Here is a 56,393-nt window from a genome sequence, read left to right as displayed (position 1 = left end):
CTTCATCAGAATCGGCCCTGCCGCGCATGCTCGATAAGATGGAAAAGCTGGGCTGCCGTAAATCGGTGGTGGGGCTGGTCATCCCGACGGGCTACTCCTTCAACCTTGATGGCACCTCGATATACCTGACAATGGCGGCCGTGTTTATCGCTCAGGCGACCAATAGCCATATGGACATTTTCCATCAGGTCACCCTGCTGGTGGTGCTCCTGCTCTCGTCTAAAGGGGCCGCAGGTGTCACTGGCAGTGGCTTTATCGTGCTGGCGGCCACCATTTCCGCGGTCGGACACCTGCCGGTGGCGGGGCTGGCGCTGATTCTCGGTATTGACCGCTTTATGTCTGAAGCCCGTGCCTTGACCAACCTCGTAGGTAACGGTGTGGCAACGGTAGTCGTGGCAAAATGGGTGAAAGAGCTGGATCACAAAAAGCTCGACGATACGTTAAATAATCGCCAGTCAGACAGCAAAACTCCTGGTTTATCCTCTTAATATTGTCACAAATGCCCGCATTCCCTTGTCGGGATGCGGGCTCCTGCGCATAATAACTGTTCGTACCTGTCATAATTCGACAAGATTTTTTTTGGGTATATTTCACTTCTGACCGTGACGTTTTGTAGAACACGCGGTCTAATCGACGTGTTTTCATCGTCATCTTTTAGAGTGAAACGCGTCGCGAGACACTCTCTTTAACCAGGAATGTTGATCAGGGGTTCACATGCAGGGCACAAAAATTCGACTCTTAACCGGCGGTTTGCTGATGATGGCAGCAGCCAGTTATGTGCAGGCAGATGCGCTCCAGCCAGACCCGGCCTGGCAACAAGGGACACTAGCGAACGGTTTTCAGTGGCAGGTTTTAGCCACCCCACAACGTCCAAGTGATCGTGTTGAAATCCGTCTGTCTGTTAATACCGGCTCCCTCACGGAAAGCACTCAGCAAACCGGTTTTAGCCATTTTATTCCCCGACTGGCGCTCACGCAGAGCGGCAGTTTGCAAGCAGTTCAGGTGCGTTCGCTCTGGCAACAGGCCATTGATCCGAAACGCCCGCTTCCGCCGGCAGTGGTCTCGTATGACTACACCATGTTCAACCTGAGCCTGCCAAATAACCGTAACGACCTGCTCAAAGAAGCCCTTACGTATCTCGCCGATGCGTCGGGCAATCTGGCGATTACGCCGGAAACCGTTAACTATGCGCTGAGCAACAGTGACATGGTTGCCACCTGGCCTGTGGACACCAAAGAGGGCTGGTGGCGTTACCGCCTGAAGGGTTCAACGCTGCTTGGGCATGACCCGGCCGAGCCGCTGAAACAGCCGGTGGACGCTGAGCAGGTAAAATCGTTCTACCAGAAATGGTACACCCCGGACGCGATGACGCTTATCGTGGTGGGGAATGTGGACAGCCGTGCGGTGGTGGAGCAGATCAACAAAGCGTTTGGCGAACTGAAAGGCAAACGCGAAACACCGGCCCCTGTCCCAACGCTCTCTCCACTGCGTGCAGAGCCTGTCAGCATTATGACGGATACCGTTCGTCAGGACCGCCTCTCCGTCATGTGGGATAACGCCTGGCAGCCAATTCGTGAGTCAGCGGCGCTGCTGCGCTACTGGCGTGCCGATCTGGCACGTGAAGCGCTGTTCTGGCACGTTCAGCAGACGCTCAGCAAGAATAACGTGAAGAATATCGGTCTCGGCTTTGACTGCCGCGTGCTGTTCCAGCGTGCACAGTGTGCCATTAACGTTGAATCGCCGGGCGATAAGCTGAATGCGAATCTGGGCGTGGTGGCAAAAGAGCTGGCAAAAGTGCGCAAAGAGGGCCTGTCGGAAGAAGAGTTCAATGCACTGGTCGCGCAGAAAAAACTTGAGCTGCAGAAGCTGTTTGCAACGTATGCCCGCGCCGATACCGACATTCTGATCAGCCAGCGTATTCGCTCACTGCAGAATCAGGTGGTGGATATCGCGCCGGAGCAGTACCAGAAGCTTCGTCAGGACTTCCTGGAGGGGTTGACCGTCGATATGTTGAATCAGGACTTACGTCAGCAGCTGTCGCAGGAAATGGCGTTGATTCTTCTGCAGCCGAAAGGCGAGCCGGAATATGACATGAAGGAACTTCAGTCGACCTGGAATACCATTATGGCCTCCGCGCCGCAGCCATCGCAGGCTGCTACGGCAGATGATTTGCACCAGGACGCAACGGATATCCCGCAGGGGCAGTAATGCCCCTCATCCAGAACCCTCTCCCTGTCGGAGAGGGTTTTTTTTACTGTGGCATTGCCTCACGCGGAATAATTGCCCCGCGATACTGGATCACGGTGCTCGCCGTCAGGTGTCCACGCTGGGCTGCCGCTTCAGGCGTCCCGCCCGTCAGACGCACCGCCAGATAGCCCGCACTGAATGAATCACCCGCCGCCGTCGTATCAATCACTTTCTCTTTCGGCAACGTCACCGCAGGAACGTCGATGACGGCTTCACCTGGGATGGCGACCAGACATGAATCAGCCCCGCGCTTAATCACCACTTCACTTACGCCGGCGGCCTGCGTACGCGCAATCACCTCATCAACGGGTTTCTCACCCCACAGCGCATCTTCATCATCGAGCGTCAGAAAGGCGATATCGGTGCATTGCAGTATCTGCTGATAAACCTGCTGCGTCTCTTCACGGCTGGCCCACAGGCGCGGGCGGTAGTTATTATCGAAAATAACCTTGCCGCCATTGGCGCGGCATTCACGCAGTAACGACAGCAGCTTTTCACGGCTGGCTGAGCTTAAAATAGCCAGGCTAATCCCGCTCAGATAAAGATAATCAAAGGTGGCTAACGCTTCGCAGATGGCTGCCGCAGCGTCGCTCTCCAGCCAGAATTTGGCCGCGGCTTCGTTACGCCAGTAGTAGAAGGTCCGCTCGCCGGTATCGTCGGTTTCAATGTAGTAAAGCCCCGGCAGGCGGTTTTCCATACGCTGTATCAGCGAGGTGTCCACCTGCTCACTCTGCCAGGCTTCCAGCATTTGCTGGCTGAAACTGTCCGTCCCCAGGGCGGTGACGTAGTTCACGGTAAGGGCCTCTGGGGCAACCTGACGGGCAATATAAACGGAGGTGTTTAACGTATCGCCACCAAAACCGCGGCTGACTTCCGCGCCTTTTTGTGACAGCTCAATCATGCATTCGCCAATCACGGCAATTTTCTTGGTCATAGTCGTGAACCTGAACAGAGTAATTTTCGGTAGTGTGCGCTGAGTGAATTATGCGGTCAACTATATTAAAACGACGTTCCATTATTTTATTTGAGCCAGCGCGTGTTCCTGTTAATTTCTGCCCGCTTAATTTCATTTTCCCGGTGAATTGAACATAAAGTTCTCAATTGCCGGGCCGATAACCCTTTGACGAGTCCAGAAAGGCCATCCAACAACAGGACATCTGAAATGAAGTCAGAGCAGGTTATCCAGCGGCTGAGCACTACGCCTGAGGCAAGTATTGAGAACTTGCAGGAGCATCGCTACTGGCTGCAATGTGAGCGTGCGTACACCTATCAGCCGATCTACCGAACGGACGGTCGACTGATGGCTATTGAAATTTTGACCGTCGTGACGCACCCGTCAAACCCCTCACAGCGTATCGCACCGGACCGCTATTTTGCCGAAGTTGCCGTGCGCCAGCGCCTGGATGTGCTGGAAGAACAGCTCCGTATGCTGGCAACCAAACAGGCCTTTTTCGAACAGCACGCTATCCTCGCCTCGGTCAACGTCGATGGACCCACCCTGCTGGCGCTGCGCCAGAACGCGAAATTACAGGAGCTGATCGCCTCCTTACCGTGGATGCGCTTTGAGCTGGTGGAGCATGTTCGTCTGCCACAGGACTCATCATTTGCCTCGATGTGCGAATTCGGCCCGCTGTGGCTGGATGACTTTGGCACCGGGATGGCGAACTTCTCTGCCCTCAGCGAAGTGCGTTACGACTACATTAAAGTGGCCCGCGACCTGTTCATTATGCTGCGCCAGACCCCGGAAGGGCGGAATCTGTTTACGCTGTTATTACAGCTGATGAACCGCTACTGCCAGGGCGTGATAGTGGAAGGTGTGGAAACGCTGGAAGAGTGGCGTGATGTGCAAAATTCTCCCGCGGCGGCGGCACAAGGCTATTTCCTCTCTCGTCCGGTCCCAATGGATACCCTCGATTCCGTGATAACGATCCTCTGATCTGCCCGCTTCCCTTTGTCTGAACTATAGTTTTACAGGTAAGGTCATCAGGAAAGGGGATAACAATGACAAAAACAACCAGGGTAATCTCCTGGACAGCAGGGATTTTATTGTTGTTGATCGTGGTCGCCGTCGTCATTATCGCGACGTTTGACTGGAACCGCCTTAAGCCGACCATCAACCAGAAAGTCTCCACCGAACTCAATCGCCCCTTCGCCATACGCGGCGATCTCGGGGTAGTGTGGGAACGCCAGAAAGAGGAGACCGGCTGGCGAAGCTGGATCCCCTGGCCACATGTCCACGCCGACGACATCATTCTCGGCAACCCGCCGGATATTCCTGACGTGACAATGGTGCATCTGCCCCGCGTAGAAGCCACGCTGGCCCCGTTAGCGCTACTGACCAAAACGGTTTACCTGCCGTGGATCAAGCTTCAGCAGCCCGATGCGCGTCTGATCCGCCTTTCCGAAAAGAACAACAACTGGACGTTTGATCTCGCCAGCAGCGACGAAAAAGATCCCAATGCGCAACCCTCATCATGGTCATTCCGTCTCGACAATATTCTTTTCGATCGCGGGCGGATCGCCATCGACGACAAGGTCAGCAAAGCTGATATCGAGATCCTGGTCGATCCGTTGGGCAAACCGCTGCCGTTTAGCGAAGTGACCGGCGCAAAAGCGAAGGGCGATAATGCCAAAGCCGGGGATTATGTTTTCGGCCTGAAGGCCAAAGGGCGCTACAAAGGGCAGCCCCTGACCGGCACTGGCAAAATTGGCGGCATGCTGGCGCTTCGAAGCGACTCGACGCCGTTTCCTGTGCAGGCGGATTTCCGCTCCGGGAACACGCGGGTGGCCTTCACCGGGACCGTCAACGACCCTATGAACATGGGGGGCGTTGATCTGCGGCTGAAATTTGCCGGTGATTCGCTGGGTGAACTGTATGAACTCACTGGCGTCCTGCTGCCAGATACGCCACCGTTTGAGACGGACGGTCATCTGGTGGCAAAAATCGATACGGAAAAATCGTCGGTATTTGATTATCGCGATTTCAATGGCCGTATTGGCGACAGCGATATCCATGGCTCGTTGACCTATACCACCGGAAAACCGCGCCCGAAACTGGAAGGCGATGTGGAGTCTCGCCAGCTGCGGCTGGCCGATTTGGGGCCGCTGATCGGGATTGATTCCGGTAAAGGCACGAAATCAAAAGAGGTGAAAAAAGATCGCCAGCCGGCGGGGAAAGTCCTGCCTTACGATCGCTTTGAGACCGATAAGTGGGACGTAATGGATGCGGATGTTCGCTTTAAAGGGGGCAAAATCGAACATGGCAGTACGCTGCCGATCAGCAATCTTTCGACCCATATCCTGCTTAAAAATGCCGATTTACGCCTGCAGCCGCTGAAGTTTGGCATGGCGGGTGGGACCCTCTCATCGAACATTCACCTCGAAGGCGATAAAAAGCCGATGCAGGGGCGTGCCGATATTAAGGCCCGCCGGCTCAAACTGAAAGAGCTGATGCCGAACGTGGAATTGATGCAGAAAACCCTGGGTGAAATGAACGGCGATGCCGATATCCGCGGCGTGGGGAATTCCGTGGCTGCACTGCTCGGGAGCAGTAACGGTAATCTGAAGCTTCTAATGAATGACGGGCTGGTGAGCCGTAACCTGATGGAGATCCTGGGGCTGAACGTCGGAAACTACGTCATCGGGCAAATCTTCGGTGATGATGAGGTGCGGGTGAACTGTGCGGCGGCCAACCTGGATCTGGTCAACGGCGTGGCGCGCCCGCAGATTTTTGCCTTCGATACGGAGAACGCGGTCATCAACGTGACCGGCACCGCCAGTATGGCCTCCGAGCAGCTTGATTTAACCATCGATCCGGAAAGTAAGGGGATTCGTATCATCACCCTGCGTTCGCCGCTCTACGTGCGTGGGACCTTTAAAAATCCGCAGGCGGGTGTGAAACCCGGTCCGCTGATTGCGCGTGGCGCAGTGGCGGCAGCACTCGCGACGCTGGTTACGCCAGCGGCGGCGCTGTTGGCGTTAATTTCGCCGTCAGAAGGGGATGCGAATCAGTGCCGGAACATTTTGTCGCAGATGAAAAAATAACGTGCGGCTTTCGGGACCTTTACCCTCTCCCTGGGGGAGAGGGTATCAGGCCGCGGTGAATTACAGAGACTGGTGCTTCGTCTCGTGGGTCAGCAGCAGGGCAATCAGCGTCAACGCTGCCATGGCGGCCAGGTAAACGCCCACGTAGAACAGGCCATAATTTGCCTGCAGCCAGGTGGCGATATAAGGCGCAACGGACGCACCCAGAATAGAGGCAACGTTATAGGAGAACGACGCACCGGTATAACGCACTTCCGTCGGGAACAGCTCTGGCAGCAGCGCACCCATCGGGCCGAAGGTCAGGCCCATCAGGCTCAGACCAATGAGCAGGTACGCCATGACCAGCGCAGGGCTACCTGAACCCAGCAGTGGCGGGAAGACGAACAGGGCAAACAGAATGATCAGCGTGGTGATAACAATCATGCTTGAGCGACGACCAAACTTATCCGCCAGCAGGCCGGCAATCGGCACCATGACGCCAAACCCAATGACCGCCATCATCAACATCCACAGCACTTCGTTACGCGGCAGGCCGAGCCCAACCGGCGCTGCGGCGGTGCTGAACGTCATTGAGTAGACCGTCATGATATAGAACAGCGTGTAGGTCGCGAGCATGATAAACGTGCCCAGTACCGTCACGCGGACGTGTTTAGTCAGCAGCGTACCCAGCGGCACTTTTACCTGTTTTTTCGCGGCGGCAACTTTAGCGAAAACCGGCGTTTCGTGAAGTGACACGCGGACATACAGGCCAATCAGCACCAGCACGGCGGAGAAGACGAACGGAATACGCCAGCCCCAGCTCATGAACTGTTCGTCCGTCAGCAGCCAGGAGAGCAGCAGGAAAGTCCCGTTCGCAAAGAAGAAGCCAATCGGTGCGCCAAGCTGCGGGAATGAACCGTACAGCGCGCGTTTGCGTGCCGGTGCGTTCTCCGTGGCCAGCAGCGCCGCCCCCCCCCATTCACCGCCCAGCCCCAGACCCTGACCAAAACGCGCCAGCGCCAGCAGCATCGGGGCCAGAATACCAATGGTTTCGTAGGTAGGCAGCAAGCCGATAGCGACGGTGGAGATCCCCATCGTCAGCAGCGAGGCTACCAGCGTGACCTTACGGCCGATGCGATCGCCGAAGTGTCCAAACAGGGCAGAGCCAATCGGGCGCGCAACAAACGCGATCGCAAAGGTAGCCAGAGACTGCAGCGTGGCTGCCGTCGGGTCACCCTGCGGGAAGAAAATATGCGGGAAGACAATGACCGCTGCGGTGGCATAAATGTAAAAGTCGAAGAACTCAATGGCGGTGCCAATCAGCGAGGCGACGACAACTTTGTTTCGCGAGTTAACCGGCGCGGTTTCCGCACCGGAGTCGAGTGTTGTGGCTGTTGCTTGCATAATATTTTCTTATTTTTAGTCGGACGAAAGGCCATATTACGCACAGCAAAAGCGACATTTCAATCTGTAACAAAGCCGCGCGCTGGTGATAAAAGCAACAAAAAGCGGATAATGTTCAGGCCAGACAAAACACTTCCATGAAATGCTTCACAGTTTTCAAATATCAGCTGATAAAACTGGTTTTTGGTTAAATAAAAGTTACGGACTGGATTTATATGCTGAAATGATGAATCGGGCTGAAGTTTCAGCCCGGGAGAGACGTTATCGGTGTGTTTTACCCGGCATGCGCGGGTCGTCTTTGTACTCGGCGGTGGCAATCCACGCCGCGCAGAATAAGGTCAGGCGGGCGAAGAAGTAGAAGAACGCCATCAGCCCCAGCACCGAGCCAAACGCCGCGCCAGAAGGGGATTTCACCAGCGATGGCAGAGTGTAAGTCATCACAATTTTGATCACTTCAAAGCCTATCGCCGCAATTAATGTGCCGCGGATCAGCGCCTTCTTACGCGGACGATGGCGGGGCAAGCGCCAGAAGATCCAGAAGAACAGCAGATAGTTGGCGAAGATGGAAATAGCCAGTCCAATGCCGCGCCACGCGGGCTTCAGCCACTCGATGTAATCCAGATAGAGCGCAGAGATAATCATCTGCTGCGCCGAACCGGCGACAGAGGTGATGGAGAGCGTCACAATCAGCGCGACGAGCAGGCCAATCAGCGAAACAAAGTCGCGAAGATACTTAACCCAGATTTTCTCCTGGTCCTGAGGCTTACGCTCCCACACCTCGCGCGACTGGGCACGAATGGCCTCGCGGAGGTTGCCCATCCAGTTAATCCCGGAGTAAAGGGCAATCAACAGACCGACAATACCGACCGTCGTACGTTGCTGTACGGCGGTATTAATGGTGTTTTTGAGCGTGGTGGCGAGGGTCGGATCACTGACGTTATTCAGGATTTTATTGAAGATATCCTGCAACAGCGTTGGGTGTGACGCGAGTACAAAACCGGCTGCGGCAAAGGACACCATCAGGATCGGGATCATCGATAAAAAAGAGAAATAGGTGATGGCAGCACCAAACTGGTTACCCATGCGGTCATTAAACCGCTCTGTTGCGCGTATCAGGTGCGCAATCATGGGGAACTGCTGTATCCGCTCTGCCAGGCTGGTGACAGTCCCCAGCGCTTTGCTGGCAGTGCCTGGCATTTTTGCTTCTTCAGGCCCGGTTTCCATCTTCTGGATGGGTTCGTAATCTAAATGTTGGGTAGGTCGTTGCGGGTTGTTTTCCGGCGTCACGCGACTTTTCCTTTTCGTTTGGCTGGATGTTATTGAATTATAGCTTGCGACTAATCCACGTAAGCTTTTGTGAGTGCAGTAAGCCACTCCATAAACAGATGTACCCGACGGGAGAGGTTGCGCCGGTGGGGATAAATCAGCGATACCGGCATCGGTTCCGCCCGGTACTGCGGGAGAACTTCAATCAACTTCCTGGTGCGCAGAGCGTCACGCACGCCAACGCGCGGCACCTGGATAATACCCAGTCCGGCGATGCAGGCCGCCTGATACGTTTCTGTGCTGTTGACGGTCAAAACCCCGCCCGTCTTCACCCACTGCGTCGACGTGCCGTTATAAAACTCAAAGCCCTGGGGACGTGTTCCCAGCGTGGCGGCGTAGTGAATGACGGCGTGTGAACCCAAATCTTCCAGTGTTTCCGGATAGCCAAAACGCGTGACATAATCCGGGCTGGCGCAGTTAATCACCGACAGCTTGCCCAGCGGGCGGGCGATAAGTCCCGAGTCTTTGAGCGCGCCGACGCGTACCACACAATCAAACCCTTCACGAATAACATCCACCAGGCGATCGCTGCTGCTAAGTTCCAGCTCGATGCCCGGATATTGCTGCAGAAAAGCAGGCAGTTTGGGGATGACTAAATTTCGAGCAACGCTGACGGGCATATCCACGCGTAACCGACCGCTGATGGTGGAGGGGTCATGCTGGAACATACCGTCCAGTTCATCCAGGTTTGTCAGAAGATCTTTTGCCCGCTCGTAATACACCATGCCGTCCTGCGTCAGGCTTACGCGACGCGTGGTTCGGTGCAATAGCTGGGTTCCCAGTCGGTTTTCCAGCGCCTGAATTTGCCGCGAAACACTGCCTTTCGGCAGCGTCAGTGACTCCGCCGCCCGGGAAAAACTCTCCAGTTCCGCGACACGAACAAACAGCTGCATTGCGTGAATTTTATCCATAGACGAAGCTCATTGTTGTTGCAATTGAAACAGTGAAGCGCTCTGCGACATCTTTATTGATCTTCTATCACCTAATAAGCTCTTTCTCAATCTCCACAACAGTCAAAACGAGGTTTCTTATGTCTGAACGTATTGCATTAGTCACAGGTGGTAGCCGTGGTCTGGGTAAAAACGCGGCGTTGAAGCTCGCAGCAGACGGAACGGGAATTATCCTGACCTATAACCGAAGCCAACAGGAAGCGCTGGATGTTGTGCGCGAAATTCAGCAAAAAGGCGTTAACGCGGCCGCATTGCAGCTCAACGTCGGAGATGTTGCCAGTTTCGACCTTTTTGCCGATCAGCTTCAGGAAACCCTTAATACCGTATGGCAGCGTGAAACCTTTGATTATTTATTAAACAACGCCGGGACGGGCTTGTACGCGCCCTATGCCGAGACAACGGAAGCCCAGTTTGATGAGGCGCTGAATATCCATTTCAAAGGGCCTTTTTTCCTGACGCAGCGTTTGCTTCCCTTGCTGAACGACGGTGGGCGGATCCTGAACGTCTCCAGCGGGCTGGCCCGTTTTACGCAACCCGGTTCCGGCACCTATGCGGCAATGAAAGGGGCGATGGAAGTGCTGACCCGCTACCAGGCGAAAGAGCTGGGCGCGCGCGGTATCTCCGTCAATATCATTGCTCCCGGTGCGATAGAAACCGACTTTGGCGGCGGACGCGTGCGTGACAACGCGCAGCTTAACCAGATGCTGGCAACGCAGACGGCGCTCGGGCGCGTAGGGTTGCCGGATGATATCGGTGATGCCATTGCGGCGCTGCTCAGCGATAAACTGGGCTGGATGAATGCGCAACGTATTGAAGTGTCAGGCGGTATGTTCCTGTGATGCCTTCGCTTAAGGGGAAGGAACCTCTTAAGGAAATCCTCAAATTGAATGTGTCCAGATACTGGGAGATATAAATAACACTGGTGGATTTGTAACGTCTCCGTTCATTGAGTTTTTTCTTAAATAATGCCTCTGTAGAATCTCCCTTCGCGACTCTCAGAGGGAGAAAAACGATGCGGGTAATTATGTTTGACAGGCAGTCCCTGTTTATTCACGGAGCGATACACAGTCTTCAGAAATTAATTCCGGAAATAAATATTACGGGAAGCTGTCAGGCAGAAGATTTATGGGCGCAAATTTCAGCGTCACCTTCGGCTATCGTCATGATTGACGGGAATTTAATTGAGGATGAGGGGATCGCCTGGCTGGAAGCGATCATGCAGCGTTTCCCGACGATACGCGTGGTAATGGTTCTGGCTAAAAAAGAGGCCCGCTGGGTTGAACAATTGCTGCAGCGAAACGTGATGGCCATTGTTCCCCGCAATGCGCACCCGGAGCGCTTTTCCGCGGTGCTGGATTCGGTCTCCCGAGGAATGGTGTGCTTCCCCGGTGAGTGGGTGAGGCAACCGTCGGCGCCGCAGGCGTTATTATCCTTAAGCGAACGCCAGCGCGAAGTCCTGAAATTACTGGCGGCGGGGGAGTCCAACAAAGAGATCGGGCGCAATCTCAACATCAGCGCCGCCACGGTGAAAGCGCACCTGGAAGCGCTTTTCCGCCGTCTGGAGGTGAAAAACAGAACCCAGGCCGCGATGTACTATACCCGGGCGACGGCCTGAAGAATTGCGGTCGGGAGTGAGGTCGTCTCACCGAAACTGAGCATCATCAACACCAGCGCGTCGTGCTGCTGTTGGGTTAACGGGCGTTTAAATTTTTCCCGCAACAGCGTTTCGCACAGCTGAATATCATCGTGAAGTAAATATTCAGCCTGTAGCGGCGTGATAAGACGCTGAAAACATTCGCCCTGGCGAATAACATGGCCATAGCCTATAACCCATAAACCGTTTTCATCACGATATTTCTCCAGAGAAAGCCCCTGGTGTTTTTTTATTAACGCAATGGCGGCAGAAGATATCTTCAGCGCATGACCTTTCATATTCGTTTCCTCTTAATGGCAATATTGTAGAGGAAACGACGCACGCGAAATATCCGCCAAATGGCTATAGGTCAGGAATAATTGCTGAGATATTCCTGCTTCAATAAACCGAACAGCCAGTCATTATGCCATTGTCCGCCAAGGTAATAACTCTCGCGTAGCTCGCCCTCCAGACGAAAGCCCGTTTTTTCCAGCAGGCGTCTGGAGGCGATATTCCCCGCCGTGACGGTGGCGGTGAGGCGGCGTATGCCGCCCTGATGAAAGGCGTAACCGCACAGCGCCTGCAGTGATTCGAAGCCGTAGCCTTTCCCCTGGGCCGCAGGTGCAAAAAGAAAACCCACTTCCGCGCAATCGTCATCGCGATGAATATAACCGGTGACGCCGAGCGGTACGCCGGAGGTGGCGTCACGCACAACGAGGCAAAGCCAGTGCGCGCTGCCCGGCGTCCAGGGCGTCAGACGAGATTCGAACGCCTCGCGGATCGCCTCCACGGGGCGATCTTCCGCGACAAAACGCATCACCTCGGGGTCGTGCTGCAACGCCAGGAAAAAGGGCCAGTCATGGTCTTGCAGCGGTGAACAGATAAGACGCGATGTCGTTAAGACAGGCATTCAGATTCTCCTGAAACATTTAAAATGATTTTCGTGGTGTCACTTTATTTCAACAGAAAGTCAGGTATGGTTAACCTCGTATAAATAAAAAGAAAAACGGCCATTACGGGCCCATTCTGGTTGTCTTCGTTATCGCTTAAGGAAAACAATGACTCTCAGCACAGCACACCCTATCCGCGAACAGTTCGAACACTGTCTGGCGGTTATTCGCCAGGCCTCGGTTGAAATTTTACTTCTCCTGAATGTACATGTTTCTGAGGGAAAAGATCCACGCTGGTTTCTGGAACAACTGGACAGCGCGCGTTTAGGCCTGGGGGGCTGGAATGCGGTTGCGAAGACGCTCAATTTGAATGACGCGGAGATGTCCGAATTCACGCTGCAATTGCGTCTGCTTCAGCAGCGTGTTCCTCAGTACGAAAGCGGTCAGGATGTCAGTGAAAACCAGCTGATTGCCGCGATGCGGTTTGTGACTACGCTGGAGCACCTTCGTTTGCAACAGCCTCTTCTGACCTACAGCACCGAAGTGGCGCCTGGCAGTGAACTCCAGCAGCAACAGGCGCACAAGCAGGTGCGTACGATTGAGTTGATGATAAAAGGGCTCATCCAGCAGGCCTGGCCCGATCAGGTGCGGCTGAATAACCATCTTAAAACCCTGTTTAACGCGGACCGCGTGCGGCGCTGGCTGAAGCTTGGTGACATCAATGATGTGCTGAGTGGCATGATGTTCAGTGAGCTGGCACAGATGCTGGTGGATAAAAAAGAGTTCAGCCGCTACTACGCCTCGCTGTTTAACGATCCGTCAATGCTCACGCTGATGGTGGAACCGCGGAAAACCCTGCAAACCTTCCTCGATGATATTCGGCAAATCCGCAACAATATTACCGTGCAGAAAGCGTTAAGTTCGGCGCAAATCCAGCTGCTGGATAACTACTACACGCAGATCACCCGACCGGTTCAACGTGCTTTTGAAGAGGGGAGAACCCGCGTCAACCCGGCCGGACTGATGGCGGTGGATGCCAGCGAGCTGCATGCTTTCTGGGAAAAGGCGCAGAAAATGGATCGTGTGACCGGCGGGGATCTCTTTGAGGTTCGTGACACGATTGAAAAACCGACCCAGCGCGCACCGCGCACGCCAGAACAGCGTGAGCAGCTTATTTCCGGCGCGTTATGGGGGGCGGTTGGCGTGATGGTGATTGCCATTGTGGCGGGCGGCTTCTGGCTGGTAACCAGCAGTAAACCCCAGCCTGCAGCCGGGAACGTTGCAGAAACGGCCCAGCCTCAGGAGATGCGCGAAACCCCCTCCTCGCGCGAGACGCTGTCGCGCATGGGCGTGACCTGGGACGAGAATAATTTCCGCTCGGCGATTAACCGCAATGATACCCGGGTGGCACTGTTGTTTTTGCAGGGAGGGATGGACTGGAAGCTCTCCTGGACGGAAGAGGCGATGTCGGCTGACTATGACGACGTTCTGGAGCTGATGTTGCGCTACCGACAGAACATGGTGGAACAGAAGCCGTGCCGGCGCTTTATCAACACGCTCAGCCATGCCATGTCGAATGGCGAGTCCCTGACGTCAATGCGTAAACAGTATCTGAAGGCGTTTTGCACCGTGCCTGCCGTGGTGAAGCGCCAGCAGCATGATCTGGATTTGGCGACGCGTCGGGCACAATCACAGCCGGATGCCACCACAAAAAAATGGCAGTCCATCCAGACCGCCATTTATGAAGTGATTCGTTAATCCTGTCTTCTCCCTCTCCCGGCAGGAGAGGGATGGAATACGGGCATCAGACCGCAGAAGGTCACGGCTCCCCATACAACCCAATCAACCGCCGTACCACGCCGTTAGTCCAGCCGAAGCCATCCTGCAGCGGGTACTCACCCCCGCCCCCTTCGCGCGGCGTACTGCTGGCGATGTGATATTTCTCAATCAGCTTATGGTGAGCTTTATAGAAATGATTCACCGTCTGCAGCCAGCTCCAGGCAATCTCATCGCCCAGCGAGTCATTGCCGTACTGTTTGAAGCCCTGAATCGCCATCCACTGCAGCGGCGCCCAGCCGTTGGGTTTATCCCACTGCTCGCCGGTCTCGTACTCGGTGGCCAGAATCCCGCCCGGCGTCAGCAGACGTGCTTTTACCGCATCCGACAAGCGTTCAGCCTGCTCGTGGGTCGCCATGCCAACGTACAGCGGCACAATGCTCGCCGCTGAGAACAGCGCCATGACCTCGCGGCGCCAGTCGTAGTCACGGTAACAGCCATTCTCGTCATCCCACAGATACCGGTTCACCGCGGCGCGGCGATCGCTGGCTTTCTGGCGGAACAGTTCCGCGGTCTCTTTATCCCCTTTCGATGCCGAAATATTGGCGATCGCGCTTTCCAGTTTGAACAGGAACGCGTTCAAATCGATAGGAATAAACTGCGTGGTGCGGATGCTGGCAAGTCGGCCAGGCTCCCGCAGCCAGCGCGAGGAGTAATCCCAGCCGGAGGCCGCGCCTGCGCGCAAATCGCGATAAACCTCATTCGGCGGACGGCCAGAGTGACGGGCGGTTTCCACATCCTCAATCCATGATTCATCACGCGGCGTGTCACGGTCGTCCCAGTAGCGGTTTAACAGCGAGCCATCCGGCATACGCACCGCGCTGCGATAGGCCTGATTAAGCAGCAGCGATTCCGCCCCGTCCATCCAGAAGGCATGCTCCATTTTGAGGTGTTCAAGGTAGCGCTTTGCACCGCGCACACCATCCTCTTCAAACAGCTCCACCATCAGGGCAAATACCGGCGGCTGGGAGCGGCTGAGATAATAGGTACGGTTACCGTTCGGGATATGGCCGTAGCGTTCAATCAACCACGCGAAGTTATCCGCCATACATTTCAGCAGATCGTTACGTCCGCTCTCTGCCAGACCCAGCATGGAGAAGTAGGAATCCCAGTAATAGGTCTCGCTAAAACGCCCGCCGGGCACGATATAGGCCTGCGGCAGCGCCAGCAGAGAAGACCAGGGGATGTGGTCCTGCGGCTCGCGCGTCAGCACGGGCCACAGGCTGTCAATGTGCTCTTTTAGCGACAGGCCGGGGTCGGAGACATATTCCGTGGTATAGGTCTCTGGCAGCCAGAAGTGGTTCTCCACGAACCGACGCAGGTCGAAATCCCGGTGGCGCCTGACCTTGCGATAGCGGATCAGAATATCCAGAGGATCCATCTTCGGGGCACAGTCGGGGAAGGTTTTGCTGTCCGCAAACAGCCGTGTCGACTGCACGTGCTCGAACAGTTCCAGATAGCGATCGGCGGGCGTCAGAGCATCAGAGGCGGGTAGCCCCTCAATCATTTCGGGTTCCGGCTCCGCCTCAATCATTTCATCCAGTTTTAACTCGCAGGGATCGCTCTCGTAGCGCAGCTCTTCTGCAATCTCGAACTCGATGTTCTCGGCAGCCTGTAGTTTCTGGTTGAACATGGCGATAAGGACCTCCGGTTGTGTGTTCAAAATAACAGTTTTTTCCGGGCGTCTTATAAGCGTAGACATTCGCTTCGGTGTTGGCTGAGGGAAATGTGCGGTTGATCACGTTTTTAAACGCGAGGTATTTGCGGAGTTAAAACAGTAATTGCCTGAAAAATAAAGGCTAAAAGGGATTTTTAGACAGATTTATGGGGAAAATAATTCAGAGCATTCGTTGTGCAACGATTTATGTCTGAAACAAACGCCCCTCCGCAGAGGGGCATTTTGCTTAACGCATGGTGACAAATTCTTCGGCCGCTGTCGGGTGGATCGCAACGGTGTTATCGAAGTCTTTCTTGGTGGCACCCATTTTGAGCGCCACGGCGAAGCCCTGCAGGATCTCGTCCATGCCAAAGCCAATGCCGTGGATACCGACAATCTTCTCTTCCGGACCCACGCAGACCAGCTTCATGCGGCATGGCTGACGGTGAGAGGTGACGGCGGTATACATCGCGGTGAACGCGGATTTATACACTTTCACCTGGTCGTCGCCATACTGCTCGCGCGCCTGAGGTTCTGTTAAGCCCACTGTGCCGATTGGCGGGTGGCTGAAGACCACGGTCGGAATGTTACTGTAGTCCAGATGCTCTTCCGGTTTGTTGTTAAACAGACGCTCAGAGAGGCGACGGCCCGCGGCAACCGCAACCGGCGTCAGTTCGACCGCACCGGTGTTATCGCCCACCGCGTAAATGCCCGGAACGCTGGTGTTCTGGAATTTATCGACAACGATATACCCTTTCTCATCGGTTTTAACGCCCGTCGCCGCCAGGTTGAAGTTGTCGTTAGCCGGTTCACGACCAATCGCCCAGATCAGGCAATCCACGGTCTGGCTACGGCCATCTTCCAGCTCAAGCGTCAGGCTACCGTCTGCATTTTTAACGACCGCTTTTGGCACGGCGTGGGTGTGCAGCGTTGGGCCTTCGGTATTCATCACTTCGACCAGCGTATCGACGATCAGCGGGTCAAAGTTGCGCAGCGGCGCGTGTTTACGCACGAACAGGTGCGTTTCTGCGCCCAGACCATTAATCACACCGGCCAGTTCTACGGCGATGTATCCCGCGCCCACCACGGCAACACGTTCTGGCAGAGCAGGCAGCTCGAAGAAACCGTCGGAGTCGATACCGTATTCCACACCGGGAATATCCGGGTGGCTCGGACGCCCGCCGGTCGCGATCAGGATGTGATCGGCAGTGATCGTCTCACCGTTAACTTCGATCGTCTTCGCATCAACAAAGCGCGCAAAACCATGAATAACATCGACGTTGTTCTTGCCCAGCACATTGTCGTATGAGGTATGAATACGGTCGATATAGGCAGTACGGCTGGCGATCAGCTTGTTCCAGTCAAAGTTATTGATGGTGGTGTCAAAGCCGTAATCCGGGCCATACATATGGATTGCTTCACGGATTTGGGCCGCATGCCACATCACTTTCTTCGGTACACAACCCACGTTGACGCAGGTGCCGCCCAGCGCTTTGGCTTCGATCAGCGCACATTTCTGGCCATACATGGCCGCGCGGTTGATGGAGGCGATGCCGCCGCTGCCGCCGCCGATTGCGATGTAGTCATAATGCTTAGTCATAGCTTTTATCCTTAATCGTGAATTGCCGCGATTGTATACCTGAAATCAATAGTTTCCACCGATGACTGCGATTACTCCGGCACGATCCAACTGACGGTGGCATGGCCCGTTCCGGCCGGCACCAGCGTCTTGTGCAGCCACGGCAGCACGTTGTTCATCTGCGCTTCGAGCTTCCATGGCGGGTTGATCACAATCATGCCGGAAGCGGTCATGCCGCGCTGGTCGCTGTCCGGGCGCACGGCCAGTTCAATTTGCAGAATTTTGCGGATACCGGTCGCTTCCAGGTCTTTGATCATACGTTTAATTTGCGCGCGCAGCACCACCGGATACCACAGGGCATAGGTGCCCGTCGCAAAGCGTTTGTAGCCGTCGTTAATACCGCTCACTACCGCCTGATAGTCGGTTTTGATCTCATAAGGCGGGTCGATCAGCACCAGACCGCGACGGGATACCGGCGGCAGTTTGGCCTTCAGCTGCTGGTAGCCATCCGCCTTTTCCACACGGGCGCGGCTGTCTTTCTGGAATTCAGAACGCAGCAGCGGGAAGTCGCTCGGGTGCAGCTCGGTCAGCTGAAGGCTGTCCTGCTCGCGCAGCAGCTGGCGGGCAATCAACGGCGAGCCAGGGTAGTAGCGCAGCTGGCCGTTGCGGTTAAAATGATTCACCACACCAATGTAGGGCTCCAGCTCTGCCGGCAGGTCGTCCTGCTGCCAGATGCGGGCGATCCCTTCCAGGTATTCCCCGGTGCGTTCGGCATGTTCGCCGCTCAGCTGATAACGTCCCGCGCCCGCGTGGGTGTCCAGATAGAGAAACGGTTTATCTTTCTCTTTGAGTGATTCAATGATCAGGCTCTGAACGGTGTGTTTAAGGACGTCGGCGTGGTTGCCTGCGTGAAAGCTGTGGCGATAACTGAGCATGAATGAATGTGTTCCAGGTAGTAAACGTAGGCCTGATAAGCGTAGCGCCATCGGGCAAAAATAGAGCGTATCGCCACAGTATACAGAAAAGTTTATCCTGCCGCGAAAGCGCAACGTCTGGCATTGAAATCCTCTACACTTATCCCCATTCTAGATCGCATATGCACAGCGCCGGATGCGCGCTTCATTCATCTTATTCAACAGGACAGCGTTTATGACCAATCCATTACTGACGCCTTTTTCGTTGCCACCGTTTTCTAAAATCCGCCCTGAGCATGTGGTTCCAGCCGTAACACAGGCGCTGGACAACTGCCGTGCGGCGGTAGAAAGCGTGGTGGCGCAGGGCGCGCCGTACACCTGGGAAAATCTGTGTCAGCCGCTGGCCGAAGTGGATGACGTGCTGGGACGCCTCTTCTCCCCGGTAAGCCATCTGAATTCAGTGAAAAACAGCCCGGAACTCCGTGAAGCGTATGAACAAACCCTGCCGTTGCTCTCTGAGTACAGCACCTGGGTTGGCCAACACGAAGGGCTGTACAAAGCCTATCGCGACCTGCGCGATGGCGACCACTATGCCGAACTTAACACCGCGCAGAAAAAATCGGTCGATAACGCTCTGCGTGATTTCGAACTCTCCGGCATTGGTTTGCCGAAAGAGAAACAGACCCGTTACGGTGAAATTGCGGCCCGTCTGTCTGAGCTGGGCAACCAGTACAGCAACAACGTGCTGGACGCGACCATGGGCTGGACGAAGCTGATTACCGACGAAGCCGAGCTGGCCGGTATGCCGGAAAGCGCGCTGGCGGCGGCGAAAGCGCAGGCCGAAGCGAAAGAGCAGGAAGGCTTCCTCTTAACCCTGGACATCCCGAGCTACCTGCCGGTCATGACCTACTGCGACAATCAGGCGCTGCGCGAAGAGATGTACCGTGCGTACAGCACCCGCGCTTCCGATCAGGGTCCGAATGCCGGTAAGTGGGATAACAGCCCGGTGATGGCTGAAATCCTCGCGCTGCGTCACGAGCTGGCACAGCTGCTGGGCTTTGAGAGCTACGCCTCCAAATCCCTCGCCACCAAAATGGCGGAAAATCCACAGCAGGTCCTCGATTTCCTGACTGACCTGGCGAAACGTGCGCGTCCGCAGGGCGAGAAAGAGCTGGCACAGCTGCGCGCCTTCGCGAAAGCGGAATACGGTGTCGACGAGCTGCAGCCGTGGGATATCGCCTGGTACAGCGAAAAACAGAAACAGCACCTTTACAGCATCAGCGATGAGCAGCTGCGCCCTTACTTCCCGGAAAACAAAGCCGTTAACGGCCTGTTTGAAGTGGTTAAACGCATTTACGGGATCACCGCCAAAGAACGTACCGACATCGACGTCTGGCATCCGGACGTGCGCTTCTTCGAACTGTATGACGAGAAGAACGAGCTGCGCGGGAGCTTCTACCTGGATCTGTACGCTCGCGAGAACAAACGCGGCGGTGCATGGATGGATGATTGCGTCGGGCAGATGCGTAAAGCGGACGGCTCCCTGCAGAAGCCGGTGGCGTACCTGACCTGTAACTTCAACCGTCCGGTGAATGGCAAACCTGCGCTGTTTACCCATGACGAAGTGATTACCCTGTTCCACGAGTTCGGCCACGGCCTGCACCATATGCTGACCCGTATCGAAACCGCAGGCGTTGCCGGTATCAGCGGTGTGCCATGGGATGCGGTCGAACTGCCAAGCCAGTTTATGGAAAACTGGTGCTGGGAGCCGGACGCGCTGGCGTTCATCTCCGGCCATTACGAAACCGGCGAACCGCTGCCGAAAGAACTGCTGGATAAAATGCTGGCGGCGAAAAACTACCAGGCGGCGATGTTTATCCTGCGCCAGCTGGAGTTCGGCCTGTTCGACTTCCGTCTGCACGCCGAGTTTAGTCCGGAGCAGGGGGCGAAAATCCTCGAGACGCTGGCCGAGATCAAAAAGCAGGTCGCCGTTATTCCTGGCCCAACCTGGGGCCGCTTCCCGCACGCGTTCAGCCATATCTTCGCGGGCGGCTATGCGGCAGGCTATTACAGCTACCTGTGGGCCGACGTGCTGGCGGCGGATGCGTTCTCTCGCTTTGAAGAAGAGGGCATTTTCAACCGTGAAACCGGCCAGTCGTTCCTTGATAACATCCTGACGCGCGGCGGTTCTGAAGAGCCAATGGTGCTGTTCAAACGCTTCCGTGGCCGCGAGCCGCAGCTGGATGCGATGCTTGAGCACTACGGAATTAAAGGCTAACCGTTACGTGAAGATCTGTTTAGTCGATGAAACAGGCGCCGGAGACGGCGCCTTATCTGTTCTGGCCGCCCGCTGGGGGCTGGAGCATGATGATGAAAACCTGATGGCGCTGGTGATGACGCCGGCGCATCTGGAATTACGTAAGCGTGACGAACCCAGGCTCGGCGGGATATTTGTCGATTTTGTGGGGGGCGCCATGGCGCACCGGCGCAAGTTCGGCGGCGGTCGCGGTGAAGCGGTTGCCAAAGCGGTTGGCGTCAAAGGAAGCTATCTTCCTGACGTGGTGGATGCCACGGCGGGTTTAGGGCGTGATGCGTTTGTGCTGGCCTCGGTAGGGTGTCACGTGCGGATGCTGGAGCGCAATCCGGTCGTGGCCGCGCTGCTCGACGACGGGCTGACGCGCGGCTATGCCGACCCGGAGATTGGACCGTGGCTGCAGGCGCGCTTGCAGTTGATTCACGCCTCCAGCCTGACGGCGCTGACCGATATCACTCCGCGTCCGCAGGTGGTCTATCTCGACCCGATGTTCCCGCATAAGCAGAAAAGCGCGCTGGTGAAGAAAGAGATGCGGGTGTTCCAGTCGCTGGTCGGGCCGGATTTAGACGCGGATGGTTTGCTGGCGCCTGCTCGTCAGCTCGCCACGAAGCGCGTGGTGGTGAAACGCCCGGACTATGCGCCGCCGCTGGCGGACGTGGCGACGGCCAATGCGGTGGTTACCAAAGGGCACCGGTTTGATATTTATTCGGGGACGCCGGAACAGGAAGGTTAGGGTGTGCGGTTTAATGCCGTCACCCCAACCCGTGCTGGAAAGAGGCTCGAACGGTTCCCTCTCCCTTTGGGAGAGGGAAAGCAGACTTACTCGTCTTCTTCGTCACGCAGTGGAACAATCAGCATATCCACATGAACGGTGTTAATCAGCTGACGCGCTGAAGACATCAGCTTGCTCCAGAAGTCCTGGTGGTGACCACAAACGACCAGGTCCATATCGTATTTCTTAATCGCATCAACCAGCACCTGACCCAGATCGCCGCTGCCGCTTAAGGTTTCGGTGATAGGGTAGCCCGCGTTGGTGGACAGTTCGCTCAGGGCGTGGTGTGTCTCTTCAGAGATGCGTTTCTGCATATCACCGAGATTGACGTCAATCAGACCGGTATAGAGGTCGGAGTAATTCACATCAACGTGGATAAGAGAAACTTTCGCGTTGTAAGGGCGTGCCATGGATACCGCTTTATCAACCAGCACTTTACTCTCCGGAGAGAGGTCTACCGCGATGAGAATGTGTTTGTAAGCCATAGTGTTACTCCTTCCTTAAGTTATCGATGACTAAATGGAAAAGCCGTCGTCTGATGCTTTCATTACGGCCCAGTAAAACATATTTTTCAAGCTTTGGTGTTGATAACGATTAACCTTGTGGCAAAAAAATTAACGGATCTCCTACACTATTTAATGAGCCGTTCGGATATTAAAACGCGAACCGGATCGACTTTTGTTCATTCTTTCACTGAACTGTCTGTCAGGGCACTGGAGTGCGGTAGCTCAGAGGCCTTGCTTCGTGGGCGTACGCCGGGGAGGATGTATGATTAGCACCGTCGCATTGTTTTGGGCGTTATGCGTGGTTTGCATAGTGAATATGGCGCGCTACTTCTCATCGTTACGTGCGCTGTTAGTGGTACTTCGTGGTTGCGATCCGTTGCTTTATCAGTATGTGGACGGTGGAGGGTTCTTCACCTCGCACGGACAGCCCAGCAAGCAGATGCGTTTGGTAGGGTATATCTATTACCAGCGCTATCGCGATCACCACGATGAAGAGTTTATTCGCCGTTGCGAGCGTCTTCGCCGTCAGTTCATTTTAACCAGCGCCCTGTGTGGTCTGGTTGTGGTCAGCATGATTGCCTTGATGATTTGGCACTGAGCATAAAAAAAGCGGGTCAGTTTCCTGACCCGCTTTTTTATCGCGTTCTGCCGATTAGATAAGCTTCAGCGAAATCCAGTACAACCCACCCGACAGCAGGATAGAGGCCGGAAGGGTAAATACCCAGGCCATCAGAATGTTGGTCACGGTTTTGCGTTGCAGACCGCCGCCGTCAACAATCATGGTCCCTGCCACGGAAGAGGAGAGTACGTGGGTGGTCGAAACTGGCATACCGGTATAGCTCGCCAGACCGATTGAAACCGCCGCCGTCATCTGCGCGGACATACCCTGCGCATACGTCATGCCTTTCTTACCGATCTTCTCGCCGATGGTGGTCGCCACACGACGCCAGCCAATCATCGTACCGATACCGAGAGCCAGTGCGACAGCCATGATGATCCAGATTGGCGCGTACTCAATAGTATTGAGCATATCGCCTTTCAGTTTCTTCAGCAGACGCTGGTCGTCAGCATTCACTTCTGGCAGCTTCGCCACTTTATCCGTGACATCAGAGATGCACAGCATAATGCGACGCAGTTGACCACGTTGCTCAACGGACAGTTTGTCGTAGCTTTCGATATTACCCAGCATGCCTTTGGCACGTTCCAGCGCGTTAATCGCGTTTGCCGGATGGCAGTGGAATTCGCCCGGCGCAGTGGTAGCGCCTGCTTCAGGAGAAGGGATCAACTGGTCAACGCCGGTTGCCTTCTTCAGCAGCTCAGGGTGTTGCTGGAAATAGATTTCAACGTTGTTCACCGCATCACGGGTACGGGTGATTTCGTAACCGGAGGCGTTCATGTTGACCACGAATCCCGCCGGTGCGACGCCAATCAGTACCAGCATTACCAGACCAATGCCTTTCTGACCGTCGTTCGCGCCGTGAGAGAAGGCAACGCCGATAGCGGAAAGGATCAGGGCAATCCGCGTCCAGAATGGCGGCTTTTTCTTGCCGTCTTTCTTCTCACGCTCTGCCGGCGTCAGGTGAATACGGGAGCGTTTTTTCGTATTGCTCCAGTAACGACGCAGGATGAAAATCAATCCGCCTGCGACCACCAGACCCACGATAGGGGAGACAATCAGTGAGGCGAAAATTCCCAGCACTTTCGGGATGTTTAACGCATCAACAACCGAGGTACCGGTCATGAGGGCATTCGTTAACCCAATACCGATAATCGCGCCGATGAGGGTGTGAGAACTGGATGCAGGCAGGCCGAAATACCAGGTACCGAGGTTCCAGATAATTGCAGCAAGCAGCATTGAGAACACCATAGCGAGGCCATGGCCAGAACTAACGTTGAGAAGCAGATCCGTTGGCAACATATGCACGATCGCATATGCAACGCTCAGTCCACCCAGAAGAACACCAAAAAAGTTAAATACCGCCGCCATAACAACCGCGAGCTGCGATCGCATTGCGCGAGTGTAGATAACCGTTGCTACTGCGTTTGCAGTGTCGTGGAAGCCGTTGATCGCTTCGTAAAACAGTACAAAAACCAGAGCAAGCAATAATAAAAGCCCGGTATGTAAATCCAGGCCAGCAAACAAATGTAGCATAGGACGTTACGCCATTTTGAGGACATGAACGCGGCGCATTATCCAGGACAAATGCGCGACGGGCAAAGTGAAATATAGCTTTTTTTTGATATAACTTCGGCTTTGTTGGCGTTAGGTAAAGAAATATATTTTATATTTCAAGTATATGACTGATATCTCGGTTAATTACGCTGGTGTGACCACAGAGGAAACTTTACAATCCGCGGCAGTTAACGAAGAGGATTTTGACGTGGAAAGGTTTGATGCCGTGGTAATTGGCGCCGGTGCGGCGGGTATGTTTTGTGCGGCGATGGCCGGACAGGCGGGTCGTCGCGTGCTGTTGCTGGATAACGGTAAAAAGCCAGGACGTAAAATTCTGATGTCCGGTGGCGGGCGCTGCAACTTTACAAATCTCTATGTCGAACCCGCAGCTTATCTGAGCCAGAACCGTCATTTTTGCAAATCGGCCCTGGCGCGTTACACCCAGTGGGACTTTATCGACCTGGTGGGTAAGCACGGTATCGCATGGCATGAGAAGACGCTGGGCCAGCTGTTCTGTGATGACTCCGCCCAGCAGATTGTCGATATGCTGGTGGCCGAGTGCGAGAAGGGCGGCGTGGTGATGCGCCTGCGCACGGAAGTGCTGGAGGTGTCCCGCGATGAGCAGGGCTACACGCTGCAGTTAAACGGGGAAAGCGTCAGCGCCGATAACCTGGTGATTGCCAGCGGTGGCCTCTCCATGCCGGGGCTGGGTGCTTCACCATTCGGCTACAAGATTGCCGAACAGTTTGGCCTGAACGTGCTGCCCACCCGTGCGGGGCTGGTACCGTTCACCCTGCATAAGCCCCTGCTGGAACAGCTCCAGACGCTTTCTGGCGTCTCGGTGCCGTCGGTCATTACGGCTGAAGACGGTACGGTGTTCCGTGAAAACCTGCTGTTTACCCACCGTGGTCTTTCCGGCCCGGCGGTACTGCAAATCTCCAGCTACTGGCAGCCGGGGGAGTTTGTCACGGTTAACCTGCTACCCGATTGCGACCTGGAGGCTTTCCTCAACGAGCAACGCGCGGCGCACCCGAATCAAAGCTTGAAAAACACCCTGGCCATGCAGTTGCCAAAACGTCTGGTGGAATGTTTGCAGGTGCTGGGGCAGATCCCGGATGTGTCGCTCAAGCAGCTTAACAGCCGCGAACAGGAGGTGCTGGTTGAGACGCTGACAGCCTGGCGGGTGCAGCCCAACGGTACCGAAGGCTACCGCACGGCGGAAGTGACGCTTGGTGGGGTCGACACCCATGAACTCTCCTCACGCACCATGGAAGCGCGCAACGTGCCGGGGCTCTATTTTATTGGTGAGGTGATGGATGTGACCGGCTGGCTCGGCGGGTACAATTTCCAGTGGGCATGGGCAAGTGCCTGGGCGTGTGCTCAGGCGCTGGCAGAAGACAAGTGACATAAGAGCACTGCCACTCGTCACAGTTGGCTTTACGGGCTGACGGTGGTTACGTCTGTTACAGCAAGAATATTGCTCGCGGCCACTGTCCCCATCTTGATATATGACGCTGCGGTAACGCCGCCAATATGCGGTGAAATAACCACGTTTTCTACGGACTGCCAGAGGTGCGGCGCCGTCAGCGGCTCGTGGGTAAAGCTGTCCAGCGCTGCGCTGTGCAGCGTGCCATCCCTGAGCGCCGCCAGTAACGATTCATCGTCGATCAGTCCGCCGCGTGCCGTATTTACCAGAATTGCGTTCCGCTTGCAGTGTGCGAGCGTCTGGCTATTGATCATCCCCCGATTCTCATCGGTCAGCGGACAGTGCAAAGAGATGACATCGGAACGGGAAAGAAGTCCATTCAGCGTTTCTGCGCGTTCACACAGGGCAGGCATGGACTTAGCATAGGGATCGTAAGCCAGCACCTTCATGCCGAATGCGTGGCCAATATGTGCCACACGCGAGCCGATAGCACCCAATCCGATGAGCCCTAACGTTAAGCCCTCCAGTTCAATGGATTTATGCGTTGCCTTATCCCAGTGCCCGTCTCGCAGGCGCTTGTCCAGAGGTACCACCGACTTTGCGCAGGCGAGGATCTGCGCCCAGGTATGTTCAGCCACTGCCGCCGCGTTTGCACCTGGCGCAGCGCGGACGGCGATGTTGCGCTCGGACGCTGCCGTCTGGTCTATCACATCGATCCCGCTTCCGTGCTTGGAAATAACCTGCAGAGCGGGGGAGGCATCCATGACTTTCGCGGTAATCTTGCCGTAACGTACCAGAATCGCCACAGGATTGTGTCGTTCACACAGCGCGATCAGTTCATCTTCTGTGGGCTGGCGGCCCGCAAACACCACCTCAAAGCCCTGCAACATCACCATGGCCTGCTCCGCCAGGTCGCTTCCGGTAACCAGAACTACGTCTTTGCCCCCCATCACAGCGTCTCCCCGTCATCTAACATACCTGCCTTACGAAGCGCGTCATCAAGCCAGTGTGGACGTAAATCGCCTTCACGGATGGCGGCAAGGCGTCGGGTCTCCATCTCCAGCTTTCCTTTTGCCAGCGCGATAACTTCCTGAACCTCATCGCGCGGGATGACTACCACGCCGTCGATATCCGCGACAACCAGATCCCCGGCCTGAACCGTCGCCCCGGCGACTGAAATGGGATGATTAACCCGACCAGAAATTAGCTTTGTCGGGCCGCAGGGGTTCAGACCGGCAGAAAAGACAGGGTAGTGACCTTTGCTCAAGGTATCGGCGTCTCGTACAGCGCCGTCAATAATAATGCCCGCAATGCCGCTCGCCTGAGCCTGAGTGGCCATGATTTCCCCAAGCAGCGCGCAGCTCAGGTCGCCTTTGCCATCGACGATCAGGACATCGCCGGGCTGCGCCACCGCCATCGCGGCATGAATCGCCAGATTATCACCCGGACGGACTTCAACGGTGATGGCCGGACCCGCAACGGACATGTGTGGGGCCAGCGGTTTGATGCGGCCATGAAGCGTACCGCGGCGACCGGCCACGTCGGCCAGAATAGCGGCCTGATACTCGGCAGCCCGACGAACGTCCTCGGCAGAAACGCGATCAAACTGGCGATTAATCGGTTTTTTTTCAGTAACGGACATGAATGCCTCCATATTGTTTTACTAAGTACAATGCAGGTGTACAGTGCAAAACAACTATAGCGGTGTTGCTTTCCTTTTAGCCAGACCCAAGATGGCGTTTGTGATGTAAACACGAAGTGACTCACAAAATTTGAGGTACACTCACTGCCGGGCTAACAAGGAGATAATGATGGGGAATGAAGGCGTTGTAGCGGTTGAAAAAGCGCTGGCTTTACTGGATTGCTTCCGTCCTGGAGATGAGAGCCTGACGCTGACCGCGCTGGCACAGCTATCGGGTTATCACAAAACCACGGTTTACCGCTTGATGAATTCTCTTGAACGGATGAATTACGTCGTCAGGCATGAAGACGGCAATTATGCGCTGGGCCCACGTCTGCTTTACCTCGGCAAGCTGTATGAACAATCTTTCCATCTTTCCCGAGTGGTTCAGCCAGAGCTTCAGGCCTTATCCCTGGCGTCTCAGGAGAGTGCCAGCTGGTATGTGCTGGAGGGAGGGCAGCGGCTTTGCCTGTTTCGCGCTGAAGCGTCGCATGGCCTGCGACACAGCAATCTTCCCGGTAGCCAGTTTCCGCTCGATAATTCGGCCATCAGTAAGGTATTACGCCATTGGGGGCTCAATGAGAGTCTGCCGGAGGGAGACGCTGAACTCCCATTCTACACGTCAGGCGCACGCGATCCCCACACCGCTGCGTTTGCGATGCCTGTCTTCGGCGTTCACGACAAGCTGGTTGCGGCGTTAGCCCTGACCGGCCCCATCTCACGGCTGACGGAAGATCGTCGTGAGAAGGAGATAGGTCAGTTGATGAAGGCGGCAGCAAGCCGTCTGTCGCAGAAAATGGGAGCCAGTAAGCTCTTCTGTCAGCAGTTTTTTGGGGAAACGAGCGATACGGCGGAAGAACATCTTTAAATGCAGAAGCGGGACAGTTGTCCCGCTTCTGTCAACGCTAATGCGTGACCTGTTTTTCGTGTAGCTGAGCGTTGCGGGCCTGTCGGCCCATAATGAGCACCGCTATCCCCCCGGCCACGCACAGCGCGGCCAGAGGAAGCATCGCCAGCGTGTAGCTGCCCGTACGCTCATTGATAATGCCGTACGCGTTTACCATCACCGCCCCGCCTATCAGGTTTGCGATGGCACCAATCGCGGCCAGTCCCGCCGCCGCTGAGGTACTGCTCATCCAACCGGACGCCAGCGCCCAGAAAGGCCCTTTCATTGAATAGGCGCCTATCAGCATAATGCTGAGGATAACGATCGTGGCAGACAGCGAAACGCTCACAAAGGCGGCGAACACGCCGGCGGCAATTATGAATAGCGTGAGTGCGGTATGCCAGCGGCGTTCGTTGGTACGATCGGAATTCCGTCCCCATACAATCATGAGAACAGATGCCAGACCGTAAGGAATGGCGTTAAGCAGACCTGTCTCAAGATTATCGAGATGGAAGGATTTCAGCAGTTGAGGAGACCAGACGCTGATGGTGGTACCCGCGGACGATGCACCCGCGTAAATCAGCGCCATCAGCCAGATTTGGCGATGCTTTAGCAACTGCCAGGTGGTCTGGTGTCCGATATTCTTTTGCTGATTGCGCTCGGTTTCCAGCGTGGTTTCCAGCCATTGTTTCTGTTCACTGCTAAGCCAGCTCGCCTGATGAGGGCGATCCCGGAGAATAAACCAGGCGGCAATACCCAGCAGCACCGCCGGCAAGCCTTCAATAATGAACAGCAGATGCCAGCCGCGAAGACCCAGCCAGCCATCCAGTGACAGTATCAACCCGGAAAGCGGGGAGCCAATGAAGTTAGCGAGCGGGATGGCGACCATAAAGGACGCAATAATGCGTGCGCGGTAGCGGGACGGGATCCACCAGGTCAGATACAGCACGACGCCCGGGAAGAAGCCCGCCTCTGCAGCACCGAGAAGAAAACGGACGATATAGAGCGACGTGGTGTTCTGCACCAGGGACATACACATGGAGACGATGCCCCAACTGATCATAATGCGCGGGATCCACAGCCGGGCGCCGACTTTCTGCATGGCCAGGTTGCTGGGTACTTCAAACAGAAAATAGGCCACGAAATAAAGACTGCTGGCGAAGCCAAATGCAGCTTTGCTGAGGCCAAGGTCCTCATTCATCTGCAGCGAAGCCATGCCGATATTCCCGCGATCGATAATGGAGACCAGGTAACTGACAATCAGAAACGGGAGAATACGCCAGATCACCTTCCGCATCGTCTCTCTTTCTATGTCCTCGGTGGCGGTAGCACCGTTACGTAAATGTTCTGTCATTGTGTCCTCGCAGGGTATGTTCTTTGTTTTATTAGGTACAACTGAGTTTTATTAAACAAAACCACTATAGCGACGGCGCGTTCTTTTTATCCAGTTAATGGAAGGTTTAAATGATGTAAATAAGAGGTGACTCACAGATAGTGCGCTCCAGATATATCGCTCACAGCAGTCGAACCAGCCGTAAAGAGGAGACTCTATAAGAGTGATAATCACGCAGCGCAATTATTGCACCAACTTTTTTTCTCCGATCCACTAAGCTTCGACCAGGCCAGACAGCTCCAGGTGCCCCGCTGCGTTCGCGGGGTCATTTTTCTTCCCGGTCAGAGCACCTTTCATGCAGCTACTCAGCATCATTATTTTGCTTACCCTTACGGTGGTCATCCATTCGCTGTGGATGTTTTGCGTTTTAAAATTCATTAACTTAGAGGTCGACTCTGCGGTGCGCGTGGTGTTGCGTAACGTCGGGATCGTTATCTCCATGATCTTCGCCCATCTTCTTGAAGCCGGTCTGTTCGCCGGGTTTTATTTTGTTATTGATGCATTTAACGACTGGAACACCAGCTTCTACTTTTCGCTGGTCAGTTACGCCACGGTGGGATACGGCGATGTCACGTTGCCTCAGCACTGGCGGCTGATTGGGGGTGTGGAAGGCCTGGTCGGCGCCTTGATGGTGGGCTGGTCAGTGGCGGTTCTGGTGGCCGTACTGCAGCGTTTGCGCGGCATGAGCGCCTAAACGGCAGATGCGCGACCCCATGGAGTGCGGTAAAGTACCTCTCTTTGCCGGGCCTGAAAAGCCGCGGCTTTAAGGGTTAAAGGCTGGTAAACAGCCTGCCCCTTTCCGTTCCTGGTTTACGCCAGTTTGCATGGTGCTGTGTTTTGTCTGCCAAAAGGGTTGTGTATGTCTGCTGCTCATCTCGGTTTCCCGACTGAAACCGTTGTTGTCTTTGTAGTGATGGCCGTCGGGGCGATGTTTATCGACCTCTTTATGCACCGTCACGATAAACCGATCTCGCTGAAAAGCGCTGCCATGTGGTCCCTCTTCTGGGTCATGATGGCCATGGCTTTCGCCGGGTTCCTGTATGTTCACCACGGCGCAGAGATGGCAAGCCTGTTCCTCACCGGTTACGCGCTGGAAGAGGTGCTCTCCGTCGATAACCTGTTTGTGATGATGGCGATTTTTGCCTGGTTCGGCGTGCCGGATAAATATCGTCACCGTGTCCTCTACTGGGGCGTGCTCGGGGCGATTGTTTTCCGCGGTATCTTTGTAGCCATTGGGACCAGCCTGTTAAGTCTGGGGCCTTACGTCGAGGTTATCTTCGCGCTGGTCGTCGGCTGGACGGCGGTGATGATGCTCAGACGCAATGAAGAGAGTGACGAGGTTGAAGATTACTCCGGCCATCTGGCTTACCGTCTGGTGAAACGCTTCTATCCTGTCTGGCCTAAAATCAGCAGCAATGCCTTTATTCTGACCCAGAAAGAGGTGGACGCGGAGCTGGAGAAACCTGAAAACCAGGACGTAACGGTTGGACGCGTGAAGAAGGCGAAACGCTACGCAACGCCGCTGTTGCTTTGCGTGGCGGTCGTGGAACTCTCTGATGTGATGTTCGCGTTTGACTCCGTGCCGGCCATTATTGCCGTCAGCCGTGAGCCGCTTATTATTTACAGCGCAATGATGTTCGCCATCCTCGGCTTGCGTACGCTCTACTTCGTGCTGGAAGCGCTGAAGCAGTATCTGGTGCATCTGGAGAAAGCGGTGGTGCTGCTGCTGTTCTTCGTGGCGTTCAAGCTCGGATTAAATGCCACCGATCACTTCTGGCACCATGGTTACAGCATTGGTGCCACGGCAAGCCTGTTTGTGGTGCTTGGCGTGCTGGCGCTGGGGATTATCACCAGCGTGATGTTCCCGGGTAAGAAAGAAGCCCATTAAAAGCAAAACGGCAACCTTTGGTTGCCGTTTTCGGGTAGACAGTGTCTAACACTTAATCGGTGAATGTCGACGCTTGCGCGGTGGATGGAAGTGCCGCCAGTGTGCATCCTGCGCTGCCGCCAGCAGTTCATGGTCGCCGCGGGTATCGCCCCACGCGCGCAGGTGGTAGCTATTCAGATCGCCATACACTTTTTCCAGCCTCGCCACCTTCTGGGCACAGCGGCAGTTGTTGCCGGTGATACGCCCGGTCAGCTTGCCGTCTTTCACTTCCAGCTGCGTGCCAATCAGCTTAATCCCCAGCTTGTCAGCCCACGGCTGGAGCACCAGCGCCGGAGAGGCGGAGCAGATGGTCACTTCCGCACCGGAATTCACCTCTGCGGCGACGGCCAGTACGCCGGCAGGGCGCATCAGCTTGTCCCAGTATTTTTCGCAAAACGCTTCCGCCTGCTGGCGTAGCCAGTGTTCATCCACGCCCGTCAGGAACGTTTTAATCAGCACTTCCTTCAGCTCATCGCGCGTCAGCTTACGACGCACGCAGTGCAGCGTGGGTAAGGCCATACGCACCAGGCGGCCCGCGAAGTAACGTTTACCAAAGGCAAAACGCAGGAAAGGGATAAAGCTGTCGTGGTGCGTCAGTGTTCCATCAAAGTCGAAGACGGAGAGCACGTTGGATTTGGCCACGGCCTCGTCGGCAATCATATTGGTCATAAATACGTCTTAGCTAAAATACACATTCTGTTGATTAGTTTACCTGCTTTACCCTGTCTGTCCTTCTGTCTTGAGCATTTTTTTCGCGATCTTGCGATCGGAAAGTGAGTCCATTTTTGGTCTCAATAATAATTGGTTGAAAAGCGAGCTGTCTATATTATCGCCACATTGAGCGCTATTTCGGGGGAACGTTGGCCCCCACCGGTAAGGAAAATATCCACTCACTGAATCTATTTTGATATGACGTTTAGATCGCTTATTTCAATCCTCTCGTTAAGTCTGGCTTCGTTTTCGGCATTGAGTTTTTAACTGCCGGCGTCGATGCTGTCAATGAACCGCGAGCTTGCCCTTTCTCCGGCAAAATCCGCGCTGCTGCACCAGGAAACAGGACCACTGCGTACCCGGATCCTTGATCAATACCAGAAGTGGAAAGGCACCCACTATCAGTGGGGCGGGACCACACATCGGGGCGTGGACTGCTCCGCGCTGATGCAGCATCTGTTCAGCGATGCGGCGAACCTTAATCTGCCGCGCACGACGGGCGAACAGATCCATCGCGGCGTGAAGGTGGCGCAATACCGTCTGAAGGCGGGGGATTTGGTCTTCTTTCAGACCGGTCCAGACCGAAGGCACGTGGGCGTGTACATCGGCAATAGCCAGTTTATTCATGCCTCACGCAGCCAGGGCGTAACCGTCTCAACCCTGACTGATGACTACTGGCAGGCGCACTATATTACTGCCCGACGGGTCACAGACCGTTCTGTCTGAGGGATCAGATGATGTCATCCACCACGCCGCCATCGACGCGCAGTGCCGCGCCCGAGGTGGCGGAGGCCTGGGGCGAGCAGACATACACCACCATATTGGCGACTTCTTCCACCGTCGCGGCACGCTGGATAACCGAGCTCGGGCGGTGAGTCATCACAAACTCTTTCGCCAGTTCCTCCAGCGATTTGCCGGTTCTCTCGATCTCGTCTTTCATCATGCCGGCAAAACCGTCTGAAAGGGTGGGACCGGGCAATACGCTGTTCACCGTGACACCGCTTCCCGCCACGAACTTCGCCAGCCCGCGAGCGAGCGACAGCTGCGCCGTTTTGGTCACGCCATAGTGGATCATGTCTGCCGGAATATTGCAGGCCGACTCGGACGAAATAAACACCACGCGTCCCCAGCCTTTCTGCACCATACCCGGCAGCAGCGCACGGGAGATACGCACGCCGGACATCACGTTTGTCTGCCAGTAACGCTCCCAGGTGTCATCGTCGGTGCCATAAAAATCCTGCTGGCCGTAAATGCCGGCGTTGTTGACCAGGATGTCGACGTGGGTCGCTACGTTCAGCAGCGATTCCACCCCTTCAGCCGTGCTGAGGTCGGCAATCGCGGCGCGTACCTGCACCCCAGGCACAACCTGTTGTAGCTGCTGGATACCTTTATTCACAGACTCCGTGCTACGGCCATTGATGATCACTTCCGCACCGCTTTCAGCCAGCCCTCGGGCTATGGCGAAGCCGATCCCGCCGGTAGAGGCGGTCACCAGCGCGACTTTCCCCGTAAAATCGATCTTCATCATCTGCTCCTTATCGTGTTTAACGTTCGGACCTTAAAGCGTAGCAGGTGAGGATGGCGGCTCCTGGCTAAAAAGGCGCAGCAGGGTCTCAACTTGTTCATCCAGCGGGCCGAGGGAGCGTTTCACAATCAGGTGCAGCGGCGTAGCCCGGCGTGCGCCATGGCTAAGCGGCAGGCGTTTAAGCACCCCCAGATCAAGCTGGGTCTGAATACGCTCCTCTGGCAGCCAGCCATAGCCGACCTGGGACATCACCGCCTCTATGGCTGCGTCAATGGTGGAAAAGGTCCACGACTCGCCGGCCGCACGCGCGGCGGTCTGGCTGTCGGCTATCTGAATGAGCGGCCACGGGCGCAGCATATCGTCGTTAAGCGGCGCGTCGAGGCTAAAGAGGGGATGTTGATGATGCGCCACGGCAACAAAGTCGATATTCATCAGCCATTCGCCAAGACCGGTTATGTCCTGGCGGCGGGTTAACACCATCACGTCGGCTTCATCATTAATGACATCGGTGCGGCTATTTTCCAGCACTTCGGTGAGACGGACCTGCGTTTGCGGATACAGCTGCTGGAACTGACGCAAAATAGCGAACAGGCGTCGGCGCGGGAAAATGCTGTCCACCACCAGATCTAACCGCGTGCGCATTCCATTACGCAGGCTTGCCGCACGGGTCTCAACATAGGCGAAGGCTTTCAGCAACGGTTTAACCTGGTTGAGCAGGAGTTCGCCGGCCGGGGTTAAGACAGCCCGCCGCCCCTCGGGCACCAGCAGCGCCACGCCCAGCCGCTCCTGCAGCAGCGACAGGTTATAGCTGACCGAGGACTGGCTGCGGTTGGTCTCTTCCGCTGCTTTGGCAAAGCTGCCTGCCTCGACCACTCTTTCCAGTAATGACCATTGTTCAAGCGTCGTCTTATGCATGATTAATCTAAAATTTGGATGAATTTGATTCAAACATAGCGTTATTCATTCATTTTTTGAAGGGGTACGATCGTCTCATCAAAACAAAGGAGACACATTATGAACACCTTCGACAAACATGACTTAAGCGGCTTCGTCGGCAAACACCTTGTATATACCTATGATAATGGCTGGAACTACGAGATTTATGTCAAAAATGAAACCACCCTTGATTACCGTATTCACAGCGGGATTGTGGCGAACCGTTGGGTGAAAGATCAGCAGGCTTATATTGTTCGCGTAGGGGAGAGCATCTATAAAATTTCCTGGACAGAACCAACCGGTACCGACGTGAGCCTGATTGCAAACCTGGGTGACAAACTGTTCCACGGCACCATCTTCTTCCCACGTTGGGTGATAAACAATCCAGAAAAAACCGTCTGCTTCCAGAACGATCATATTCCATTGATGAATGCGTATCGTGATGCGGGTCCGGCATACCCCACTGAAGTCATTGATGAATTTGCGACGATCACCTTTGTTCGCGACTGTGGGGCGAATAATGAAAGCGTTATTGCCTGCGCGGCCAGTGAATTGCCGAATGATTTTCCTGCTAATCTTAAGTAAACGCGACAATTCACATTAAAAGAAAGTTCCCGGCGGTTGACGAAACCGCCGGGGTTTTTATTTTGGTTGAGCGTTCATTTACTTTTCTTATCGTTTTAATGTAAAAGAAATGAAATATTTAAATGCCCGTCGTGAGTCTACTCACAAAAAATAAAAAAAAGAGAATTAAATCCCATCTTACTGTTGTAAAAGGATTTCTCTTGCACTCTGTTGCTCTTTACCCATTCCGCTTTCCTCATCTCTTAATTTTTTCCTAAGAAAACGACGATACTTTTACTTTAGTTGATGGTTTGTTGACATAAATGGAGTGCAGTCTAAATTTTATTTGGACTTTATTTATAAACCATCTTGCATGATTCCATTGAGCTGCCCATAACGACAGCGCAGTAAAAAAGATGACGCCTTTAATACAGCAAGGAAATTAATGATGAGTGATTTTTTGCCTTTTTCCCGGCCGTCCATGGGTAGCGAGGAATTAGCGGCGTTGCAGGAGGTATTAACCTCCGGCTGGATCACCACAGGACCGAAAAATCAGGCGCTTGAAGAGGCATTCTGTCAGCTAACCGGGAATCAACATGCGATTGCCGTCAGCTCAGCGACCGCGGGAATGCATGTCACGCTGATGGCGCTGGGTATTGGTCCAGGCGATGAAGTGATTACCCCCTCCCTGACCTGGGTATCCACACTGAATATGATTGTGCTGCTGGGCGCAACCCCGGTGATGATTGATGTGGACCGGGATACGTTGATGATCACGCCGGACGCGGTCGACGCCGCCATTACGCCACGCACAAAAGCGATTGTTCCGGTTCATTATGCCGGCGCGCCGTGTGACATCGACGCCATTCGCGCCATCGGGGAGCGTCACGGTATCCCGGTCATTGAAGATGCGGCGCATGCAGCCGGCACGTACTACCACTCGCGTCACGTGGGCTGGCAGGGCACCGCGATTTTCTCATTCCACGCCATTAAAAACATGACCTGCGCCGAAGGCGGGTTAGTGATCACGGACGATGCGCAACTGGCGCAGCGGATCCGTAGCCTGAAATTCCACGGCCTGGGTGTGGACGCTTACGACCGCCAGACGCACGGTCGTGCGCCGCAGGCAGAAGTTATCACGCCCGGCTTCAAATACAACCTGGCGGATATCAACGCCGCGCTGGCGCTGGTGCAGTTGGGCAAACTGAAAGAGGCCAACGCACGACGTCATGACATTGCTGAACGCTATCTGCGCGAGCTTGCCGATACGCCGTTCCAGCCGCTGCGTATTCCTTCATGGCCGCACGTCCACGCCTGGCACCTGTTCATCATTCGCGTGGATGAAGCCCGCTGCGGGATTTCTCGCGACAACCTGATGGCAGCCCTGAAGGAAAAAGGCATTGGCACCGGCCTGCATTTCCGCGCGGCGCACACGCAAAAATACTACCGCGAGCGTTTTCCTGATGTATCGCTCCCAAATTCTGAATGGAATAGCGCGCGTATTTGTTCTCTCCCCCTTTTCCCGGACATGACTCATGACGACACAACCCGCGTCATTACCGCGCTCCATCAGCTTGCAGGAAATTGATATGTTCAGCGCACCGCCTGTACAAAAAGTTTCTGTGGTTATCCCCGTTTACAACGAACAGGAGAGCCTGCCCGAACTGATCAGCCGCACGACGGCCGCCTGCGACACGCTCGGCAAAGCCTATGAAATACTGCTGGTGGATGATGGCAGTAGCGATAATTCCGCGCTGATGCTGACCGAAGCCGCGCAGGCCGAGGGCAGCCATATTGTTGCCGTGCTGCTTAACCGTAACTACGGCCAGCACTCCGCCATTATGGCCGGGTTCAGCCACGTGACGGGCGATCTGATTATTACGCTTGATGCCGATCTGCAAAACCCGCCGGAAGAGATCCCGCGTCTGGTTGCAAAGGCCGATGAAGGGTACGACGTGGTCGGCACGGTGCGGCAAAACCGTCAGGACAGCCTGTTCCGTAAGCTGGCTTCCCGCACCATCAACCGTCTGATCCAGCGGACCACCGGCAAAGCGATGGGCGATTATGGCTGCATGCTGCGCGCCTACCGCCGCCATATTGTCGACGCCATGCTGCACTGCCATGAACGCAGCACGTTTATTCCCATTCTCGCGAACACCTTTGCCCGTAAGGCGACGGAAATCCCGGTACTGCACGCCGAGCGCGAGCACGGGGAGTCGAAGTACAGCTTTATGCGTCTCATCAACCTGATGTACGACCTTATCACCTGCCTGACCACCACGCCGCTGCGCCTGTTGAGCGTTTTCGGCAGCATCATTGCCGTGTTCGGCTTCGCGCTCTCCGTGCTGCTGGTGTTACTCCGCCTGATCTACGGTCCCCAGTGGGCGGCGGAAGGGGTCTTCATGCTCTTTGCCGTGCTGTTTATGTTCATCGGCGCCCAGTTTGTCGGGATGGGTCTGCTCGGGGAATACATTGGCCGTATTTATAACGATGTTCGCGCACGTCCGCGCTACTTTATTCAACGTGTTGTCCGCCAGGAACACAAAGCATCTCAAGAGGAAATTCACCCATGAAAGCTGTTGTCTTTGCCTATCACGATATGGGGTGTGCGGGCACGCTGGCCCTGCTGGAAGCGGGCTATGAAATCGCTGCAATCTTCACGCATCCGGACACGGCCGGAGAGAATAACTTCTTTGGCTCGGTGGCGCGTATCGCCGCAGAGCGCGGTATTCCGGTTTACGCCCCGGACGATGTCAACCATCCGCTGTGGGTGGATCGCATCCGGGCGCTCGCGCCTGATGCCATCTTCTCGTTCTATTATCGCAACCTGATTTGCGATGAGATTTTAAGTCTGGCCGCAAAAGGGGCATTTAATCTTCACGGCTCTTTGCTGCCCGCCTACCGTGGCCGCGCACCGCTGAACTGGGTGCTGGTGAACGGTGAAACGGAAACCGGCGTCACTCTGCACCGTATGGTGCACCGCGCAGATGCCGGTGCCATCATCGCGCAGCAGCGCGTGGCTATCGACGCGGATGAAACTGCGCTGCAGCTTCATCAGAAGCTCTGCACCGTAGCGCAAAGCCTGTTACGTGATGTGTTGCCAGCGATCCTTAACGGCACCTTCAGCGAGACCGCGCAGGATGAGAGCAAGGCGAGCTGTTTTGGCCGTCGCCGGCCAGAAGATGGCCGTCTGGACTGGAACAAGCCGGCTCGTCAGTTGCACAACCTGGTGCGTGCCGTTACCGACCCCTGGCCGGGGGCGTACAGCTTTGCCGGCGTGAGTAAATTTATCGTCTGGAAATCCCGCGTACGCGACGACATTCCTGCCGCCAAACCGGGCACCGTTGTCTCAGCTTCCCCGCTGATTGTCAGCTGCGGCGAGCAGGCGCTGGAGATCGTTACCGGGCAAACCGATAACGGCGTTTATGTTCAGGGCGCGCAGCTGGCTCAGTCTCTGGGGCTGGTCACTGGCGCACTGATCACCAGCGCACCGGTTGTGGCCATCAAACGCCGCACCCGCGTGCTGATCCTCGGCGTCAACGGCTTTATCGGCAACCACCTGACCGAGCGTCTGCTGAAAGACGATAACTACGAAATTTATGGTCTGGATATCGGTGCTGATGCCATCAGTCGTTTCCTCGACAACCCGCGTTTCCACTTTGTGGAAGGGGATATCAGCATTCACTCCGAGTGGATTGAATATCACATTAAAAAATGTGACGTGGTGCTGCCGCTGGTGGCGATTGCCACGCCGATTGAGTACACCCGTAACCCGCTGCGCGTGTTCGAGCTGGACTTCGAAGAGAACCTGAAGATCATCCGCGACTGTATGAAATACGATAAGCGCATCATCTTCCCATCCACTTCTGAAGTGTACGGCATGTGTACTGACAAAAACTTCGACGAAGATACCTCTAACCTGGTCGTCGGGCCGATCAACAAGCAGCGCTGGATTTATTCCGTCTCCAAGCAGCTGCTCGACCGCGTGATCTGGGCCTACGGCGAGAAAGCGGGTCTGCGCTTTACGCTGTTCCGTCCGTTTAACTGGATGGGCCCACGTCTGGATAACCTTAACGCGGCGCGTATCGGCAGCTCACGTGCCATCACCCAACTGATCCTGAACCTGGTGGAAGGCTCGCCCATCAAGCTTATCGAAGGCGGTAAACAAAAACGCTGCTTTACGGATATCAGCGACGGTATCGAGGCGCTGTTCCGCATCATCGAAAACAAAGAGGGTCGCTGCAACGGAGAGATCATCAACATCGGTAACCCGGATAACGAAGCGAGCATTCGCGAGCTGGCTGAGATGCTGCTGGCAAGCTTTGAACGTCATCCGCTGCGCGATCGCTTCCCGCCGTTTGCCGGTTTCCGTGAAGTGGAAAGCAGCAGCTACTACGGTAAAGGTTATCAGGACGTTGAGCACCGGAAACCGAGCATTCGTAATGCGAAACGCTGCCTGAACTGGACACCGACGGTGAAGATGGATCAGACCATTGATGAAACGCTCGATTTCTTCCTGCGCACCGTGGAGCTGTCGGAACAGGTCTCATGAGAAAAGTCGGTTTACGCATTGATGTCGACACCTTCAGGGGGACGCGTGACGGCGTACCCAAACTGCTGGAACTGCTGAGCAAGCACAACGTGCGCTCATCCATTTTCTTCAGCGTGGGGCCTGACAATATGGGACGTCATTTATGGCGTCTGGTTAAACCGGCATTTCTGTTCAAAATGCTGCGCTCACGCGCAGCCTCTCTCTACGGCTGGGATATTTTGCTGGCCGGAACCGCATGGCCCGGCAGGCGCATTGGCGCGGGTAATGAAGCCGTTATCCGCGACGCGGCACAGCACCATGAGGTTGGACTGCATGCCTGGGATCACCATGCCTGGCAGGCCTGGGCTGGCGTCTGGGATATTCCACGCCTGTCGCGTGAAGTTGAGCGCGGCATGCTGGAGCTGGAGGCCATTACCGGTCAGACGATTCGCTGCTCCGCCGTGGCGGGATGGCGTGCCGACCAACGCGTGGTGAAAGCTAAAGAACCCTTCGCGTTTCGCTACAACAGCGATTGCCGCGGCACCGGGCCTTTTTTGCCGCTCATCGGGGAGAATCGCCTGGGGACGGTGCAAATCCCGGTCACGCTTCCCACCTGGGATGAAGTGGTTGGGCGCGAGGTCAGTGCCGGAGGGTTCAATCGCTATATTCTGGACTGCATTCATCGCGACGCTGGTACGCCCGTCTATACCATCCACGCGGAAGTGGAAGGGATTGCGTATCAGCATGATTTCGATGCACTGTTGACGATGGCCACTCAGGAGGAGATTCAGTTTTGTCCATTGAGCGAATTGCTGCCAGAGGATCTTAGCGTCCTGCCCGTGGGCAAAATTGTGCGTAATGAACTGGCTGGCCGGGAAGGCTGGCTTGGCTATCAACAAACCGTGAGTCCGGTATCATGAAAGCAGCCCGTTATGGCTTAGCGCTTCTCGCACTGTTTATCGTTTACTACCTCATTCCGATCGATATCCGCCTGCTGTGGCAGCCTGATGAAACGCGCTATGCGGAAATCAGCCGCGAAATGCTGGCGTCTGGAGACTGGATTGTCCCGCATTTTCTGGGGCTGCGTTACTTTGAAAAGCCGATTGCGGGCTACTGGATCAACAGTATCGGGCAACTGCTGTTTGGGCATACTAACTTTGCCGTGCGCGCCGGCGCCATATTCTCAACCGGGTTGACGGCTCTGCTGGTGATCTGGATGGCGTGGCGCCTGTGGCGGGATAAGCGCGTTGCCATTTTCTCCGGCCTTATCTTCCTGACCCTGTTCCTGGTGTATGGCATTGGCACGTACGCCGTGCTGGATCCCATCATTACCCTGTGGCTGGTGGCCGCTATGTGCAGCTTCTGGCTGGCCTCACAGGCTGAAACCGTGGCCGGAAAAGCGGGTGGCTACGTGCTGCTCGGGCTTGCCTGCGGCATGGGGGTGATGACCAAAGGATTCCTGGCGCTGGCGGTGCCGGTGATAGGCGTGCTGCCGTGGGTGATTGCGCAGAAGCGCTGGAAAGAGGTGCTGATCTTTGGCTGGCTGGCCATCGTGAGCTGTGTGCTGATCGTCCTGCCCTGGGCGCTGGCCATTGCGCACCGAGAGCCTGATTTCTGGCGCTACTTCTTCTGGGTTGAGCATATTCAGCGCTTTGCCCAGAGCGATGCTCAGCACAAGGCGCCGTTCTGGTACTACCTGCCGTTCCTGCTGGCCGGCAGTCTGCCGTGGCTGGCGCTGTTGCCCGGCGCGTTTCGGCTGGGCTGGCGCGAAAGAGACAACACGGGCGGTGGCTTTTATCTGCTTGGATGGGTCGTGATGCCGCTGCTGTTCTTCAGCATTGCCAAAGGCAAACTGCCAACCTACATCCTGCCGTGTTTTGCTCCGCTGGCTATCCTGATGGCGCGCTATGCCTGCATCGCGGCGGACAAAGGGGCCAGAGCGTTACGCATTAACGGCGGGATTAACCTGGCGTTTGGTGTGATTGGCGTGGTGGCGGCGCTGGTGGTCTCGCCGTGGGGGGTTGCTAAGCATCCGGTCTGGACATCCGTTGAGCTGTATAAAGTCTTCTGCGCGGTGCTGGCGTTTCTCGTCTGGGCGGCTGTCGGCTGGTTTACCGTGCGGCAAAGCGCGCAGCGCTGGTGGCTGGCGGCGTTGTGTCCTGCTGGCGTGGCGCTGCTGATTGGGTTTGCCATTCCTAACCTGGTGGTAGATTCCAAACAGCCGCAGTCGCTGGTGGATACCATCCGTGACCCGCTTCAGAGCAGCCGGTTTGTGCTGGCGAACAATGTTGGCGTGGCCTCCGGGCTGGCGTGGGAGCTTAAGCGTAATGACATCATTCTGTTTGGTCAGAGCGGCGAGCTGAGCTACGGGCTAGCGTACCCGGATGTGACAGACCGGTTTGTCGAGAAAGATAATTTTGCGCAGTGGCTGGCAACGCATCGCCAGCAGGGGGGCGTGTCACTGGTGATCCTGTTGTCAAAACACGACGATATTAAGCGGGCTCATCTGCCAGAACCGGACAGCCTGTATATTCAGGGCCGTCTGGCCTGGCTGCAGTATTTACCGCAATGACGACCTGGCTCTGGTTGATACTGGCAAGCCTGCTGACCTGCGCAGGGCAGCTGTGTCAGAAGCAGGCCACCCGTCCGGCGAAAGCCGGGCGGCGTGGCGCGCATATTATGCTGTGGCTGGGCCTGGCATTGCTGGCGCTGGGCAGCGGCATGCTGGTCTGGCTGGTGGTCCTGCAGCGCCTGCCTGTCGGCGTTGCCTACCCTATGCTGAGCCTCAATTTTGTCTGGGTGACCCTGGCGGCGAAAGCATTCTGGCATGAAAAAGTCGCGTTGCATCACTGGCTGGGCGTCGGGTTCATCATCATCGGCATTGTTATCCTCGGAGGAAGCCTGTGAGAGGAACGTTCTGGGCGTTATGCAGCGTAATGCTGGTCAGCGCGGCGCAACTGCTGCTGCGCTATGCCATGCAGGCTCTGCCGCCAGTCAGCGAGCTTTATGCGTTTGTCTCCGCGCTCTGGCACTTCTCATCCGGTACTGGCGCGCTGCTGCTGGGACTCATGGGGTATGTGGCCTCGATGGGCTGCTGGTATCTGGCGTTGCATCGCATGGCGCTCAGCAAAGCGTATGCCTTGCTGAGCCTCAGTTACATTCTGGTGTGGGCCGCGGCCATTTTGTTGCCCGGCTGGAACGAACACTTTTCCTGGCACGGGCTGGCGGGGGTCGGGATGATTATTTTCGGCGTGCTGGTGATTTTTATGCCACGGACATCCCGTGGTGAGCAATTGTCCCGGCGGTAAGGGTATAAGGCGTTGAGGTGCAGACGGCAAGACTGAGCGAGCCGAACTGGAGCTGGCTTACCGAATGCGTCTGCGACGTGCTGTCGATGCTGACAATCTGCCAGGCGCTGCCGCCTCGCTGCTTCACGATGGCCTCTTTACGCGTCCAGATCCCCCAGAAAGCAGAAAGCTTTGTCTCCGGGTCTTCGCGCTCCAGCTCCGCATGTTCCGCCACGCTGAAGACGGCGTTAGCCAGCGCCTGCCAGTTTTCACGTGGGCGGATAACTTCGATATCACATCCCACTTCGCCTTCGTCGCTCAGCAGCAGCGCGATATTATCGCCGCTGTGACTCAGGTTAAACCAGAAGGGCTGCGCATCCACGAAGGCCGGCTTCCCTTGCTCACCATAGACGATCTCGGGTAACGGAGAAGGAGAAAGCGTTTTGGCGAGCAGGGTTCTCCCCGCCAGCCAGGATGCATTTCGTGCACCCGCAGGTGCCATATGTGCAAGCGTCGACGCCAGCGGGTCTGCGCTCAGGGTGGAGATCTTTCCCAGTATAAACTGGTACATAGTTACGCCCAGCGTTTGATGATTATCGACGTGTTGATGCCGCCAAATGCGAAGTTATTGCTTTGTAGATACTCGCAGTCAATCTGACGGGCTTCACCCATAATATAATCTAAAGCACCACATTGCTCATCCGGTTGTCTTAAATTGAGCGTCGGGGCAAACCAGCCCTCACGCATCATCTGCAGACTCATCCAGGCTTCCAATGCCCCACAGGCGCCTAACGTGTGGCCAAAATAGCTCTTCAGCGACGAAATTGGCACGTTGTCGCCAAAGATGGCGGCGGTGGCCTGGCTTTCGGCGATATCACCGCGATCGGTGGCGGTACCGTGCGCGGAGATGTACCCCATGTCCCGCGCGCTTAACCCTGCTAACGCCAGCGACTGCTCCATACAAATTTGCATGGTGTCACGTTGTGGCTGGGTGATATGGGCTGCATCACAGTTGGTGGCGAAGCCAACGATCTCGCCATAGATAGTTGCACCGCGTGCTCTGGCATGCTCAAGCTCTTCCAGAATCAGGGTGCCTGCGCCTTCCCCAATGACCAGACCATCACGCTGCGTATCAAATGGCGAAGGGGTGGTTTTCGGCGCATCGTTGCGCTGGCTGGTCGCGAATAAGGTGTCAAATACCGCCGCCTCTGACGGACAAAGCTCCTCTGCTCCGCCTGCGACCATCACGGTCTGATAACCGTGACGAATGGCTTCCCAGGCGTAGCCAATGGCCTGACTGCCCGACGTACAGGCACTCGACGTCGGAATAACGCGACCCCGAAGGCCAAAGAACAGGCCGGTATTCACCGCGGTCGTGTGCGGCATCATCTGCACATAGGTCGTACCGGTGATGTTGTGGGTGTGTTTTTCGGTGAGCATGGTGGCGAATTCGCTGACTGGCCCGGTACTGCCTGTGGAGGAGCCATAGGCGATACCGGTTTGGCCATTCGTGAGCACCGCCTCGCCAATCAGCCCCGCCTGCTCCAGCGCCAGCTCGGTGGCACGGGTTGACATTAACGACACGCGGCCCATGGCGCGAATACGCTTGCGGGTATAGTGTTCCGGCAGGGTGAAATCATCAATCGGCGCGCCCAGCAGGGTGTGGAGGCCATCGTAAACCTGCCACTCCGGCATTTTGCGTACCGCGTTGTCATACGCCAGCAGCCTGCGGGAAACGGATTGCCAGTCCTCACCGAAGGCGGTAACGCCGCCCATACCGGTAATCACCACGCGACGCGTCATAGCATTCCTCCGTTAATGGAAATGACCTGGCGGGTAACGTAGCCTGCAATATCTGACATCAGATAGCTGGCAAGTCCTGCAACCTCTTCGGCCTGGCCCATCCGTTTCATGGGAATGATGGACATTGCCTCTTTCAGCGCAGCCTCTTCCATTTCAATCATGCCGGTATCAATCAGCCCCGGCGCAATGCAGTTCACGGTGATTTTGCGTTTTGCCAGCTCAATTGCCAGTGCTTTGGTCGCGCCAATAATGCCCGCTTTTGCCGCGCTGTAGTTCACCTGACCGCGGTTGCCCATCATGCCGGACACGGAGGATAAGGTGATAATGCGCCCCCCTTTTCGGGTGGCGATCATCGGCATAATGCAGGGTTGAATAACGTTATAAAAACTGTCGAGATTGGTATGGATGACGCTGTCCCAGTCGTCTTCGCTGAGGGCCGGAAACGCACCGTCGCGGGTGATACCGGCATTACTGACCACGCCATACCATGCGCCGTGGGCCTCGATATTCTGCTCCAGCACGTCACGGCACTGTTCGCGGTTACCTGCATCGAAAGAGAGCAGGCGACCCTGACCGCCCGCCTGTGTGATGGTATCCAGCGTCGCCTGCGCGCCTGCGGCGTCACGGTGGTAATGTACGCCTACGGTAAACCCGTCAGCGGCAAGCTGGCAGGCGATGGCACGACCAATGCCTTTGCTGGCCCCGGTGACCAGTACGGAACGACTCATGCGTGAGATCCCTGATTAAAAAGCGATGTTAATTCTTCTGCGCTCGGCTGGAAGGTATTGACCCGGCCCGTGGCCAGCGTCTCCTCACCTGAGGAGATCGTACATTCAAAACTGCCGAAGCGTTCATCCTGCATCAGCAGTCTGACGGTGATGTCCAGCGTCGCGTCTTTTGCGAAATGTCCACTGGCGCAGACCAACTCGCGCGCACCCAGCACCATGCCCAGCGCAATATGATCTTGCCCTTTCTGCTGGCGATGCCAGCCTGACCAGACGCCAACGGTCTGCGCCATCAGTTCGAGCGCGTACCAGCCAGGCAAATCGCCCTCGGCATTCAAAAAGGGCGCCAGTACGCTTTGGCCGTTGACCGCGACACGGCATACGGCGGAATCGTCGGTGACGCGTTCAACGGATCCCAGCAGCATCATTGGCGCATCGTGCGGCAGATAGTCGACGGGTGATAAGTAGCTCATGACACTCTCCCCAGCAGGATGCTGGCGTTGTTGCCACCAAACGCGAACGAGTTAGATAAAATGACCGGTTTTTTCAGCGCCGTGCTCTGGTGCAGCACGCCGCACGGCGACAGCGTCTCGTCCGGCGCGTAGCGGGCGAAATCCTGTGGGGGTAACGGCAGGTCACGCGTCAGAATAAGCCAGCTCAACGCCGCTTCGGTGATACCGGCAGCGCCCAGCGTATGGCCGGTAAGATGTTTGGTAGAACTGCAGGGCACGTTTTCTCCAAAGAGGTCGTGTACCACGTGTGATTCAATCTGGTCATTGAGCGGTGTGGCGGTGCCGTGCAGGTTGATATAGCCAATATCCTCCGGCTGCAGACCTGCGTCATTGAGCGCCTGGGTAATGGCGCGAATGGCGCCTTCACCCTGCGGATGCGGCGCCGAAATATGGTAAGCATCGCTGGACTCGCCTGTTCCCAGCAGCGCGACCCCGGCGGGCTCACGGGTCAACACCATCAGCGCAGCGGCTTCACCAATGGTGATACCCCGACGGTCGCGGCCAAACGGCTCGCAGAGCGTTGGAGAAAGCGATTCCAGACTGTGAAAGCCATTGACGGGCATCCGGCTCAGGGTATCTGCGCCGCCCACAATGGCAATATCCACCAGCCCGGCGTCAATCAGACGCCGGCCGCTGATAATTGCCCGCGCGCTGGAGGAGCAGGCGGTCGAGAGGGTATATGCCGGGCCCTCCAGCTGTAACCAGTTTGCCAGAAAGCGGGACGGATCGCCCAGCTCCTGTTGCGGATACTGCCACCGAGTGCTGGCTTCGCCGTTGAGCGTTAATCGTACGTGCTCATCCCCTTCATCGAGGCCGGAGGTGCTGGTACCCAAAACCACGGCCACGCGGTCGCGGCCAACCCGGGCAATCGCGTCGTCAACGGCGGATTGAATCTGTGCCAGCGCGGCCAGCAGCAGCTGGTTATTGCGGGTGCGGTGCGCGGACAGGGTATCCGGAATGGACGGCAACTCGCCTTCCACGCCACCCAGCACGGCGTCGGGCGCATCCTGCAACCAGCCGGACCGACAATGCATGCCAGGGGCTACGCCCACCGTCAGGTTAGCGGCAATCTCATCCAGCGAGTTACCCAGCGCGTTGACCATGCCAACAGCAGAAATGTAAATCATCTCAGTCACCCAGATATTGAATGGTGATGTGGTAGTTAAAGACGTGTTGCTCGATGCTGATTGGCACGCGCTTGCCTTTGCGTTGCAGGTAGACAATGTCAGTCACCAGCTTGCCGCTGGCATTGCGTAGCTCGCGCCGATCGCCCTTGTCTTTAAGCGTCCAGCCCTTTGGCAGTTGTGGCTGCCAGGCACTGAGTGGCCAATGGCTGAGCATCACATCGGCCAGTACCTGGCTGGCGGGAGGCAGCTGCGGCACAACGATCGACTGTTCGGTGTGGATCCCGGTGTCGTCGTAAGTCGCCAGGAACAGACGGATACCGACGGAAGAGAGCCCGGCAAGCGTCACTTTGTGATCATCCGCGTTGAGCATGACCAGCAGGGACTGCGTTTGTCCGTTGAAGGTTCCGGTCAGCAGCTGCTGCGAACTGACCGCCGGGGTAATACCGGGCGGCGGCAGCGTCACTCGGGTTCCCGGCTGAAGCCAGGCCTGCGGGCGCGTCCCTTCAGTATCGGTCGAATGGCTACAGCCTGCCAGCAGCAGCGTCGCGACCAGCGCGGCTGCGCGGTAAAAAGCATTCATTTTCGTTTTCTCTCTTTCTTAACAGGCATCGCCAGCGGCGCCAGCAGGAAGGCGGTAAAAATGCCGCTCACCAGCACAATACCGAAGCTGCTGATGGCCTGCGTGGCGCTGAACACGAGCATGCCTAACGTCAGCAGCGTGGTCATCATCGCCAGCGTGATGGCCAGCATCGACGTCAGCGGCGTACCGCGCGGGTTGCCGAAAAACAGCGTGTAGTTAATGCCAATGCCGAGCACCAGGACCAGCGCCAGCAGTGAAAACAGATTTACCGGATGCCCCGTGACGGCCAGCGCGGCCAGCCCGCAGCTGAGCGACAGCACGGACGGGACCAGACTGATAAGCCCTTTTCGCCAGCCGAGGCGTACCATCGCCCCGCAGGCAATCACCGCCAGCGCGACAAACAAGAGTCCCGTTAACAGCGTGCGGTAGAGCGCAAACAGGCTGTCAAAACTGGCCTTGCGATCGACCCAGACGACGCCCGCATGACGGGCGGCTACTTCGCTGAGTGCGGCGCTGTTGCGGGCGTTGTCCACCGGCACTAACACACCGCTTTCGCCGTCAGGCAGGGTCAGCCACAGCAGACGCCAGCCTTCGCTGGCCGGGCTGGCGAGCCACGCCTCCACGCTCACGGGCATGGCATTCAGATTCGGTGTGACGGTGCTCAGCCCCGCGTTTCGCAGCGCGTTCGTTATGGCCGGCGCGGCCTGCTGCAACAGCAGCAGATCGCTTTTCTGGCGCGCCAGCGAATTTAAGGGCAGGGTCCGCCAGCGGGTAATATCCCCCGCTTTTTGGGCCTGGGCTAACGCCGGGGTAAAGGCTTCCAGCCGTTCCAGCGTTTGCTGCGGCGATGCGCCATACACCACAAACCATTTCTGATCGACACCTTGCCCGGTCAGGGCGGTAATGGTTTTCTCCTGCGCCAGAATGTCTTTGGGGAGCGCCTGTAGCTGGGCGATATCGTCGTTGACCTTCAGGGTGGCAAGCCCGGCAGCCGAGACCAGCGCCAGTACCACAGGCAGGCCCACAGAGAGTTTTTTATTGCGTCGCCAGGCGGCCAACCAGCGCAACATCAGGACCATAAACGGAACCGGGCGCACCGGCAAACCACGGCACAGCCAGGGATGCCAGAAAATCACCGTCAGGCAGGAGGCGCTCAGCCCCACCGCGGCAAACACCGCCATCTGGCGGATCCCGGGGAAGGGGGCCAGCATCATAATCAGGTAGGCGGCAACGGTCGTCAGCAGCGCCAGCAGCAGCGCATTACGCACTTTGGCCAGGCTTTGCCACGGGGAATGTTCTGCGCCGTGCACCATGCGTTCGGTGAGGTAATAGAGCGTGTAATCCGCTGAAATTCCGATGATGCTCATGCTCATCACCAGCGTCATCAGATGCAGTTCGCCAAACAGCAGCAGCGTCACCACCGTGCCCGCCAGCGCACCTGTGGCAATGGAAATCAGACACAGCAGCAGGGGGTTCAGGGAACGAAACACTGCCAGGATGAGCAGGATAACTCCAAGGATCGTGACGATGCCCAGCGTGGAGATGTCCCGTTTTGCCTGCTGGCTGGCGTAATCACTGTAAAACACGGTACCGCGTGAGAGCAGCTGCGCCTGCGGAAAGCGCGTTTTCAGCGTCTCCTGCAGGGCGGTAAGGGTGGTTACCATCTGATGGGTTTGCTGCATATCAAACGATGATCCCGCCAGCTCACCGTGCAGCATATACCAGTAATTTCCACTGGCATCCTGGGTGACCAGCCAGCCGTCCATCAGCCGTAGCTTCTGGCTGTTTTGCGCCAGCGCCAGCTGCGAGCCGCGCATCAGCATCAGGGGATCGTTTTGCAACTCTTTGCCACTCACGCCGGAAAAGGCCGAGTAGAGCTGGGATAAAATCCACTGCGCCTGCGCCTCACCGCCGTTTTGCAGGCGGGCCCGGGTGGCTGAATCAATCAGGCCGTTGCGATGCTGCCAGAAGAACTCGCCCCAGGCCTTTTGCCCGGCGGCGTCCATCGGGCCTTTAACCTCCCTGAGCGAATGGCTGTTTTTCAACAGATCCAGCCACTGCTGCGCCACCCGCGGATCGGGTTCTTTACCGGGACTGACCAGCCAGACAAGCTGGCGGTCAAGACGCTGTATAAACGCGTCGTTGAGTGCCGGCGGGATTGCCCCGAGCGTCTGCTTCGGCAGCATAGCCAGTACGCTGCTGTTCAGGCGCGCGCCGGGCAGCAGCGACAGCAACACGCCCAACAGAATCAGGCATACCGTCGCCTACAGCAGCGCCGGGCGCAGGGATTTACGGTGCGGCAAAGCGTTGGCGTTCGTCATCGGTCAGGCTGGCGGGCGTCAGTGTGTGGCGGGAAAGGACGATATCGGTACGATCGCCCTGCTTATCGTTGAGGCGAATCGTCTCAAGGTAGGTCGCGCCGCCCAGATCGAGGGTAGCGAAAATTTTGTCCAGCGGTGTCGTTGTGGGGGTCAGCACCAGCGACCAGCGGCCTTCGCCGAGATCGCGAAAATCGATGCGGAAGTTCTCTTCCAGCACCTTGCGGTCAGCCTGGAACAGCGCCCGCAGCAGGTGGTTGAACTGGAACATCTGCGGATTATTGTCGGCGGTGATGGTCTGCGGAGGCTGGCCGTTGATCGTCTGGATCATCCGTTTATCATCCAGCAACAACGTCATGTGGAAAGGCGCTTTTTGATCCCACAGCAGGCCGCTGTCGCGTGCGATCAACATTTCGCCCTGCGAACGCAGCGGCTGCGGCAGATCCTTAATCGTCCGGACCTGTTCGAAATGCGCGCGCACGACAGGTTGCCCGGTAAACCGCTGCTGCAGCTCATCCAGCGTTACGGCGCTCACCAGCGGGCTGATCATCAGTGCCAGCACAGGCAACCATTTCATGGCGTAACTCCCATTCGTTCAAACAATATAGCCGGGCTGACAAAGCACATTTCACGGCTGGCTTCTTCGACGGCCACCTGGATGGTATAGCCGGTGGTGGTGCGTTTACCGGTTTGCGCGTCGAAAATTTGATAGGCGATGCGCAGACGGTTTTCATACTCTTCGATGTGCGCGCGCACACGGATGCGCTGCTCAAAGGTCACCGCATCGCGGTATTTCACCCGGGTATCGACTACCGGCCAGACATAGCCTGACGCCTTCATCTGGCGATAACCGTAGTTAAACTGGTTGAGCAGCGCCTCGCGGGCAATCTCAAAGTAGCGGAAATAGTTGCCGTGCCAGACCACGCCCATCATATCGACATCGTGGAACGGAACGGTGATTTCTACTTCGGTCGTAAAGCGGGGATCGGTCAGCACCCTTTACTCCTTTTCTTTGGCATCCGGCAGGTGCCAGAAATCGAAAAAATTAAACCAGTCGAGCGGTGACATTAAGGCGTAATGCTCAAGCCGCTGTGCATAGCGATCGACGGCCTGTTGCAGCGCCTGCTGGCGCTCCCCGCGTGGCAGAAGCAGCGGGTCGGCAAACGGTTCGCAGTGTATCGTGAGCGCACCCTGCTGACGCAGGGCGTAAATCAGCACTACCGGGCAGCGCAGAATGGAGGCGAGAATAAACGGCCCTTGCGGGAACGGGGCGGGCTGTCCCATAAACGAACTCCAGATCACCCGCCAGTCGCCGCCGCGCTGTGGCGTGACCGCTATGCGATCGCCCACAATGGCGACCCATTCACCGCGCTCAAGCTTCTCTTTGATGGCGATAGCAGTATCCGGGCCAATGTCCGTCACGGGCATCAGGTTAACCCCCGCCTGGGGGGCCATCTCGGTCATGATCTGTTTAAAGCGCTGCGCGTTATCGCTAAAGACCAGCGCGTTGATGACTTTGCTGCCTTCCAGCTGAGCCAGTGCCCGGCAGGCTTCCACATCGCCAAGATGCGATGCGAGCAGCAGTTTACCTTGCGATGCGTCAGCATCCAGCACGTCATACGCACCGGGAGCAAAGACCACGTCACGCTGAAACTTCAGTTCGCCGCGCCAGCTGGCGACTTTATCCAGCATGGCATTACCGAAGCGCATAAAATGGAAAAAGCTGTTAAGGCGTGGCGGAACAGGCATGTTCCGCTGCGCCAGCACCTGCTTCACTCGTGCTGTCCACTGCTGTGAAGCCTGTCGCGCCGGTCGGGCCGCAAGCCAGTACACCCCGATAACCGGCCACAGCAGCACGGTAAAGGCCCGGCGGCCAAACAGCTGCCAGACGCGCAGCATCAGGCGCATTCCCCACAGGCCTTTCACCTCGTCCTGCTGCGCCCAGTGCTGGCGGCGACGACGAAACAGCAGGGCGGGAATGCGGGGCAGCATGCCGAAGAACAGCCGGGTGTGCATCAGCGAGATTCGCACGTTGTCTTTGAGCGCGTCGAAATGGGATAACCCGTCCGGCGGATAGGTAACGCGGGTCGGCAGAAAATAGCTGGTATTGCCCTGCCAGTAGAGACGGACCATCACTTCGGTGTCAAAGTCCATACGTTTGCCAAGCGGCACGCGTGCGGCCAGCTGCAGCGTGGGCGAGACCGGGTAGACCCGAAAACCGCACATGCTGTCTTTAAGTTGCAGGGACAGGGTTTCAATCCATACCCACACGTGCGTTATCCAGCGACCGTAGAGGCGGGAGCGCGGAATGGAATCATCGTAAATGGGCTGGCCAGATATCAGCGCCTCCGGGTGACACTCAGCCAGAGCCAGCATTTTGGGGATATCCTCAATAGCATGCTGGCCGTCGGCATCCACCTGTACGGCGTGGGTATAGCCCGCGCGGGCAGACTCTTCCAGCCCCTTAATGACCGCGGCACCTTTACCTGCGTTTTGCGCCAGACGTACCAGCGTAACCTGGGGCTGCCCGGCGGCCAGACGCTCCAGAATACGGCGCGTCTGCTCGTCACTTCCGTCATCGACCACCAGACAGGGCAAGCCGAACGGTGCCAGCCGCGACAGTACTTTTGCCATCATCGCGCCATGGTTGTAGCACGGGATCAGCACGCAGGGGCGGAAGGTTACTGACACAGGCGAATCTTCCCGCTGCTGGCAGTATGGCGATCGTCACCGGCATGGCGCTGGTAGCTGAAGGTCAGTATCTGACGTTCGGCATGCCAGTTAAGGACCAGCGTGACCGTGGTATCCGGCAGCAGAGGGGCCTGGAATTTCACATTTTGGATGCTGTGAAAACGGTAACCCGGTGCCAGCAGCGTGGTGGCGTAGTGCATGACCCAGTCAATCTGTGCCACGCCTGGCAGCAACGGCTGTACGGCAAAATGCCCCTGGAACCAGAACAGGGAGGGGTCAAGATGCAAAACGATTTCCAGGTGCTGCGGCTGTGCCTGGTGGCGTTCGATTTCATGAATTTTCATGAAACAACTCCTGTAACTGCGCATAGACACGCTTATTCATACTGTTTACCGGCATCTCATCGATAATGCGCCAGTAGCGGGGGACGGCGACCGGCTCAAGCCAGGGCCGCAGGGCGCGGCGCCAGGCCAGTTCCTGCGTTTTTTTGCCCTGCTGATGCCAGCGCTGACGGGTCTTCTCATCCAGAACCAGCAGGACACCTATACCCTGACGACCTCCGCGGGTAACCGGTAATGCTGCGGCTTCACATATGCCCTCAAGCTCCAGCAGGCGACGTTCAATCTCGTTCAGTGAGATACGCTTTTCTTCGATTTTGACCACCCGACCACGACGTCCGGCAATGCTAAAAAAACCGTTACTGTCGAAGTGCAGGATATCGTCCAGCTCTAACCCTGCGGCTTCGTGAATGAGCGGGGAGGTCACGCGGCAGATTTCCCCTTCACTCTGGAACACCACGCTGGGGAAGGCGAGCCAGGGAACGCTGTCCGCCTGACGATGCCGCCAGGCGAGGATCCCGGTTTCGGTGCTGCCGTAGATTTCATCCGGCCAGACGTTAAGCCAGCCATGGGTCTCCATGACATCGCACCAGGGCAGCATTCCCCCGGCGGAGATCAGCATCACGACGGGAGGGGCAGTCAGCTCGGTATCCAGCCGTTTCAGGAACGCCGGACTGCTGATAAAAAGGTACTGCCTGTCGTGAGGGAGTGCCGCCAGCTGCTCAGCGTAATAGAGCATGGCGGCGTGCAGCGGAAGCCCCATCGCCATTGGCAACATGATGCGGAACGTCAGGCCATAGAGATGTTGTGGTACGACCGAGGCGACAATGCTGCAGCCCGCCAGGCGTTCGCCAAAACGGTTCGCCAGCAGGCGTGCTTCACGGTCCAGGCTGGCGATGTGCTTAATGACCCGGCGCGGGGTGCCCGTGGAGCCCGAGGTAAAGAGTTCAACAAAGCGCGCGTCGTCAATGACGGGCAACGGTGTCCATTGGCGCGCGCGCTGAGGGGAGGAGGTCACCACAATGACCTTTCCCTGAATATCCAGCGTCTGATCGCTCAGGACACCGCTAAACAGCGACTGCTGTTCGTCGAGCAGAGAGACCCGGCTATGGCCTGGAATGACCGGGGTTTTACCGGCATGCAGTGAGGCCAGCAGCGCAACAATAAACAGGTAGCTGTTTTCAAAGCACAGCGCCCAGCGTTCACCCTCCAGTTGTCGCAATGCTTCTACCAGCAAGGTGACATCGTGGCGCAACTCACCCAGCGTCCAGGTACGATCGTCAAGCCAGGCGATCGGCGTGTCGTCAGGGCGTGGAGCATTTAACCACTGGCTCAGCGGGAGGAGTTTATTCATCGAGCTTCTCTTTTTTCATCACCCGTTGACGCACCAGCCACTCTGTCGCCATCAGCGTGCCCATCAGAAAATAAGCCACCATACCGTTCCACACTGTCCAGACATGCATATCGCCGTGTAGCACGGTAAACAAGGCTATCGCACCGTTACCGAGGAAAAACCCGCACCACACCAGCGTCACCTTACGGGTATATCGCACACCCGCCGGAGGCAAGTTCGGTTCACGCAGACGTGCCAGCCGTTCAACCAGCGGCATGGTTGTCCACAGTGAGCCGCCAAACACGGCCAGCATCACGAGATTAACCACCACCGGATAGAGCAGAAGCCACTGATGCGCTTTCAGCAGATAGCTTGCCGCGCAGAGCGCCAGGCCTGCCAGCGCAATGCACTGCACCACATACCGCATCGGGCCTGCGTTTCGCCGCGCCTGATGCAGACGCAGCACCAGCACCAGGGCCATCAGCGGCAACAGCCAGTGCAGACCGTTGTGCGTCAGCCCCAATCCAATCAGGAATGGCCACGCCAGCAACACGACTCCCGTCAGGAGTGGGATTGCCGGAAACGCTCGTCCTCCAGGCACGGTGGTTTACTCGTCGCGCAAAAGCTGAGCGACAGCGTCAACCACATCCTGCACGGTACGGACAGATTTGAAGGTTTCCGGTTTGATTTTCGTCCCCGTTTTCTTCTGCAGGTGAACAATCATGTCCACTGCATCGATACTGTCCAGATCCAGATCTTCGTACAGGCGAGCCTCAGGCGTGATTTCCTGTGGGTCGAGTTCAAACAGCGTAGCCAGGAGTTCGCAGACTTCCTGATAAATGGTTTCTTGTTCAGTCATAACGGATCACATCTCAGGCGCGTTGAGCGTTGATAAAAGAAGCCAGCGTGGCGACGGAAAAGAAGTGCTGACGCATCTCTTCGCTTTCGGCAGACAGCACCACGCCATACTGGTTTTTCACGGCCAGGCCAAGTTCCAGGGCGTCGATAGAGTCGAGACCCAGTCCATCACCAAACAGCGCAGCATCGGTATCGATATCCTCGGCGGTGAGCTCGTCCAGATTCAGCGTAGTGATGATGAGATTTTTAATTTCAAGATGAAGCGCTTGCATCATTAATTCCTGACAAAGATTGAAGGCCTGATGTTAATCGATGCTGCAGATGCCGGTTTAACTGCCTTGCCGCCAGTGCCGGTTCTTGTGTCTTTGCATCGTAAAAAGCGTCGATATTCACGCGATCGCGAACATCTACGGTGAAAACAGGTTTTACGGGCGGTACGTCGTACCAGTGACTTTTTTTATCCAGCAGAGGTTCGCTGCAGTGGATCACCACGATGCGCAGGTCGCTGTGGCAGCGCACGGCAATATTTGCCGCGCCGCGCTGGAGGGAAATTGCCTCTCCCGACCGGGTTCGTGTGCCCTCCGGAAAGATTAACAGCGTGTCGCCCTGGGCCAGACGCTGCTGGCTTGCACTGAGGAGCGTTTCCGCTTCGCTGTTAATCAGGTAATCCGCTGCGCGAATGACGCCGCTGACAAAGGGATTGCGAAGCAACGCACTTTTCACCAGACAGTCGGTTTCGGGCATGACGGACGCCAGGATCACGTAATCAATCAGCGTCGGGTGATTGGCCACCACCAGACAACCGCGATCCCCGCGAAGGGCGTCAAGATTGTGAATGCGATAGTCCAGTACCCCGGTGCCACGGGCGACATGTAAGAAAAAGCGGAAGCTGGCCGCGATACTGCGACGCGCCAGGCGACGGCGTCTGGCGCGGTCGCGCTGAACCAGCAACAGCAGATTGAACCACACCAGCGACAGCAGCAACCCGCCCGTGCCAAACAGCACGAAGCAGAAGCC

General features: G+C 56.4%; 56 protein-coding genes (2 of these 56 only partly in view). 23 read left to right on the top strand and 33 right to left on the bottom strand.

Annotated elements, in window-relative coordinates; genetic code table 11:
- Both HV340_RS21970 and HV340_RS21965 read left to right on the top strand, forming a co-directional pair.
- Positions 1 to 488, top strand: the final stretch of a protein-coding gene (locus tag HV340_RS21970) for a dicarboxylate/amino acid:cation symporter (RefSeq protein WP_014172087.1). The gene continues 799 nt to the left of window position 1, outside the view; 488 of the gene's 1,287 nt are visible here — the last part of the coding sequence; its start codon lies beyond the left edge, outside the window; it ends in the stop codon at positions 486 to 488.
- A gap of 226 nt (positions 489 to 714) precedes the next feature.
- Positions 715 to 2,208: a pitrilysin family protein gene (locus HV340_RS21965; RefSeq protein WP_014172086.1), complete on the top strand. Its 1,494-nt coding sequence runs from the start codon at positions 715 to 717 to the stop codon at positions 2,206 to 2,208.
- A gap of 43 nt (positions 2,209 to 2,251) precedes the next feature.
- Here HV340_RS21965 and HV340_RS21960 read toward each other — a convergent pair whose 3' ends face one another.
- Entirely contained in the window at positions 2,252 to 3,181 is a 930-nt protein-coding gene (locus HV340_RS21960) for a sugar kinase (protein ID WP_014172085.1), read from the bottom strand.
- A 228-nt stretch (positions 3,182 to 3,409) separates the two neighbouring features.
- On the opposite strand from HV340_RS21960, the gene pdeH reads away from it, so the two are divergent.
- Together pdeH and HV340_RS21950 are read left to right on the top strand one after the other, a co-directional pair.
- Complete coding sequence (pdeH, locus tag HV340_RS21955) at positions 3,410 to 4,183, top strand: cyclic-guanylate-specific phosphodiesterase (protein WP_020884490.1); 774 nt, start codon at positions 3,410 to 3,412, stop codon at positions 4,181 to 4,183.
- 65 nt (positions 4,184 to 4,248) lie between these two features.
- Positions 4,249 to 6,291 carry an AsmA family protein gene (locus tag HV340_RS21950; protein WP_020884491.1) on the top strand — a complete coding sequence of 681 codons (2,043 nt, stop codon included), beginning with the start codon at positions 4,249 to 4,251 and terminating at the stop codon, positions 6,289 to 6,291.
- Between the two features lie 60 nt (positions 6,292 to 6,351).
- Here HV340_RS21950 and HV340_RS21945 read toward each other — a convergent pair whose 3' ends face one another.
- The 3 genes from HV340_RS21945 to HV340_RS21935 all read right to left on the bottom strand — a co-directional run bounded on the left by HV340_RS21945 (position 6,352) and on the right by HV340_RS21935 (position 9,911).
- Positions 6,352 to 7,674: an MFS transporter gene (locus HV340_RS21945; RefSeq protein ID WP_014172082.1), complete on the bottom strand. Its 1,323-nt coding sequence runs from the start codon at positions 7,672 to 7,674 to the stop codon at positions 6,352 to 6,354.
- A 261-nt stretch (positions 7,675 to 7,935) separates the two neighbouring features.
- Positions 7,936 to 8,961 carry an inner membrane protein YhjD gene (yhjD, locus tag HV340_RS21940; protein WP_032679193.1) on the bottom strand — a complete coding sequence of 342 codons (1,026 nt, stop codon included), beginning with the start codon at positions 8,959 to 8,961 and terminating at the stop codon, positions 7,936 to 7,938.
- 50 nt (positions 8,962 to 9,011) lie between these two features.
- On the bottom strand, positions 9,012 to 9,911 hold the full coding sequence (locus HV340_RS21935; protein WP_014172080.1) for a LysR family transcriptional regulator: 900 nt from the start codon (positions 9,909 to 9,911) through the stop codon (positions 9,012 to 9,014).
- Between the two features lie 119 nt (positions 9,912 to 10,030).
- Between HV340_RS21935 and HV340_RS21930 the strand changes: the two genes are divergently transcribed.
- Positions 10,031 to 10,789, top strand: a complete 759-nt coding sequence (locus HV340_RS21930; protein ID WP_181216229.1) for an SDR family oxidoreductase — start codon at positions 10,031 to 10,033, stop codon at positions 10,787 to 10,789.
- 173 nt (positions 10,790 to 10,962) lie between these two features.
- A complete protein-coding gene (locus HV340_RS21925; RefSeq protein WP_078774781.1) occupies positions 10,963 to 11,565 on the top strand; it encodes a response regulator transcription factor in 603 nt (200 codons plus the stop codon).
- On the opposite strand, the gene HV340_RS21920 is transcribed toward HV340_RS21925, so the two are convergent.
- Both HV340_RS21920 and HV340_RS21915 read right to left on the bottom strand, forming a co-directional pair.
- On the bottom strand, positions 11,544 to 11,882 hold the full coding sequence (locus HV340_RS21920) for a lysozyme (RefSeq protein ID WP_014172077.1): 339 nt from the start codon (positions 11,880 to 11,882) through the stop codon (positions 11,544 to 11,546). The two genes, HV340_RS21925 and HV340_RS21920, sit on opposite strands and share 22 nt — an antisense overlap.
- A gap of 71 nt (positions 11,883 to 11,953) precedes the next feature.
- The gene (locus HV340_RS21915) at positions 11,954 to 12,493 is read right to left on the bottom strand and encodes a GNAT family protein (protein ID WP_032679188.1); all 540 of its coding nucleotides are present in this window, start codon (positions 12,491 to 12,493) and stop codon (positions 11,954 to 11,956) included.
- Between the two features lie 148 nt (positions 12,494 to 12,641).
- Between HV340_RS21915 and HV340_RS21910 the strand changes: the two genes are divergently transcribed.
- On the top strand, positions 12,642 to 14,231 hold the full coding sequence (locus HV340_RS21910; protein WP_014172075.1) for an STY4199 family HEPN domain-containing protein: 1,590 nt from the start codon (positions 12,642 to 12,644) through the stop codon (positions 14,229 to 14,231).
- 61 nt (positions 14,232 to 14,292) lie between these two features.
- Here HV340_RS21910 and HV340_RS21905 read toward each other — a convergent pair whose 3' ends face one another.
- The 3 genes from HV340_RS21905 to HV340_RS21895 form a co-directional block, all read right to left on the bottom strand.
- Positions 14,293 to 15,942, bottom strand: coding sequence for an alpha,alpha-trehalase (locus tag HV340_RS21905; protein WP_181216228.1), 1,650 nt, complete (start codon positions 15,940 to 15,942; stop codon positions 14,293 to 14,295).
- A gap of 271 nt (positions 15,943 to 16,213) precedes the next feature.
- The gene (gene gorA / locus HV340_RS21900) at positions 16,214 to 17,566 is read right to left on the bottom strand and encodes a glutathione-disulfide reductase (RefSeq protein WP_032680113.1); all 1,353 of its coding nucleotides are present in this window, start codon (positions 17,564 to 17,566) and stop codon (positions 16,214 to 16,216) included.
- A gap of 71 nt (positions 17,567 to 17,637) precedes the next feature.
- Positions 17,638 to 18,480: a 23S rRNA (adenine(2030)-N(6))-methyltransferase RlmJ gene (locus tag HV340_RS21895; protein WP_020884500.1), complete on the bottom strand. Its 843-nt coding sequence runs from the start codon at positions 18,478 to 18,480 to the stop codon at positions 17,638 to 17,640.
- Positions 18,481 to 18,694: 214 nt separating this feature from the next.
- Between HV340_RS21895 and prlC the strand changes: the two genes are divergently transcribed.
- Both prlC and rsmJ read left to right on the top strand, forming a co-directional pair.
- Entirely contained in the window at positions 18,695 to 20,737 is a 2,043-nt protein-coding gene (prlC, locus tag HV340_RS21890; protein ID WP_032680115.1) for an oligopeptidase A, read from the top strand.
- A gap of 7 nt (positions 20,738 to 20,744) precedes the next feature.
- A complete protein-coding gene (gene rsmJ, locus HV340_RS21885) occupies positions 20,745 to 21,506 on the top strand; it encodes a 16S rRNA (guanine(1516)-N(2))-methyltransferase RsmJ (RefSeq protein ID WP_025202814.1) in 762 nt (253 codons plus the stop codon).
- An 86-nt stretch (positions 21,507 to 21,592) separates the two neighbouring features.
- Here rsmJ and uspA read toward each other — a convergent pair whose 3' ends face one another.
- A complete protein-coding gene (gene uspA / locus HV340_RS21880; RefSeq protein WP_003861223.1) occupies positions 21,593 to 22,030 on the bottom strand; it encodes a universal stress protein UspA in 438 nt (145 codons plus the stop codon).
- A 283-nt stretch (positions 22,031 to 22,313) separates the two neighbouring features.
- On the opposite strand from uspA, the gene uspB reads away from it, so the two are divergent.
- Entirely contained in the window at positions 22,314 to 22,649 is a 336-nt protein-coding gene (gene uspB / locus HV340_RS21875) for a universal stress protein UspB (protein ID WP_003861224.1), read from the top strand.
- A gap of 54 nt (positions 22,650 to 22,703) precedes the next feature.
- On the opposite strand, the gene pitA is transcribed toward uspB, so the two are convergent.
- A complete protein-coding gene (pitA, locus tag HV340_RS21870) occupies positions 22,704 to 24,203 on the bottom strand; it encodes an inorganic phosphate transporter PitA (protein WP_014172068.1) in 1,500 nt (499 codons plus the stop codon).
- Between the two features lie 229 nt (positions 24,204 to 24,432).
- Here pitA and HV340_RS21865 point away from each other — a divergent pair, with 229 nt between their 5' ends.
- Entirely contained in the window at positions 24,433 to 25,629 is a 1,197-nt protein-coding gene (locus HV340_RS21865; protein WP_025202816.1) for an NAD(P)/FAD-dependent oxidoreductase, read from the top strand.
- A 32-nt stretch (positions 25,630 to 25,661) separates the two neighbouring features.
- Here HV340_RS21865 and HV340_RS21860 read toward each other — a convergent pair whose 3' ends face one another.
- Positions 25,662 to 26,600, bottom strand: a complete 939-nt coding sequence (locus HV340_RS21860) for an NAD(P)-dependent oxidoreductase (RefSeq protein WP_181216227.1) — start codon at positions 26,598 to 26,600, stop codon at positions 25,662 to 25,664.
- Positions 26,600 to 27,292, bottom strand: coding sequence for a diguanylate cyclase (locus HV340_RS21855; protein WP_025202818.1), 693 nt, complete (start codon positions 27,290 to 27,292; stop codon positions 26,600 to 26,602). Before HV340_RS21855 ends, HV340_RS21860 begins: the two co-directional genes overlap by 1 nt.
- A gap of 169 nt (positions 27,293 to 27,461) precedes the next feature.
- Between HV340_RS21855 and HV340_RS21850 the strand changes: the two genes are divergently transcribed.
- Positions 27,462 to 28,199, top strand: a complete 738-nt coding sequence (locus HV340_RS21850) for an IclR family transcriptional regulator (protein ID WP_020884507.1) — start codon at positions 27,462 to 27,464, stop codon at positions 28,197 to 28,199.
- Between the two features lie 37 nt (positions 28,200 to 28,236).
- Here the strand turns inward: HV340_RS21850 and HV340_RS21845 are convergent, their stop codons facing one another.
- Positions 28,237 to 29,571 (bottom strand): MFS transporter, encoded by a 1,335-nt coding sequence (locus HV340_RS21845; RefSeq protein ID WP_014172063.1) that lies wholly within the window; start codon positions 29,569 to 29,571, stop codon positions 28,237 to 28,239.
- 334 nt (positions 29,572 to 29,905) lie between these two features.
- On the opposite strand from HV340_RS21845, the gene HV340_RS21840 reads away from it, so the two are divergent.
- Positions 29,906 to 30,304 (top strand): potassium channel family protein, encoded by a 399-nt coding sequence (locus tag HV340_RS21840; protein ID WP_020884509.1) that lies wholly within the window; start codon positions 29,906 to 29,908, stop codon positions 30,302 to 30,304.
- A 165-nt stretch (positions 30,305 to 30,469) separates the two neighbouring features.
- The gene (locus HV340_RS21835; RefSeq protein ID WP_025202820.1) at positions 30,470 to 31,498 is read left to right on the top strand and encodes a TerC/Alx family metal homeostasis membrane protein; all 1,029 of its coding nucleotides are present in this window, start codon (positions 30,470 to 30,472) and stop codon (positions 31,496 to 31,498) included.
- Between the two features lie 45 nt (positions 31,499 to 31,543).
- On the opposite strand, the gene HV340_RS21830 is transcribed toward HV340_RS21835, so the two are convergent.
- Positions 31,544 to 32,206: an HAD family hydrolase gene (locus HV340_RS21830; RefSeq protein ID WP_014172059.1), complete on the bottom strand. Its 663-nt coding sequence runs from the start codon at positions 32,204 to 32,206 to the stop codon at positions 31,544 to 31,546.
- A gap of 321 nt (positions 32,207 to 32,527) precedes the next feature.
- Between HV340_RS21830 and HV340_RS21825 the strand changes: the two genes are divergently transcribed.
- The gene (locus tag HV340_RS21825; protein ID WP_181216226.1) at positions 32,528 to 32,974 is read left to right on the top strand and encodes an NlpC/P60 family protein; all 447 of its coding nucleotides are present in this window, start codon (positions 32,528 to 32,530) and stop codon (positions 32,972 to 32,974) included.
- Positions 32,975 to 32,978: 4 nt separating this feature from the next.
- Here the strand turns inward: HV340_RS21825 and HV340_RS21820 are convergent, their stop codons facing one another.
- Positions 32,979 to 33,773, bottom strand: a complete 795-nt coding sequence (locus tag HV340_RS21820; protein ID WP_025202822.1) for an SDR family NAD(P)-dependent oxidoreductase — start codon at positions 33,771 to 33,773, stop codon at positions 32,979 to 32,981.
- Positions 33,774 to 33,806: 33 nt separating this feature from the next.
- A complete protein-coding gene (locus HV340_RS21815) occupies positions 33,807 to 34,688 on the bottom strand; it encodes a LysR family transcriptional regulator (protein WP_020884513.1) in 882 nt (293 codons plus the stop codon).
- A gap of 99 nt (positions 34,689 to 34,787) precedes the next feature.
- Between HV340_RS21815 and HV340_RS21810 the strand changes: the two genes are divergently transcribed.
- From HV340_RS21810 to arnF, 8 genes are all read left to right on the top strand, one after another.
- The gene (locus HV340_RS21810; protein WP_059305859.1) at positions 34,788 to 35,294 is read left to right on the top strand and encodes a phenolic acid decarboxylase; all 507 of its coding nucleotides are present in this window, start codon (positions 34,788 to 34,790) and stop codon (positions 35,292 to 35,294) included.
- Between the two features lie 427 nt (positions 35,295 to 35,721).
- On the top strand, positions 35,722 to 36,861 hold the full coding sequence (gene arnB, locus HV340_RS21805; protein ID WP_181216562.1) for a UDP-4-amino-4-deoxy-L-arabinose aminotransferase: 1,140 nt from the start codon (positions 35,722 to 35,724) through the stop codon (positions 36,859 to 36,861).
- Position 36,862: 1 nt separating this feature from the next.
- The gene (arnC, locus tag HV340_RS21800; protein ID WP_020884516.1) at positions 36,863 to 37,846 is read left to right on the top strand and encodes an undecaprenyl-phosphate 4-deoxy-4-formamido-L-arabinose transferase; all 984 of its coding nucleotides are present in this window, start codon (positions 36,863 to 36,865) and stop codon (positions 37,844 to 37,846) included.
- Positions 37,843 to 39,825, top strand: a complete 1,983-nt coding sequence (gene arnA / locus HV340_RS21795; RefSeq protein ID WP_181216225.1) for a bifunctional UDP-4-amino-4-deoxy-L-arabinose formyltransferase/UDP-glucuronic acid oxidase ArnA — start codon at positions 37,843 to 37,845, stop codon at positions 39,823 to 39,825. Before arnC ends, arnA begins: the two co-directional genes overlap by 4 nt.
- Positions 39,822 to 40,724, top strand: coding sequence for a 4-deoxy-4-formamido-L-arabinose-phosphoundecaprenol deformylase (arnD, locus tag HV340_RS21790; protein WP_181216224.1), 903 nt, complete (start codon positions 39,822 to 39,824; stop codon positions 40,722 to 40,724). Before arnA ends, arnD begins: the two co-directional genes overlap by 4 nt.
- Positions 40,721 to 42,376 carry a lipid IV(A) 4-amino-4-deoxy-L-arabinosyltransferase gene (gene arnT, locus HV340_RS21785; protein WP_181216223.1) on the top strand — a complete coding sequence of 552 codons (1,656 nt, stop codon included), beginning with the start codon at positions 40,721 to 40,723 and terminating at the stop codon, positions 42,374 to 42,376. Before arnD ends, arnT begins: the two co-directional genes overlap by 4 nt.
- The gene (gene arnE, locus HV340_RS21780) at positions 42,373 to 42,711 is read left to right on the top strand and encodes a 4-amino-4-deoxy-L-arabinose-phosphoundecaprenol flippase subunit ArnE (RefSeq protein ID WP_014172049.1); all 339 of its coding nucleotides are present in this window, start codon (positions 42,373 to 42,375) and stop codon (positions 42,709 to 42,711) included. The genes arnT and arnE overlap by 4 nt, the downstream gene beginning before the upstream one ends.
- Positions 42,708 to 43,112, top strand: coding sequence for a 4-amino-4-deoxy-L-arabinose-phosphoundecaprenol flippase subunit ArnF (gene arnF, locus HV340_RS21775; protein WP_181216222.1), 405 nt, complete (start codon positions 42,708 to 42,710; stop codon positions 43,110 to 43,112). The genes arnE and arnF overlap by 4 nt, the downstream gene beginning before the upstream one ends.
- Here the strand turns inward: arnF and acpT are convergent.
- The 16 genes in view from acpT to HV340_RS21695 are tightly spaced (at most 37 nt apart) and all read right to left on the bottom strand, a layout consistent with a single transcriptional unit that may run on beyond the window.
- Positions 43,069 to 43,662 (bottom strand): 4'-phosphopantetheinyl transferase AcpT, encoded by a 594-nt coding sequence (acpT, locus tag HV340_RS21770; RefSeq protein WP_025202827.1) that lies wholly within the window; start codon positions 43,660 to 43,662, stop codon positions 43,069 to 43,071. The genes arnF and acpT overlap by 44 nt on opposite strands.
- A gap of 2 nt (positions 43,663 to 43,664) precedes the next feature.
- The gene (locus HV340_RS21765) at positions 43,665 to 44,894 is read right to left on the bottom strand and encodes a beta-ketoacyl-ACP synthase (protein WP_020884520.1); all 1,230 of its coding nucleotides are present in this window, start codon (positions 44,892 to 44,894) and stop codon (positions 43,665 to 43,667) included.
- Positions 44,891 to 45,622 carry a 3-ketoacyl-ACP reductase FabG2 gene (locus HV340_RS21760; RefSeq protein WP_014172045.1) on the bottom strand — a complete coding sequence of 244 codons (732 nt, stop codon included), beginning with the start codon at positions 45,620 to 45,622 and terminating at the stop codon, positions 44,891 to 44,893. The genes HV340_RS21765 and HV340_RS21760 overlap by 4 nt, the downstream gene beginning before the upstream one ends.
- Positions 45,619 to 46,092 (bottom strand): hypothetical protein, encoded by a 474-nt coding sequence (locus HV340_RS21755; protein WP_020884522.1) that lies wholly within the window; start codon positions 46,090 to 46,092, stop codon positions 45,619 to 45,621. The genes HV340_RS21760 and HV340_RS21755 overlap by 4 nt, the downstream gene beginning before the upstream one ends.
- Positions 46,089 to 47,258 carry a beta-ketoacyl-[acyl-carrier-protein] synthase family protein gene (locus HV340_RS21750; protein WP_181216221.1) on the bottom strand — a complete coding sequence of 390 codons (1,170 nt, stop codon included), beginning with the start codon at positions 47,256 to 47,258 and terminating at the stop codon, positions 46,089 to 46,091. Before HV340_RS21750 ends, HV340_RS21755 begins: the two co-directional genes overlap by 4 nt.
- A gap of 1 nt (position 47,259) precedes the next feature.
- Entirely contained in the window at positions 47,260 to 47,838 is a 579-nt protein-coding gene (locus HV340_RS21745; protein WP_014172042.1) for a DUF3261 domain-containing protein, read from the bottom strand.
- Positions 47,835 to 50,090: an MMPL family transporter gene (locus tag HV340_RS21740; RefSeq protein ID WP_249415719.1), complete on the bottom strand. Its 2,256-nt coding sequence runs from the start codon at positions 50,088 to 50,090 to the stop codon at positions 47,835 to 47,837. The genes HV340_RS21745 and HV340_RS21740 overlap by 4 nt, the downstream gene beginning before the upstream one ends.
- Positions 50,091 to 50,127: 37 nt before the next feature.
- Positions 50,128 to 50,733 carry an outer membrane lipoprotein carrier protein LolA gene (locus HV340_RS21735; protein ID WP_020884525.1) on the bottom strand — a complete coding sequence of 202 codons (606 nt, stop codon included), beginning with the start codon at positions 50,731 to 50,733 and terminating at the stop codon, positions 50,128 to 50,130.
- On the bottom strand, positions 50,730 to 51,152 hold the full coding sequence (locus HV340_RS21730) for a thioesterase family protein (RefSeq protein WP_014172038.1): 423 nt from the start codon (positions 51,150 to 51,152) through the stop codon (positions 50,730 to 50,732). Before HV340_RS21730 ends, HV340_RS21735 begins: the two co-directional genes overlap by 4 nt.
- Before the next feature lie 3 nt (positions 51,153 to 51,155).
- Positions 51,156 to 52,847, bottom strand: coding sequence for a glycosyltransferase family 2 protein (locus tag HV340_RS21725; RefSeq protein ID WP_181216220.1), 1,692 nt, complete (start codon positions 52,845 to 52,847; stop codon positions 51,156 to 51,158).
- On the bottom strand, positions 52,838 to 53,191 hold the full coding sequence (locus HV340_RS21720) for a beta-hydroxyacyl-ACP dehydratase (RefSeq protein ID WP_020884527.1): 354 nt from the start codon (positions 53,189 to 53,191) through the stop codon (positions 52,838 to 52,840). Before HV340_RS21720 ends, HV340_RS21725 begins: the two co-directional genes overlap by 10 nt.
- Entirely contained in the window at positions 53,178 to 54,539 is a 1,362-nt protein-coding gene (locus HV340_RS21715; RefSeq protein ID WP_181216219.1) for an acyl-CoA synthetase, read from the bottom strand. Before HV340_RS21715 ends, HV340_RS21720 begins: the two co-directional genes overlap by 14 nt.
- Positions 54,532 to 55,119 carry a hypothetical protein gene (locus HV340_RS21710; RefSeq protein WP_014172034.1) on the bottom strand — a complete coding sequence of 196 codons (588 nt, stop codon included), beginning with the start codon at positions 55,117 to 55,119 and terminating at the stop codon, positions 54,532 to 54,534. Before HV340_RS21710 ends, HV340_RS21715 begins: the two co-directional genes overlap by 8 nt.
- Before the next feature lie 6 nt (positions 55,120 to 55,125).
- A complete protein-coding gene (locus tag HV340_RS21705) occupies positions 55,126 to 55,377 on the bottom strand; it encodes an acyl carrier protein (RefSeq protein WP_014172033.1) in 252 nt (83 codons plus the stop codon).
- A gap of 13 nt (positions 55,378 to 55,390) precedes the next feature.
- On the bottom strand, positions 55,391 to 55,648 hold the full coding sequence (locus HV340_RS21700; RefSeq protein WP_020884530.1) for a phosphopantetheine-binding protein: 258 nt from the start codon (positions 55,646 to 55,648) through the stop codon (positions 55,391 to 55,393).
- Positions 55,629 to 56,393, bottom strand: the 3' portion of a protein-coding gene (locus tag HV340_RS21695) for a lysophospholipid acyltransferase family protein (protein WP_025202835.1). The gene runs 51 nt beyond the window's last position; the window shows 765 of its 816 coding nt (coding positions 52-816); its start codon lies off the right edge, out of view — the gene reads right to left on this strand; it ends in the stop codon at positions 55,629 to 55,631. The genes HV340_RS21700 and HV340_RS21695 overlap by 20 nt, the downstream gene beginning before the upstream one ends.

This window comes from Enterobacter sp. RHBSTW-00975 (genome assembly GCF_013615235.1).
In the GTDB taxonomy this organism is placed as follows: domain Bacteria; phylum Pseudomonadota; class Gammaproteobacteria; order Enterobacterales; family Enterobacteriaceae; genus Enterobacter; species Enterobacter ludwigii.
The sequence above is the reverse complement of the archived record's forward strand: the minus strand, read 5'-3'. Positions and strand labels throughout refer to the sequence as shown.

Excerpts from the sequence above, each read along its gene's own strand:
- HV340_RS21705 (WP_014172033.1), bottom strand. The coding sequence starts at position 55,377 with ATGACTGAACAAGAAACCATTTATCAGGAAGTCTGCGAACTCCTGGCT.
- HV340_RS21930 (WP_181216229.1), top strand. The coding sequence starts at position 10,031 with ATGTCTGAACGTATTGCATTAGTCACAGGTGGTAGCCGTGGTCTGGGT.
- HV340_RS21855 (WP_025202818.1), bottom strand. The coding sequence starts at position 27,292 with ATGTCCGTTACTGAAAAAAAACCGATTAATCGCCAGTTTGATCGCGTT.
- uspA (WP_003861223.1), bottom strand. The coding sequence starts at position 22,030 with ATGGCTTACAAACACATTCTCATCGCGGTAGACCTCTCTCCGGAGAGT.
- HV340_RS21945 (WP_014172082.1), bottom strand. The coding sequence starts at position 7,674 with ATGCAAGCAACAGCCACAACACTCGACTCCGGTGCGGAAACCGCGCCG.
- arnB (WP_181216562.1), top strand. The coding sequence starts at position 35,722 with ATGAGTGATTTTTTGCCTTTTTCCCGGCCGTCCATGGGTAGCGAGGAA.
- HV340_RS21810 (WP_059305859.1), top strand. The coding sequence starts at position 34,788 with ATGAACACCTTCGACAAACATGACTTAAGCGGCTTCGTCGGCAAACAC.
- HV340_RS21895 (WP_020884500.1), bottom strand. The coding sequence starts at position 18,480 with ATGCTCAGTTATCGCCACAGCTTTCACGCAGGCAACCACGCCGACGTC.
- HV340_RS21960 (WP_014172085.1), bottom strand. The coding sequence starts at position 3,181 with ATGACCAAGAAAATTGCCGTGATTGGCGAATGCATGATTGAGCTGTCA.
- HV340_RS21825 (WP_181216226.1), top strand. The coding sequence starts at position 32,528 with ATGCTGTCAATGAACCGCGAGCTTGCCCTTTCTCCGGCAAAATCCGCG.
- HV340_RS21820 (WP_025202822.1), bottom strand. The coding sequence starts at position 33,773 with ATGAAGATCGATTTTACGGGGAAAGTCGCGCTGGTGACCGCCTCTACC.
- HV340_RS21935 (WP_014172080.1), bottom strand. The coding sequence starts at position 9,911 with ATGGATAAAATTCACGCAATGCAGCTGTTTGTTCGTGTCGCGGAACTG.
- prlC (WP_032680115.1), top strand. The coding sequence starts at position 18,695 with ATGACCAATCCATTACTGACGCCTTTTTCGTTGCCACCGTTTTCTAAA.
- HV340_RS21835 (WP_025202820.1), top strand. The coding sequence starts at position 30,470 with ATGTCTGCTGCTCATCTCGGTTTCCCGACTGAAACCGTTGTTGTCTTT.
- HV340_RS21925 (WP_078774781.1), top strand. The coding sequence starts at position 10,963 with ATGCGGGTAATTATGTTTGACAGGCAGTCCCTGTTTATTCACGGAGCG.
- arnA (WP_181216225.1), top strand. The coding sequence starts at position 37,843 with ATGAAAGCTGTTGTCTTTGCCTATCACGATATGGGGTGTGCGGGCACG.
- HV340_RS21755 (WP_020884522.1), bottom strand. The coding sequence starts at position 46,092 with ATGAGCTACTTATCACCCGTCGACTATCTGCCGCACGATGCGCCAATG.
- pdeH (WP_020884490.1), top strand. The coding sequence starts at position 3,410 with ATGAAGTCAGAGCAGGTTATCCAGCGGCTGAGCACTACGCCTGAGGCA.
- HV340_RS21965 (WP_014172086.1), top strand. The coding sequence starts at position 715 with ATGCAGGGCACAAAAATTCGACTCTTAACCGGCGGTTTGCTGATGATG.
- HV340_RS21700 (WP_020884530.1), bottom strand. The coding sequence starts at position 55,648 with ATGCAAGCGCTTCATCTTGAAATTAAAAATCTCATCATCACTACGCTG.
- arnD (WP_181216224.1), top strand. The coding sequence starts at position 39,822 with ATGAGAAAAGTCGGTTTACGCATTGATGTCGACACCTTCAGGGGGACG.
- HV340_RS21735 (WP_020884525.1), bottom strand. The coding sequence starts at position 50,733 with ATGAAATGGTTGCCTGTGCTGGCACTGATGATCAGCCCGCTGGTGAGC.
- HV340_RS21850 (WP_020884507.1), top strand. The coding sequence starts at position 27,462 with ATGGGGAATGAAGGCGTTGTAGCGGTTGAAAAAGCGCTGGCTTTACTG.
- HV340_RS21845 (WP_014172063.1), bottom strand. The coding sequence starts at position 29,571 with ATGACAGAACATTTACGTAACGGTGCTACCGCCACCGAGGACATAGAA.
- HV340_RS21920 (WP_014172077.1), bottom strand. The coding sequence starts at position 11,882 with ATGAAAGGTCATGCGCTGAAGATATCTTCTGCCGCCATTGCGTTAATA.
- HV340_RS21745 (WP_014172042.1), bottom strand. The coding sequence starts at position 47,838 with ATGAATGCTTTTTACCGCGCAGCCGCGCTGGTCGCGACGCTGCTGCTG.
- HV340_RS21760 (WP_014172045.1), bottom strand. The coding sequence starts at position 45,622 with ATGAGTCGTTCCGTACTGGTCACCGGGGCCAGCAAAGGCATTGGTCGT.
- HV340_RS21830 (WP_014172059.1), bottom strand. The coding sequence starts at position 32,206 with ATGACCAATATGATTGCCGACGAGGCCGTGGCCAAATCCAACGTGCTC.
- arnC (WP_020884516.1), top strand. The coding sequence starts at position 36,863 with ATGTTCAGCGCACCGCCTGTACAAAAAGTTTCTGTGGTTATCCCCGTT.
- HV340_RS21950 (WP_020884491.1), top strand. The coding sequence starts at position 4,249 with ATGACAAAAACAACCAGGGTAATCTCCTGGACAGCAGGGATTTTATTG.
- HV340_RS21860 (WP_181216227.1), bottom strand. The coding sequence starts at position 26,600 with ATGGGGGGCAAAGACGTAGTTCTGGTTACCGGAAGCGACCTGGCGGAG.
- HV340_RS21815 (WP_020884513.1), bottom strand. The coding sequence starts at position 34,688 with ATGCATAAGACGACGCTTGAACAATGGTCATTACTGGAAAGAGTGGTC.
- HV340_RS21915 (WP_032679188.1), bottom strand. The coding sequence starts at position 12,493 with ATGCCTGTCTTAACGACATCGCGTCTTATCTGTTCACCGCTGCAAGAC.
- acpT (WP_025202827.1), bottom strand. The coding sequence starts at position 43,662 with ATGTACCAGTTTATACTGGGAAAGATCTCCACCCTGAGCGCAGACCCG.
- arnE (WP_014172049.1), top strand. The coding sequence starts at position 42,373 with ATGACGACCTGGCTCTGGTTGATACTGGCAAGCCTGCTGACCTGCGCA.
- HV340_RS21750 (WP_181216221.1), bottom strand. The coding sequence starts at position 47,258 with ATGATTTACATTTCTGCTGTTGGCATGGTCAACGCGCTGGGTAACTCG.
- gorA (WP_032680113.1), bottom strand. The coding sequence starts at position 17,566 with ATGACTAAGCATTATGACTACATCGCAATCGGCGGCGGCAGCGGCGGC.
- HV340_RS21840 (WP_020884509.1), top strand. The coding sequence starts at position 29,906 with ATGCAGCTACTCAGCATCATTATTTTGCTTACCCTTACGGTGGTCATC.
- HV340_RS21715 (WP_181216219.1), bottom strand. The coding sequence starts at position 54,539 with ATGAATAAACTCCTCCCGCTGAGCCAGTGGTTAAATGCTCCACGCCCT.
- HV340_RS21720 (WP_020884527.1), bottom strand. The coding sequence starts at position 53,191 with ATGAAAATTCATGAAATCGAACGCCACCAGGCACAGCCGCAGCACCTG.
- HV340_RS21910 (WP_014172075.1), top strand. The coding sequence starts at position 12,642 with ATGACTCTCAGCACAGCACACCCTATCCGCGAACAGTTCGAACACTGT.
- arnT (WP_181216223.1), top strand. The coding sequence starts at position 40,721 with ATGAAAGCAGCCCGTTATGGCTTAGCGCTTCTCGCACTGTTTATCGTT.
- HV340_RS21765 (WP_020884520.1), bottom strand. The coding sequence starts at position 44,894 with ATGACGCGTCGCGTGGTGATTACCGGTATGGGCGGCGTTACCGCCTTC.
- uspB (WP_003861224.1), top strand. The coding sequence starts at position 22,314 with ATGATTAGCACCGTCGCATTGTTTTGGGCGTTATGCGTGGTTTGCATA.
- HV340_RS21905 (WP_181216228.1), bottom strand. The coding sequence starts at position 15,942 with ATGTTCAACCAGAAACTACAGGCTGCCGAGAACATCGAGTTCGAGATT.
- pitA (WP_014172068.1), bottom strand. The coding sequence starts at position 24,203 with ATGCTACATTTGTTTGCTGGCCTGGATTTACATACCGGGCTTTTATTA.